This is a genomic window from Orlajensenia leifsoniae, assembly GCF_004570845.1.
Taxonomy (GTDB): domain Bacteria; phylum Actinomycetota; class Actinomycetes; order Actinomycetales; family Microbacteriaceae; genus Orlajensenia; species Orlajensenia leifsoniae.
Genome location: NZ_SPQZ01000008.1, coordinates 1 through 56,607, shown reverse-complemented (window position 1 = coordinate 56,607; position 56,607 = coordinate 1). Strand labels below are relative to the sequence as shown.

52 protein-coding genes (1 of these 52 only partly in view) are annotated in these 56,607 nt (G+C 68.5%); 35 read left to right on the top strand and 17 right to left on the bottom strand.

All coding sequences use genetic code 11. The features are described from left to right. The 4 genes in view from E4M00_RS16430 to E4M00_RS16415 are tightly spaced (at most 50 nt apart) and all read left to right on the top strand, a layout consistent with a single transcriptional unit that may run on beyond the window. A protein-coding gene (locus E4M00_RS16430) for a class I SAM-dependent RNA methyltransferase (protein WP_135121568.1) crosses the window boundary here: on the top strand, positions 1-236 show its end. 1,123 nt of this gene lie to the left of the window's left edge; the window shows 236 of its 1,359 coding nt (coding positions 1,124-1,359); the start codon falls outside the window, past its left edge; the stop codon is at positions 234-236. Between the two features lie 50 nt (positions 237-286). Then, positions 287-982 carry a response regulator transcription factor gene (locus tag E4M00_RS16425; RefSeq protein WP_135121567.1) on the top strand — a complete coding sequence of 232 codons (696 nt, stop codon included), beginning with the start codon at positions 287-289 and terminating at the stop codon, positions 980-982. Continuing rightward, on the top strand, positions 979-2,301 hold the full coding sequence (locus E4M00_RS16420) for a sensor histidine kinase (protein WP_135121566.1): 1,323 nt from the start codon (positions 979-981) through the stop codon (positions 2,299-2,301). The genes E4M00_RS16425 and E4M00_RS16420 overlap by 4 nt, the downstream gene beginning before the upstream one ends. After that, entirely contained in the window at positions 2,298-3,329 is a 1,032-nt protein-coding gene (locus E4M00_RS16415; RefSeq protein ID WP_135121565.1) for a DUF8320 family protein, read from the top strand. Before E4M00_RS16420 ends, E4M00_RS16415 begins: the two co-directional genes overlap by 4 nt. A 369-nt stretch (positions 3,330-3,698) precedes the next feature. Here the strand turns inward: E4M00_RS16415 and E4M00_RS16410 are convergent, their stop codons facing one another. Further along, a complete protein-coding gene (locus E4M00_RS16410; RefSeq protein ID WP_135121564.1) occupies positions 3,699-3,950 on the bottom strand; it encodes an acyl-CoA carboxylase subunit epsilon in 252 nt (83 codons plus the stop codon). Beyond that, positions 3,950-5,521 carry an acyl-CoA carboxylase subunit beta gene (locus tag E4M00_RS16405; protein WP_135121615.1) on the bottom strand — a complete coding sequence of 524 codons (1,572 nt, stop codon included), beginning with the start codon at positions 5,519-5,521 and terminating at the stop codon, positions 3,950-3,952. The genes E4M00_RS16410 and E4M00_RS16405 overlap by 1 nt, the downstream gene beginning before the upstream one ends. Positions 5,522-5,674: 153 nt before the next feature. Between E4M00_RS16405 and E4M00_RS16400 the strand changes: the two genes are divergently transcribed. The 4 genes from E4M00_RS16400 (at position 5,675) to E4M00_RS16385 (ending at position 8,921) form a co-directional block, all read left to right on the top strand. Continuing rightward, positions 5,675-6,541 (top strand): biotin--[acetyl-CoA-carboxylase] ligase, encoded by an 867-nt coding sequence (locus tag E4M00_RS16400; RefSeq protein WP_135121563.1) that lies wholly within the window; start codon positions 5,675-5,677, stop codon positions 6,539-6,541. 152 nt (positions 6,542-6,693) lie between these two features. After that, positions 6,694-7,554 carry an ABC transporter permease gene (locus E4M00_RS16395; protein WP_193555602.1) on the top strand — a complete coding sequence of 287 codons (861 nt, stop codon included), beginning with the start codon at positions 6,694-6,696 and terminating at the stop codon, positions 7,552-7,554. Beyond that, entirely contained in the window at positions 7,554-8,294 is a 741-nt protein-coding gene (locus E4M00_RS16390; protein ID WP_056164673.1) for an ABC transporter ATP-binding protein, read from the top strand. Before E4M00_RS16395 ends, E4M00_RS16390 begins: the two co-directional genes overlap by 1 nt. 57 nt (positions 8,295-8,351) lie before the next feature. Then, positions 8,352-8,921: a PH domain-containing protein gene (locus tag E4M00_RS16385; RefSeq protein WP_135121561.1), complete on the top strand. Its 570-nt coding sequence runs from the start codon at positions 8,352-8,354 to the stop codon at positions 8,919-8,921. Here the strand turns inward: E4M00_RS16385 and E4M00_RS16380 are convergent. Beyond that, a complete protein-coding gene (locus E4M00_RS16380) occupies positions 8,880-9,392 on the bottom strand; it encodes a GtrA family protein (protein ID WP_135121560.1) in 513 nt (170 codons plus the stop codon). The two genes, E4M00_RS16385 and E4M00_RS16380, sit on opposite strands and share 42 nt — an antisense overlap. Positions 9,393-9,473: 81 nt before the next feature. On the opposite strand from E4M00_RS16380, the gene E4M00_RS16375 reads away from it, so the two are divergent. From E4M00_RS16375 to E4M00_RS16365, 3 genes are all read left to right on the top strand, one after another. Beyond that, positions 9,474-10,646 (top strand): 5-(carboxyamino)imidazole ribonucleotide synthase, encoded by a 1,173-nt coding sequence (locus E4M00_RS16375; RefSeq protein WP_420813458.1) that lies wholly within the window; start codon positions 9,474-9,476, stop codon positions 10,644-10,646. Between the two features lie 84 nt (positions 10,647-10,730). Next, positions 10,731-11,198, top strand: a complete 468-nt coding sequence (gene purE / locus E4M00_RS16370) for a 5-(carboxyamino)imidazole ribonucleotide mutase (protein WP_135121614.1) — start codon at positions 10,731-10,733, stop codon at positions 11,196-11,198. Further along, complete coding sequence (locus E4M00_RS16365) at positions 11,195-12,568, top strand: LCP family glycopolymer transferase (protein ID WP_338033199.1); 1,374 nt, start codon at positions 11,195-11,197, stop codon at positions 12,566-12,568. Before purE ends, E4M00_RS16365 begins: the two co-directional genes overlap by 4 nt. Positions 12,569-12,684: 116 nt before the next feature. Here E4M00_RS16365 and E4M00_RS16360 read toward each other — a convergent pair whose 3' ends face one another. After that, on the bottom strand, positions 12,685-13,815 hold the full coding sequence (locus E4M00_RS16360; RefSeq protein WP_167756937.1) for a glycosyltransferase: 1,131 nt from the start codon (positions 13,813-13,815) through the stop codon (positions 12,685-12,687). 227 nt (positions 13,816-14,042) lie between these two features. On the opposite strand from E4M00_RS16360, the gene E4M00_RS16355 reads away from it, so the two are divergent. The 4 genes from E4M00_RS16355 to E4M00_RS16340 all read left to right on the top strand — a co-directional run bounded on the left by E4M00_RS16355 (position 14,043) and on the right by E4M00_RS16340 (position 20,257). Next, on the top strand, positions 14,043-15,017 hold the full coding sequence (locus E4M00_RS16355; protein ID WP_135121557.1) for a glycosyltransferase family 2 protein: 975 nt from the start codon (positions 14,043-14,045) through the stop codon (positions 15,015-15,017). Beyond that, positions 15,014-15,874 carry a glycosyltransferase gene (locus tag E4M00_RS16350; protein ID WP_135121556.1) on the top strand — a complete coding sequence of 287 codons (861 nt, stop codon included), beginning with the start codon at positions 15,014-15,016 and terminating at the stop codon, positions 15,872-15,874. Before E4M00_RS16355 ends, E4M00_RS16350 begins: the two co-directional genes overlap by 4 nt. A 131-nt stretch (positions 15,875-16,005) precedes the next feature. Further along, positions 16,006-18,084, top strand: a complete 2,079-nt coding sequence (locus tag E4M00_RS16345; protein ID WP_135121555.1) for a cell wall-binding repeat-containing protein — start codon at positions 16,006-16,008, stop codon at positions 18,082-18,084. 220 nt (positions 18,085-18,304) lie between these two features. After that, on the top strand, positions 18,305-20,257 hold the full coding sequence (locus E4M00_RS16340; RefSeq protein WP_135121554.1) for a DUF6541 family protein: 1,953 nt from the start codon (positions 18,305-18,307) through the stop codon (positions 20,255-20,257). 43 nt (positions 20,258-20,300) lie between these two features. Here the strand turns inward: E4M00_RS16340 and E4M00_RS16335 are convergent, their stop codons facing one another. Together E4M00_RS16335 and E4M00_RS16330 are read right to left on the bottom strand one after the other, a co-directional pair. Beyond that, positions 20,301-20,657, bottom strand: coding sequence for a DUF2304 domain-containing protein (locus E4M00_RS16335; RefSeq protein WP_135121553.1), 357 nt, complete (start codon positions 20,655-20,657; stop codon positions 20,301-20,303). Beyond that, on the bottom strand, positions 20,657-21,367 hold the full coding sequence (locus E4M00_RS16330) for a glycosyltransferase family 2 protein (RefSeq protein WP_135121552.1): 711 nt from the start codon (positions 21,365-21,367) through the stop codon (positions 20,657-20,659). Before E4M00_RS16330 ends, E4M00_RS16335 begins: the two co-directional genes overlap by 1 nt. Before the next feature lie 75 nt (positions 21,368-21,442). Between E4M00_RS16330 and E4M00_RS16325 the strand changes: the two genes are divergently transcribed. From E4M00_RS16325 to E4M00_RS16280, 10 genes are all read left to right on the top strand, one after another. Beyond that, positions 21,443-22,054, top strand: coding sequence for an acyltransferase (locus E4M00_RS16325; RefSeq protein WP_135121551.1), 612 nt, complete (start codon positions 21,443-21,445; stop codon positions 22,052-22,054). After that, positions 22,047-23,147 carry a DegT/DnrJ/EryC1/StrS family aminotransferase gene (locus E4M00_RS16320; protein ID WP_135121550.1) on the top strand — a complete coding sequence of 367 codons (1,101 nt, stop codon included), beginning with the start codon at positions 22,047-22,049 and terminating at the stop codon, positions 23,145-23,147. Before E4M00_RS16325 ends, E4M00_RS16320 begins: the two co-directional genes overlap by 8 nt. Then, on the top strand, positions 23,147-24,133 hold the full coding sequence (locus E4M00_RS16315) for a Gfo/Idh/MocA family protein (RefSeq protein WP_135121549.1): 987 nt from the start codon (positions 23,147-23,149) through the stop codon (positions 24,131-24,133). The genes E4M00_RS16320 and E4M00_RS16315 overlap by 1 nt, the downstream gene beginning before the upstream one ends. 1 nt (position 24,134) lies before the next feature. Then, positions 24,135-25,298, top strand: coding sequence for a glycosyltransferase family 4 protein (locus E4M00_RS16310; protein ID WP_135121548.1), 1,164 nt, complete (start codon positions 24,135-24,137; stop codon positions 25,296-25,298). Beyond that, entirely contained in the window at positions 25,295-26,506 is a 1,212-nt protein-coding gene (locus tag E4M00_RS16305; protein WP_135121547.1) for a hypothetical protein, read from the top strand. Before E4M00_RS16310 ends, E4M00_RS16305 begins: the two co-directional genes overlap by 4 nt. Positions 26,507-26,575: 69 nt before the next feature. Further along, positions 26,576-27,700 (top strand): glycosyltransferase family protein, encoded by a 1,125-nt coding sequence (locus E4M00_RS16300; protein ID WP_135121546.1) that lies wholly within the window; start codon positions 26,576-26,578, stop codon positions 27,698-27,700. Positions 27,701-27,864: 164 nt separating this feature from the next. Continuing rightward, entirely contained in the window at positions 27,865-29,586 is a 1,722-nt protein-coding gene (locus E4M00_RS16295; protein ID WP_240037233.1) for an ABC transporter ATP-binding protein, read from the top strand. Beyond that, positions 29,583-30,662 (top strand): glycosyltransferase family 2 protein, encoded by a 1,080-nt coding sequence (locus E4M00_RS16290; protein ID WP_167756936.1) that lies wholly within the window; start codon positions 29,583-29,585, stop codon positions 30,660-30,662. The genes E4M00_RS16295 and E4M00_RS16290 overlap by 4 nt, the downstream gene beginning before the upstream one ends. A 56-nt stretch (positions 30,663-30,718) precedes the next feature. Further along, on the top strand, positions 30,719-31,963 hold the full coding sequence (locus E4M00_RS16285; protein ID WP_135121543.1) for a glycosyltransferase family protein: 1,245 nt from the start codon (positions 30,719-30,721) through the stop codon (positions 31,961-31,963). Beyond that, a complete protein-coding gene (locus E4M00_RS16280; RefSeq protein WP_135121542.1) occupies positions 31,963-33,156 on the top strand; it encodes a hypothetical protein in 1,194 nt (397 codons plus the stop codon). Before E4M00_RS16285 ends, E4M00_RS16280 begins: the two co-directional genes overlap by 1 nt. Here E4M00_RS16280 and E4M00_RS16275 read toward each other — a convergent pair. Then, entirely contained in the window at positions 33,142-34,257 is a 1,116-nt protein-coding gene (locus E4M00_RS16275; RefSeq protein WP_167756935.1) for a glycosyltransferase family 2 protein, read from the bottom strand. The genes E4M00_RS16280 and E4M00_RS16275 overlap by 15 nt on opposite strands. A gap of 115 nt (positions 34,258-34,372) precedes the next feature. On the opposite strand from E4M00_RS16275, the gene wecB reads away from it, so the two are divergent. Then, positions 34,373-35,443: a non-hydrolyzing UDP-N-acetylglucosamine 2-epimerase gene (gene wecB / locus E4M00_RS16270; protein WP_135121540.1), complete on the top strand. Its 1,071-nt coding sequence runs from the start codon at positions 34,373-34,375 to the stop codon at positions 35,441-35,443. Between the two features lie 30 nt (positions 35,444-35,473). Here the strand turns inward: wecB and E4M00_RS16265 are convergent, their stop codons facing one another. Next, entirely contained in the window at positions 35,474-36,625 is a 1,152-nt protein-coding gene (locus tag E4M00_RS16265; protein ID WP_135121539.1) for an acyltransferase family protein, read from the bottom strand. A gap of 80 nt (positions 36,626-36,705) precedes the next feature. Here E4M00_RS16265 and E4M00_RS16260 point away from each other — a divergent pair, with 80 nt between their 5' ends. Next, positions 36,706-38,007 carry a nucleotide sugar dehydrogenase gene (locus E4M00_RS16260; RefSeq protein WP_135121538.1) on the top strand — a complete coding sequence of 434 codons (1,302 nt, stop codon included), beginning with the start codon at positions 36,706-36,708 and terminating at the stop codon, positions 38,005-38,007. Between the two features lie 132 nt (positions 38,008-38,139). On the opposite strand, the gene E4M00_RS16255 is transcribed toward E4M00_RS16260, so the two are convergent. The 3 genes from E4M00_RS16255 to rfbB form a co-directional block, all read right to left on the bottom strand. Beyond that, on the bottom strand, positions 38,140-39,423 hold the full coding sequence (locus tag E4M00_RS16255; protein ID WP_167756934.1) for a lipopolysaccharide biosynthesis protein: 1,284 nt from the start codon (positions 39,421-39,423) through the stop codon (positions 38,140-38,142). Between the two features lie 88 nt (positions 39,424-39,511). Beyond that, entirely contained in the window at positions 39,512-40,360 is an 849-nt protein-coding gene (rfbD, locus tag E4M00_RS16250; protein WP_135121536.1) for a dTDP-4-dehydrorhamnose reductase, read from the bottom strand. Further along, positions 40,357-41,343, bottom strand: coding sequence for a dTDP-glucose 4,6-dehydratase (rfbB, locus tag E4M00_RS16245; RefSeq protein WP_135121535.1), 987 nt, complete (start codon positions 41,341-41,343; stop codon positions 40,357-40,359). Before rfbB ends, rfbD begins: the two co-directional genes overlap by 4 nt. 136 nt (positions 41,344-41,479) lie before the next feature. On the opposite strand from rfbB, the gene E4M00_RS16240 reads away from it, so the two are divergent. Continuing rightward, entirely contained in the window at positions 41,480-42,088 is a 609-nt protein-coding gene (locus E4M00_RS16240) for a dTDP-4-dehydrorhamnose 3,5-epimerase family protein (RefSeq protein ID WP_135121534.1), read from the top strand. Positions 42,089-42,090: 2 nt separating this feature from the next. Next, positions 42,091-42,954, top strand: a complete 864-nt coding sequence (gene rfbA / locus E4M00_RS16235) for a glucose-1-phosphate thymidylyltransferase RfbA (protein WP_135121533.1) — start codon at positions 42,091-42,093, stop codon at positions 42,952-42,954. Between the two features lie 40 nt (positions 42,955-42,994). On the opposite strand, the gene E4M00_RS16230 is transcribed toward rfbA, so the two are convergent. Then, positions 42,995-45,121, bottom strand: coding sequence for a glycosyltransferase (locus tag E4M00_RS16230; protein ID WP_240037231.1), 2,127 nt, complete (start codon positions 45,119-45,121; stop codon positions 42,995-42,997). A 35-nt stretch (positions 45,122-45,156) separates the two neighbouring features. After that, positions 45,157-46,323 carry a UDP-galactopyranose mutase gene (gene glf, locus E4M00_RS16225; protein WP_135121532.1) on the bottom strand — a complete coding sequence of 389 codons (1,167 nt, stop codon included), beginning with the start codon at positions 46,321-46,323 and terminating at the stop codon, positions 45,157-45,159. A 229-nt stretch (positions 46,324-46,552) separates the two neighbouring features. Here glf and E4M00_RS16220 point away from each other — a divergent pair, with 229 nt between their 5' ends. Next, entirely contained in the window at positions 46,553-48,604 is a 2,052-nt protein-coding gene (locus E4M00_RS16220) for a DUF6541 family protein (protein WP_135121531.1), read from the top strand. Continuing rightward, positions 48,595-49,956 (top strand): hypothetical protein, encoded by a 1,362-nt coding sequence (locus E4M00_RS16215; RefSeq protein ID WP_135121530.1) that lies wholly within the window; start codon positions 48,595-48,597, stop codon positions 49,954-49,956. The genes E4M00_RS16220 and E4M00_RS16215 overlap by 10 nt, the downstream gene beginning before the upstream one ends. Here the strand turns inward: E4M00_RS16215 and E4M00_RS16210 are convergent. The 3 genes from E4M00_RS16210 to E4M00_RS16200 are packed head-to-tail and all read right to left on the bottom strand — an operon-like array spanning position 49,914 to position 52,021. After that, positions 49,914-50,306, bottom strand: coding sequence for a DUF2304 domain-containing protein (locus tag E4M00_RS16210; RefSeq protein ID WP_135121529.1), 393 nt, complete (start codon positions 50,304-50,306; stop codon positions 49,914-49,916). The genes E4M00_RS16215 and E4M00_RS16210 overlap by 43 nt on opposite strands. Continuing rightward, on the bottom strand, positions 50,303-51,058 hold the full coding sequence (locus tag E4M00_RS16205) for a glycosyltransferase family 2 protein (protein WP_167756933.1): 756 nt from the start codon (positions 51,056-51,058) through the stop codon (positions 50,303-50,305). The genes E4M00_RS16210 and E4M00_RS16205 overlap by 4 nt, the downstream gene beginning before the upstream one ends. After that, the gene (locus E4M00_RS16200) at positions 51,059-52,021 is read right to left on the bottom strand and encodes a GDP-L-fucose synthase family protein (RefSeq protein WP_135121528.1); all 963 of its coding nucleotides are present in this window, start codon (positions 52,019-52,021) and stop codon (positions 51,059-51,061) included. A gap of 128 nt (positions 52,022-52,149) precedes the next feature. Between E4M00_RS16200 and E4M00_RS16195 the strand changes: the two genes are divergently transcribed. The 4 genes from E4M00_RS16195 to E4M00_RS16175 all read left to right on the top strand — a co-directional run bounded on the left by E4M00_RS16195 (position 52,150) and on the right by E4M00_RS16175 (position 56,189). Continuing rightward, entirely contained in the window at positions 52,150-52,959 is an 810-nt protein-coding gene (locus E4M00_RS16195; RefSeq protein WP_135121527.1) for a glycosyltransferase, read from the top strand. A 116-nt stretch (positions 52,960-53,075) separates the two neighbouring features. Next, on the top strand, positions 53,076-54,104 hold the full coding sequence (gene gmd / locus E4M00_RS16190; protein ID WP_135121526.1) for a GDP-mannose 4,6-dehydratase: 1,029 nt from the start codon (positions 53,076-53,078) through the stop codon (positions 54,102-54,104). Next, a complete protein-coding gene (locus E4M00_RS16185) occupies positions 53,993-55,219 on the top strand; it encodes a glycosyltransferase family 4 protein (RefSeq protein ID WP_135121525.1) in 1,227 nt (408 codons plus the stop codon). Before gmd ends, E4M00_RS16185 begins: the two co-directional genes overlap by 112 nt. Positions 55,220-55,433: 214 nt before the next feature. Continuing rightward, positions 55,434-56,189, top strand: a complete 756-nt coding sequence (locus E4M00_RS16175) for an HAD-IIB family hydrolase (RefSeq protein ID WP_135121523.1) — start codon at positions 55,434-55,436, stop codon at positions 56,187-56,189. 139 nt (positions 56,190-56,328) lie between these two features. Here E4M00_RS16175 and E4M00_RS16170 read toward each other — a convergent pair. Continuing rightward, positions 56,329-56,607, bottom strand: a 279-nt coding sequence (locus E4M00_RS16170; protein WP_135121522.1) for an HNH endonuclease signature motif containing protein, incomplete at its 5' end; no start/stop codon positions are given.

Sequence of the window (56,607 nt, the reverse complement as noted above, 5' to 3'; positions counted from 1 at the left end):
GGGCGACGGTGGTGCTCGACCCTCCGCGCTCGGGTGCCGGGCGCGAGGTCGTCGACTCGCTGGTCGACCTGCGGCCGCGCCAGCTCGTCTACGTCGCCTGCGATCCGGTCGCCCTCGCCCGCGATGCCGGGCTGCTGCGCGAGCGCGGCTACGAGCTGCAGGCTCTGCGCGCCTTCGACCTGTTCCCGAACACTCACCATGTCGAAGCCGTGGCGCGCTTCATGCGCGCGTCCTGACGGCGGCGCGACGCCGTAGTCTGGGATGACGCGGCACGGGTGTCGCGTCAATGGAGGGAACGCACGTGACGGAGTCGAATGCGGGTGCGGCAGGTGCCATCCAGGTGGCCATCGTCGATGACCACGAGTCGGTGGTCCTCGGATTGAAGGCGGCCTGCGAGGCGGCGGGTTACGACGTCATCTACACGACGGCGCGAGCCCAGGACCTCATCGACAACGTGCTCGGCCGGCCATGCGACGTGGTGGTGCTCGACCTGTCGCTCGGCGACGGATCGAGCGTGACCGACAACGTGAAGGCCGCCCAGGCGACCGGTGCCGCCGTGCTGGTGCACTCCATCGCCGACCGCGTCGCCAGCGTTCGGGAGGCCCTCGCTGCCGGAGCGGCCGGGGTCATCCCCAAGTCCGCTCCGACGGCCATGGTGCTCGCCGCCATCGCCACGGTGGCGCGGGGCGAAGTGCTCAACAACCTCGAGTGGGCGTCGGCCATCGATGCCGACGCCGACTTCGGCAAGGCCCAGCTGGGTCGACGCGAACGCGATGTACTGCACCTGTACGCCTCCGGCCTCCCGCTCAAGACCGTCGCCCTGCAGCTGGGCATCGCCCACTCGACGGCCAGGGAGTACCTCGACCGTGTGCGGGTGAAGTACGTCGAGGTCGGGCGCCCTGCCCCGACCAAGGTCGACCTGCTGCGCCGGGCGGTCGAGGACGGCATCCTGCCGGGCCTCGAACAGGACTCGGCTGGATGACGACGGCCCCATCACCGCGCACGACCGAGCGGGGTGAACGCCTGCGCAGTGCTCTGCCGACGACCTCGGAGCCCCGCGCGGCGCTGAGCGCCCGCCGCATCAACGTCGCCCTCGCGCGGGCGACGGCCTTCTTCGGCCTGGTCTTCGTGGTGCAGACGGTCCCGGTGATGCTGCAACAGCTGCCGGAGCTCATCGCGCCCTGGTCGTACATCGTCGGTGCCACGGTGTTCGGCGCCCTGATCGCCGTCGCGGTCTCTGCCTGGGTGAACCGCGCCCACCGCCTGGTCTTCGGCTTCTTCGCGATCGTCTACCTGGTGGCCGTGCTGGTCTGGCCCCTGACCGTCGGAGACCCGGCCGACTTCGCCGAGAACACGCCGTGGATCTGGTACCTGGTGACGGTGGCGACGACCAACGCCGCCATAGCCTTCAGGCTGCCCGTCGCCATCCTCTACACGATCCTCACTCCGCTCGCCTACGGCATCATCAGGGTGTCGCCGGCCGGCGGTGACGTCGGATTCACCCGGGCCAGCCTCGACACGGTCTACGCCATCCTGCTCAGCTCGGCCGCCCTGATCATCTTCACCTCCCTGCGGCAGGCCGCAGAGGCCGTCGACGATGCTCAGGCCGGGGCGCTGGCCAAGTATGCGGAGGCCGTGCGGCAGCACGCCACCGACGTCGAGCGCGTGCAGGTCGATGCCATCGTGCACGACAGCGTGCTCACCACGCTACTCTCGGCTGCCAACGCCGACAGGCCCGAGCAGAAGGTTCTCGCCGCCCGCATGGCGCGTACGGCGCTCAAGCATCTCGAGGTCGCTGCGGCACCGCCTGTCGACGATGAGCGCGACGTCCCCCTCGATCGGCTGGCCCGCCGCATCCGCTCGTCGGCATCGGAGTTCTCGACGCCGTTCGTCATCCGCGCGACGCATGTCGCCTCCCGCGGGGTGCCCGTGCAGGCGGCGGAGGCGTTGTACTCGGCATCGGTGCAGGCGATGGTGAACAGCATGCAGCACGCGGGCGGTGCGGCGACCCTGGTGCGTCGTCGACTCACGGTGACGGGTCTGGCCGACGGATGCCGTATCACGGTGAGCGACACCGGGAGGGGCTTCGACGCGGCCGGCATCCCGCAGGAACGCCTGGGCATCAGGGTGTCGATCATCGAGCGGATGCTGAGCGTCGGCGGCACGGCCCGCATCGAGTCATCCCCCGGCGCGGGCACCACCGTCACCCTGCAGTGGCCGGCGGACACAGAGGCCGACGCGCTCGCGGCAGAGACCGACCCCGATCGTGCCTCGGTCGAGCCGAGCGGAGCCGGAGCATGATCACCATTCCGCGCGGGCTCATCGTCGCTCTCGCCGCCGTGTTCTCGGCCTACCACGTCGTTCTGGCCATCACCTCGCTGGGCGTGCCGGACTCCCCGGTCGCCCCGATCATCGCGATCTGCCTGTACGTGCTCGCGACGGTCTTCAGCCTGTGGCCGTCGCGTCCGGGTCGGATGCCGCTCTGGGTGGCCGCGTTCGACCTCGCCGCGAGCATCGCCATGCCGCTGCTCGTCTGCTCGACCCTCGACGCGACGGCCGACAACGGCTACGCCACCTGGTACGTCGCGGCCATCGGAACCCTCATGACGATCACGGCCGTGCGAGGCCGGTTGGTCGTCGCCTGGGTCGGCGTGGGCTTCCTCGTGCTCCAGACCCTCGTCTGGGCAGGCCCAGCCGCGCTCGGCTTCATCGGAGTCATCGGCAGCGTGGTCTGGGTCGGTGTCGCCCACTTCGGTGCCCGTGCGCTGTCGAGGGCCTCTCGCGAGGCGCGCTCCTACAGCCTCGCCGAGCGGGAGGCCGCCGATTGGCAGGCGGCCCAAGACGCCCACCTGCACGAGCGGCAGGTTCGGCTGGCGACGACGGATCGCATGGCCGCCCCGATGCTGCGCCGCATCGTCGAGACCGACGGCGACCTGAGCGACGCCGAACGCCTCGAGTGCCGCCAGCTGGAGGCGGCCATCCGCGACGAGATCCGCGGGCGCATGCTCCTCGACGACGGGGTGCGCGCGGCGGTGCGCGACGCCAGACAGCGCGGGGCGAGCGTCACGCTGCTCGACGAGGGCGGCATCGACGACCTCGACGACGACGACCGCAGGCGCACGCTGACCACCCTCCGCGACGCCATCGTGGGAACCGCCGCCGATCGCATCATCGTGCGGACGGTCTCGGATGACCAGGTCGCTGTGACCGTCGTCGGACTGCGCGGAGGCGACCAGCGCACTGCCGCCCTCGGTGACGGCGGATCCGGTGTCGCCGTCGACGACGATGACGACGAAGAGGTCGATCTCTGGCTCGAGATCCCGCGCTGAGCTCCCGGTCCGGCCGGTGTGCTGAGATGCACTGGGGCAGGTTGCGGGTATGACGAAGGGGAGCGTGTCTGAGACCCGCTCCCCTTCGTGTATCCGAGTCGCGGCGATAACCCGAATATCGCCCTGACTCGTCCCTGCCGCGGCCTGCTGAAACAGCTGGCCTTCGGTGGGCGGTGGTCCCTTGCGGGACTACCTTCGATATCTAGTGTGACTCACGGGCAACATCAATAACAGTCATCATTTCGGGGGACACGAATGAGGACCCTCCGCGAAAGCGTCTTCCGTCACTCCGCGCGAGCGCACCAGCCCCCAGAACGGGTGATGGAGTGGTGCTGAATCGCAGGGGTACATCGGTGCCTGTCAGGCTGCTCAGCCGCTGAAGCCGCGCCACTGGCCGGAGCCCGGCGTGAGCGGCTGGCGCAGCGCGCGCTGAGAGCGCTGCCATGCGTTCTGACCGGCTGGCGGAGCTGTCGTGGCCCCGGCCGCCTCCTCAGCCAGCATCGCCGACAGCACGGCGGTGACGGCCGCGGCCTCCTCGTCGGTGACGCCCTGGGTGATGAAGGTGATGTCGGTCAGCGCCTGCGCGTCGTCCGGCCGATCGGTTGCAGCATGCCTGCCCATCAGAGCGGGATGTTCCCGTGCTTCTTGGCCGGCAGGCTGGAGCGCTTGGTCCGGAGGGCCCGCAGTGCCTTCGTGACCGAGACGCGGGTGGCGGCCGGCTCGATGATGCCGTCGAGCTCTCCGCGCTCGGCTGCCAGGAACGGGCTGGCCACGTTGTAGGTGTATTCGTTGGCGAGCTTGGTGCGCACGGCGGCCACGTCCTCTCCGGCCTCCTCCGCCCGCTTGATCTCGCCTCGGTAGAGGATGTTGACCGCGCCCTGGCCTCCCATGACGGCGATCTCGGCCGTCGGCCAGGCGAGGTTGATGTCGGCGCCGAGCTGCTTGGAGCCCATCACGATGTAGGCGCCGCCATAGGCCTTGCGCAGGATCACCGTGACCAGGGGCACCGTCGCTTCGGCGTAGGCGTAGAGCAGTTTCGCCCCGCGGCGGATGACGCCGGTCCACTCCTGATCGGTTCCCGGCAGGTATCCGGGAACGTCGACGAGGGTGACGATCGGGATGGAGAATGCGTCGCAGAACCTCACGAAGCGGCTCGCCTTCTCACCGGCGTCGATGTTGAGGGTTCCGGCCATGGCGTTGGGCTGGTTGGCGATGATGCCGACGGAGCGACCCTCGACCCGGCCGAAGCCGATGACGATGTTGGGCGCGAACAGCGGCTGCACCTCGAGGAAGTCGCCGTTGTCGACGACGCCCTCGATGACGCTCTGCACGTCGTACGGCTGGTTGGGGGAGTCGGGGATGACGGTGTTCAGGCGGCGGTCGGCATCCGTGATCTCCAACTCGGTGTCACTGTCGTAGACCGGCAGTTCGGCGAGGTTGTTGTCGGGGAGGAAGCCGAGCAGGCTGCGGGCGTAGTCGAGGGCGTCGGACTCGTCGCTGGCCAGGTAGTGGGCGACGCCCGAGACCTTGTTGTGGGTGAGCGCGCCGCCGAGCTCCTCCATGCCGACGTCCTCGCCGGTGACCGTCTTGATGACGTCGGGGCCGGTGACGAACATCTGGCTCGACTTGTCGACCATGATGACGAAGTCGGTGAGGGCGGGGGAGTACACAGCACCTCCGGCTGCCGGACCGCAGATGATCGAGATCTGCGGGATGACCCCGGAGGCGCGGGTGTTGAGGCGGAAGATCTCGCCGTACTTGCCGAGGGCGACGACGCCCTCCTGGATGCGGGCTCCGCCGGAGTCGAGGATGCCGATGATGGGAACCCCAGTCTTCAGGGCGAGCTCCATCACCTTGATGATCTTCTCGCCCGCCACCTCTCCGAGGGAGCCGCCGAAGACCGTGAAGTCCTGGGAGTAGACGGCCACCTGACGGCCGTGGATGGTGCCGACACCGGTGACCACGGAATCGCCGTAGGGCTTCTTCGCGTCCATCCCGAAGGCGTGCGTGCGGTGGCGGACGTATTCGTCGAGCTCGACGAAGCTGCCGGCGTCGAGGAGTTCGGTGATGCGCTCGCGCGCCGTCATCTTGCCCTTGGCGTGCTGCTTGGCGATGGCGGCCTCGCCACTCGCCGTCACGGCCTCGTGGAAGCGGTTCTTGAGGTCGGCGAGCTTGCCTGCCGTCGTCGTCATGTCGGGGGCCTGCGCAGCACTGTTCTCGGTCACGCGGTTCAGCCTATCCGGGGCACCTCCCCGCCGCCCGTTGACGGATGCCTACAAAGATGACCCCGAACCATCGTGATGAGCACCAACCGCTACTCTGAACGCGACGAAGGGATGCCCGTCATGGAATTCACGCGGAGCACGGCGCTCGCCGCCAGGATCGAGTACCTCGACGAGGCCGGATCCACGAACGACGAGCTGGTGCAGAGGGCCGTGGGCCCCGATGCCTCGGCGTGGCCCGACCTCTCCGTTCTGGTGACGGGCAGCCAGACCAGCGGTCGCGGTCGTCTCGGACGGACGTGGACGGCTCCGGCCGGTCGGTCCCTCGCCATCTCCCTGCTCGTGCGGCCCCGCCTGGCGGACGGATCGGCGCTTCCGGCCGACAGGCTCGGGTGGCTGCCGCTGCTCACAGGAGCCGCCATGACCCGCGCCGTGCGTGCCGCCGTGCGTGATCATGCCGAGAGGCTCGCGCAGACTCCCGACGACGACGGAGCGCCGGGCTCGATCGACGTCTCGCTCAAATGGCCCAACGACGTCCTGGTCGACGGCTACAAGGTGAGCGGCATCCTGGCCGAACTGCTTCCGCCCGTGCCGGGGGAGGAGCCGGGCGGCGTCGTGATCGGCGCCGGCCTCAACCTCGCCCTCGACGAGCACGACCTGCCGACGCTCACGTCCACGTCGATCCTGCTCGTCACCGGGGTCGCCCCGGACCCCGACGAGGTGCTCGCGTTCTACCTCGAGGCATTCACCGGGCTGTACCGGGCTCTGCTCGCCGCCGACGGCGATCCTGAGGCCAGCGGGCTCCACGCCGAGGTCACAGGACTCTGCGGAACCCTCGGCCGCGAGGTGCGGGTGGAGCTCCCGGGTGGCGACATCCTCATCGGAACCGCCGCCGCGATCGACGCCGACGGGCGTCTCGTGGTCGAGGACCGCGAGTCCGGGGAGAGCCGGGCCGTCTCCGCGGGAGACGTGACGCACCTGCGCTACTGATCGGCGGGGATGCCGGGGAACGGAGAGCCCGAAGCGGCGGCTCCAGGGCGGGGAGCTGCTCCCACGTTTCTTCCAGAATCGCGTCCCGTAGGATACCTATCGGCCTGAACGGGCCGGTCGATGTCCCTGCGCGGGAAGTAAGAGAGCACTACGTGACAACGGAAGACCTCACCGGATTCCAGACTCCGGGCCGTGGTCGCGGCATCCTGGACATCTTCCGGTGGCACTATCTGCTGCGCCTCCTCATCCGCAAGGGCACCTCCACCCGCTACCGCAACTCGGTGCTGGGCTGGACCTGGTCGTACGTGAAGCCCGCCGCGCAGTTCCTCGTCTACTACTTCGTCATGGGCGTGATCCTGCAGTTCCATAAGGACATCCCCAACTTCGCGATCTACCTGTTCTCGGGCATCGTCGTCATCAACCTCTTCAACGAGGCGTTCGGCAACGCGACGAACTCGATCGTCGACAACCGCGCTCTGGTCAAGAAGATCTACCTGCCGCGCGAGCTGTTCCCGATCGCGGCCATCATCGGCGCGCTCGTGCACTTCCTGCCCCAGATCGCCATCCTGCTCTTCGTCTGCCTGCTCGTGGGCTGGGTGCCGAGCTTCGCGGCCATCGGCGCCTTCCTGCTGGGGATGATCATCATCCTGGCGTTCTCGCTCGGACTCGGCCTGTTCTTCGGCGCCTTCAACGTGCGCTACCGCGACGCCCAGAACTTCGTCGAGATCATCAAGATGCTCTCCACCTGGACCGCCCCCGTGCTCTACGGCTGGGCCATGGTGCAGGCGACCCTTCCGGCCTGGGCCTTCCACATCTACATGGTCAATCCGATCGCAGTGGCGGTCGAGTACCTGCACTACGCGTTCTGGGATCCCACCGTCGAGAACGGGGCCGGGTTCCCGCCGCACATGATGTGGTACACCGTCGGTGCCCTCGTCTTCTCGGCCGTGATGATCGCCATCGGCCAGCTGACCTTCCGACGCCTCGAGCGCGGCTTCGCCCAGGACCTGTGATGGAGAAGACCATGGACCAGCGTCCGCGCATCATCGTCGACGGAGTGCGCAAGGACTTCCTCCTGCGCCACACGCACTCCCTGAAGGAGGCGTTCGTCGCCCGCATCCAGCGGAAGAATGCGGCTCCGACCACCTTCCAGGCCCTCGACGGCGTGAGCTTCGAGGTGGGTGAGGGCGAATCCGTCGCCGTGCTCGGCCTCAACGGCTCGGGCAAGTCGACCCTGCTGAAGCTGGTCTCGGGTGTTCTCGAGCCGGATGCCGGAACGGTGCTGACCCGCGGCCGCGTGGCCGGCCTCATCGAGGTGGGCGCAGGCTTCCACCCCGACCTGTCGGGGCGCGAGAACGTCTACCTGAACGCGGCCATCCTCGGCATGAACGAGGCCGAGACCGACGCGCGCTTCGATGACATCGTGGCGTTCTCCGAGATCGGCGAGTTCATCGACCAGAAGGTCAAGCACTACTCGTCCGGCATGTTCGTGCGGCTCGCCTTCTCCGTCGCGATCCACGTCGAACTCGACGTGCTCCTCGTCGACGAGGTGCTCGCCGTCGGCGATGCGCCCTTCCGCGAGAAGTGCACCAAGAAGATCAAGGAGCTGGCCGAGCAGGGCAAGACGATGCTCATCGTCAGCCACAGCCTCGGCATGGTCAAGGATCTCTGCGACCGCGGCGTGGTTCTGCGGAAGGGCAAGAAGATCTTCGACGGACCCGTCGACGAGGCCATCAAGGCACTCCAGGGCTGAGCCGACCCGCGGCTCCACACGCCCGGGCAGCGCACGGGTCTGGGGTAAGAATGACCTATGAGCATCGCAGGCGAACCGCCGACCGGAACGACGGGCCCCACCGTCCCGGCCGAGCGCATCGTCGCGCGCCTGCGCAGGCACGCGCGGGCGCTGTTCTGGCCGTCGCTGCTGCTCATCGTCGCCTCCGGAGTGGCCGGCTACGGCCTGCCGCGGCTGACCGAGACCTGGGTCCAGATCACGGCGTGGGGTGCTCTCGCCGTCGTGATCGTGTTCGGCTGGCTGTTCCCGGTGCTCTGGTGGCTCGGACAGCGCACGACGGTGACGACGCGTCGGGTCATCGTGCGCAGCGGCTTCTTCGTGCGTGTACGCCAGGAGGTGCTGTACTCGCGCATCTACGACGTGAGCGTGCGCACCTCGTGGGTGCAGAGCGCCTTCCGCAGCGGCGACGTGCTGATCAACACCGGCGCGGATCGTCCGGTGATCCTGCGGGACGTGCCGGGAGCGGCGCTGGTCCAGCGTTCCCTGCACGATCTGACGGACGCCGCCCACGGCAGTGGAATCAGCATGCGCTGGCAGGAGGAGCCGTCAGCGCTCCCCGACCAGTCGGTCGTCTGGGGCGGCCGGTAGCAGCGACGCTGCAGTCGGTGACGTGCGGTGAGGCGCGAACACCCAGAGGCGGTAGGCGAAGAAACGGAACGCCGCCCCCAGGGCGAGGCCGATCACGTTCGATGAGATGTTGTCGGCGAGCACCGAGGTGAATCCCAGCACGTAGTGCGAGAGCCACAGGCAGGCCAGGCCGATGACCATGCCGATGATGCTCACGACGAAGAACTCGATGCCCTCGCGGGTCGTGCTGGTCGAGCGCCTGTCCGCGAAGGTCCAGTAGCGGTTGCCCATCCAGTTCACGAAGATGGCGAGCACGGTCGAGATCACCTTGGCGATCAACGGACCCGTGTGCACCTCCTCCGGCGAAAGCACCGTGGCGCGCAGCAGGTTGAACACGCCGACGTCCACGAGGAACCCGACGGCCCCGACGGCGCCGAACCGCGCCAGCTGCGAAGCGAGCACGCGCCATCCGCCGGTCGTGGTCGTTGTCATGACTGCATCCAAGAGGAAAGGGGATGGGCGAAGATAGACGTGCGGAGGGAAGTCTAACCACCGCGCAGCAAGCCAATCTGAATGCCGGCTGCGGATGTCCTCCGCGAGCTGAGAGCCAGGAGAGACGTGATGATGATCGTTGGTGTGATCGGTGCGGGCCAGCTCGCCCGCATGATGATTCCCGCTGCAGTGGAGCTCGGCATCGAGCTGCGCGTGCTCGCCGAGGCCGACGGGATGTCGGCCGGACTCGCCGCCGTCGGCGTCGGCGACTACCGCGATCGCGACGCCGTGCTGGCCTTCGCAGACACGGTCGACGTGCTCACCTTCGACCATGAGCACGTTCCGCAGGAGATCCTCCGCGAGCTCGTCGACCGCGGAGTCGCCGTTCACCCCGGCCCCGACGCGCTGCTCTACGCCCAGGACAAGCTGCTCATGCGGGAGAAGCTGACCGAGCTTGGCCTCCCCGTTCCCGACTGGGCGCGCGTCGAGAACTCCGACGAGCTGGCGGCCTTCCTCTCGGACCACGGCAGCCGGGCCGTCGTGAAGACGCCGCGCGGCGGCTACGACGGCAAGGGTGTGCGGGTCGTGCGGGCAGCCGATGAGGCCGACGACTGGTTCGCCGCCCTCACCGAGGGCGACGCACTCCTGGTCGAGGAACTCGTGGACTTCAGCCGTGAGCTGGCCCAGCAGGTCGCCCGTCGCCCGTCGGGTGAGATCGTGTCGTGGCCGCTGGTCGAGACCGTGCAGGCCGACGGGGTCTGCAGCGAGGTCATCGCGCCCGCGCCGCACTCGGCCGGTCGCCTGGCCGACGTGGCCAGACAGATCGCCGTCACCGTCGCCGAGGGCATCGGCGTGACCGGTGCCCTCGCCGTCGAGCTCTTCCAGACCACCGACGGACGGTTGCTCGTGAACGAGCTGGCGATGCGGCCGCACAACAGCGGCCACTGGTCGATGGACGGTTCGACGACGGGCCAGTTCGAGCAGCACCTGCGCGCCGTGCTCGACCTCCCGCTCGGATCGACGGAGATCCACGACGAGTGGTCCGTCATGGTGAACATCCTCGGGGGCCCGGTGGAGGGCACGCTCGCCGACAGATACGCGACGGCGATGTCGCAGCATCCGTCGGTCAAGGTGCACAACTACGGCAAGGCTCCTCGACCCGGTCGCAAGGTCGGGCACGTGACGGCAGTCGGCGACGACCTCGACGACGTCACCTACCAGGCTCGGGCGGCCGCGGCGCACTTCGCCGACTGACAGGGGCGCGCCGTGGCGGCATCTCCCAGCCGCCGGATCTAGGATCGACGGGTGAGTGAAGCAAGCCCGATCGTCGGCATCGTCATGGGATCAGACTCGGACTGGTCGGTGATGAGCGATGCCGCGCAGACCCTGCGCGAGTTCGGCGTGCCCTTCGAGGTGCAGGTCGTCTCCGCGCACCGCACCCCGCGCAAGATGATCGACTACGGCACGGATGCCCGTGGCCGCGGTCTGAAGGTCATCATCGCGGGTGCCGGCGGTGCAGCCCACCTCCCCGGCATGCTCGCCTCGGTCACGGTGCTTCCGGTCGTCGGTGTGCCCGTACCGCTGAGCAGGCTCGACGGACTCGACTCGCTGCTCTCGATCGTGCAGATGCCGGCCGGTGTGCCTGTGGCGACGGTGTCGATCGGCGGGGCGAAGAACGCCGCCCTCATCGCCGTGAAGATCCTCGCGACGGCCGATGAGGCACTCGCCGACCAGTTGGCCGCCTACGCCGAGGGCCTCGCCGCCCTCGTGGAGAAGAAGAACACGGACCTGCAGTCCCAGCTATGAGCACCATGACCTCAGTGGCGAGCCCGATCCGCTACCCGAACACCACGTCCTCCGAGGTGATGACCCGCCGCGCGTGGTGGCTCGTCGTCCTCAACTTCCTCATCCCCGGAACCCCGCAGGTTCTCGCGGGAAACCGGCGGCTCGGCCGTTTCGGCCTCGTCAGCACCTTCGTGCTCTGGGCCATCGTCGCCATCCTGCTCGGGCTGTATCTCGGGGCGCGCACGACCCTGTACACGTTGTTCAGCACCTCGATCACGCTGTGGATCGCGGCCATCGTTCTGGTGTTCTACGCCGTCGTGTGGCTGATCCTCTCGATCGACACCCTGCGCCTCGTTCGCCTGGTGCGCACGGCGCCCTCCGCGAGGGCCTGGATCGGCGGCCTGACAGCGCTGCTCATGATCTTCCTCAGCGGCGGGGCCGTGTACGGGGCCTACATCGCCACCTCGGCGAGTGGATTCCTCAGCACGGTCTTCCAGGCTGGTCCGAGCGTTCCTCCGGTCGACGGCAAGTACAACATCATGCTGCTCGGCGGCGACGCCGGCCCCGACCGCGAGGGCATGCGTCCCGACAGCATCTCCGTCGTGAGCATCGACGCGACCACCGGGCAGGCTGTCACGATCGGCCTTCCGCGCAACCTCATGTACGCGCCGTTCTCCCCGGGCCCGATGGCGGATAAGTACCCCAACGGCTACGGCTGGGACGACGAATGCGACGTCGACGTCTGCCTCCTGAACTCCATCTACACCGAGGTGGAGCTGAAGAGCCCTGAGATGTACCCGGATGCCGAGGCGAACGGCAGCGAGCCCGGCATCGAGGGCATGCGGGATGCAGCGGAGGGCGTCACCGGCCTCACCATCCAGTACTACGTGCTCATCGACATGCAGGGCTTCTCCGACCTCATCGACGCCCTGGGCGGCGTCGACATCACCGTCGACCAGCGCATCCCGATCGGCGGCGACGAGGACCTGAACGGCGTCGAGGGCTGGATCGAACCCGGAGCCCAGCACCTCGACGGCTTCCACGCGCTCTGGTACGGACGCGCCAGGCACGGCACCAGCGACTACGACCGCATGGCCCGCCAGCGTGTGCTGCAGGACGCGATCCTCTCGCAGTTCAACCCGGCGAACGTGCTGACCAAGTTCCAGGCCGTGGCCAGCGCCGGGGCGCAGGTCGTCAAGACCGATGTCCCGCAGAGCATGCTGGGCTACTTCGTCGACCTCGCGTCGAAGACCAAGGAGCTCCCCGTCACGAACGTGGAACTCGTTCCCGCCAACGGCATCGACCCGTCCGAGCCCGACTTCGACGCCATCCATGCGATGGTGAACGCCGCCGTGTACCCGCCGACGGAGACGCCCGCGCCTGCTGAGTGAGGCGCTTCGGCAGCGGACTGCGTCCGGACCTCAGCGAGCGGCGAGTGCGGACTTCGTCCGGGCCTCAGCGAGCGGGGAGTGCGGACTGCGTCTGGGCCTCAGCGAGCGGGTGAGGTTCAGAGGTCGGCGTGCAGCTGCCAGATGCGCTCACCGGCATCACGCCAGGTGAACGCCTTCGCGCGGTCGGACCCGACGATCCGCAGCCTGGCCGCGCGCTCGTCGTCGCCGATGATCGCGGCGACGGCGCTGCTCAGCAGCTCGGGGTAGCTGTCGGCGTCACCACGCTGCACGGAGATGCCGGCCTCGCCGACGAGTTCGACCAGCGCAGGGGCGTCGGAGTGCACGACGGGCAGCCCGAAGCGCAGGGCGTCGATGATGGGGGCGCCGAAGCCGGCCTCGATGCCCGGGAAGACGTAGACGGCAGCGCGGTCGAGTACCACGGCGCGATCCTCGGGCCCGAGTTCTCCGAGCAGACGCACCCGGCCCGACTCGACGTCAGCGCGCAGCTCGTCGTGCTCCGTGCCGTCGGGAACCGTCGCGTCGGCGCCGAGAACGAGGAGGGGCAGGCCGGGGTCGCTGCGCCGTAGCCCCGTGATGAGCTCGGTGACGCCGTCCCCGGCGCCGAGGGAGCCCTCGGCCAGGATGAAGCGAGTCGGGAGCTCGAGCGCGGCGGCCCGGCGATCGGCATCCGCCGGCACGGTCAACCCGATGCTTCCAGCGCCGGCGATCACGCGGATGCGGTCGCCGAAGTCGGCGATCTCGGCCAACTGATCGGCAACGGCGTGGCTCGGCACGACGATGGCGTCGGCGAAGCGGCGCGCGCGCCGCAGGAAGGCCTTCCGCACCGTCACGGCATCGCGGCCGATGGCGGAGGGCGTGGTCCAGGCGAGGGTGTCGTGCACCGTCACCGAGATCTGGTCGCCGCGCGCGCGGTCGTGCGAACGGAGCGGCGCGCGCAGTCCGGGGGCGTGCACGAGGCCGCGGCCGCTCGATGCGATCGCGCCGAGGCTCCAGGCCATGGCGAGGCCGCGGGTGGACAGCGAGGTGGGCTGCACCTCGGAGAGGCCGGCCAGTTCGGCCCGAACCTGGCTGACCAGATCGTCGGAGCCGCCGGGCACGATGGCCTCGACGTCGCAGCCCTCTGGTGTGGTCGCGATGATGGCGCGGGCTATGGCCACGGAGTAGCCGTCGGGGACATCGGTCGGACCGGAGATGAGGTGGTCGGCGATCACACGCAGTGTCGTCATGCGCCTGCCGCCTTCCCTGTCGCCGTGCGCTGAAGCACGCCGTGCCGCTGACCCGTGTGGCCGTCGTCCATGGTGCCCCCGATCGATTGTCCACCCCGATTCTCCCGGTTCCGGGCGCCGGATGCGAACGCGGCCGTCACAGCGAGCGGGGCGGGGCGTCGACCGGCGGCATCCGTGCCCCGGCACGCGCATGCCCGGCTCAGGAATTAACGGCAAGATAGAGGTCTATGTCTTCAGCCGCCTCTGCCTCAGCCGCGCCCGACGCCACCCGGGTCGTCGCCGTCATCGTGGCGTACAACCGCAGCGAGCTCCTGCGGGAGGCCATCGAGGCCCTGCTCGGCCAGGAGCGGACGGTGCAGGCGATCGTCGTCGTCGACAACGCGTCGACGGATGACACCGCCGCCGTCGTGGCGACGTTCGGTACCGCCGTCGACCTGGTGTCCCTTGACCGCAACACCGGGGGAGCCGGCGGATTCGCCGTCGGCATGGCCCGGGCGCTGCAGCACCACCGGCCGGACTGGCTCTGGATCATGGACGACGACACCATCCCGACGGCGACGGCCCTCCAGGCCCTGCTCGTGGCGGTCGACGGCTCTGACCTCGTCGTCGCCGGCTCCCGCGTGGTCTGGACCGACGGCCAGGATCACCCCATGAACACCCCGCGCCGGAAGCCGTTCGTCTCGGCCGCCGAGAGCGAGCAGGCGGGATCCCGCGGGAACCTTCCCGTGCGCAGCACCTCGTTCGTGTCGATGTTCGCCCGCGCCGATGTCGTGCGCGAGGTCGGCCTGCCGATCGCCGACTACTTCATCTGGAACGACGACTTCGAGTACTCCACCCGGCTGCTGCGGGGCCGTCGCGGGGTGTTCGTGCCTGGCAGCGTCGTCGTGCACAAGACCAAGGTGCTCGGCTCGACCGACGTCGATCCCGGCCCGAGGTTCTACTACGAGGTGCGCAACAAGCTGTGGATGCTGCGGCACTCGCAGAGCCTCAGCGGCGGCGAGAAGCTGCTCTACGGCGCGTCGAGCGTGCGGCGCTGGATCCGCACGGCTGCCCGGTCGAGTGACCGGAGCGTCCTCGGCGACGGCTTCCGTCGCGGCTGGCGCGACGGGTTCAGCACCCGTCCTCGCGCCAACGGCGACGCCCTCGCCGGGTTCGACGGGGCATCCGCCGACGTCGTCGCCGTCGAACGCGCGACAGCATGAGCGAGGCGACCCCGGCTGAGTTCTCGCTGCTCCTCCCCGTCTACAGGGCGGACGACCCCGCCCATTTCACGAAGGCGTTCACGAGCAGCGTCACGGCGCAGACCCGGCGCCCCGCACAGGTCGTCGTCGTGCAGGACGGCCCTGTGCCCTCAGAACTCACCGCCGCCATCGACCAGGTCGTGGCCGACAGCCCGGTTCCCGTCGTGCATCACGTGCTCCCCGAGAACGTCGGCCTCGCCACGGCTCTCACGAGCGGACTCTCCGTCTGCGCCCACGACATCGTGGCGCGTATCGACGCCGACGACATCTCCCTCGCCAGTCGCTTCGAGCGCCAGCTCCCCCTGATCGAGGGCGGCCTCGACCTCGTCGGAACGGGGATGTATGAATTCCTCGATGATGTCGGCTCCATCGTCGGACAGCGGATCCCGCGCACCGGCCAGACCGAGATCGAGGACTACGCGAGATTCCACGATCCGTTCAGCCACCCGACCGTCGTCTACCGGCGCAGTGCCGTCGACGCGGCTGGGGGATATCAGGCCATGGGTCTCATGGAGGACTACTGGCTGTTCGCCCGCATGATCGCGAGCGGGGCCAGGGTCGGCAATGTCGTCGAGCCCCTGGTCATGTACCGCGTGGGCGCCGGCGCCTATGCCCGACGCGGTGGGCGCGACCAGTGGCACAGCGAGCGGGCCCTGCAGAAGGCGCTGCTGGGCATCGGCTTCACCACCCGCGCCCAGTACCTGCGCAACGTCGCGGTCCGCGGCGCCTACAGGTTCGTTCCCGAGCCCGTACGGCGCGTGGCGTACCGGCGCCTGATCGCTCGCGGACCCGGCATCGCCCGCGCCGGCGAGCACTGATCCGCTCGTTCTCGCATTCGATCGGCGTTTCCTTCGGCCAGTTCCTCCCCATGCCGACCCTGCGGGATAGTGTGGAGGGCGACGGGCAGCGGTCGGGCGCTGGCCGCGCACTGCGCTTGGAGTACCGCACCATGAAGTCTGTCGTCGCCATCCTCCTCGCCGCGGCCCTCGGGGTGAGCATGCCGGGCATCGTTGCGACTCCGGCTGTCGCGGCTCCCCAGGCATCGTCCGCGACGGCACCTACGGCGGGGACGCCCGACGGCTCGACGACGGATGCGACCAGCGGCGACCCGGGCGAGACCCCGACGCCGGACCCCAGTACGGATCCGTCCGCCGAGCCGGCACCGTCACCCGATCCCACTGAGGGCTCGGCGCCCACGGAAGAACCCACCGCAGAGCCGACGCCCAGCGCCGAGCCGACGCCCAGCGCCGAGCCGACGCCCAGCGCCGAGCCGACGCCGTCGCCGTCGGCGTCGGCAGAGCCAACGCCGTCCGCCACGCCGACGCCCACGGAGGCTCCGGCCACCGAGGCACCTGTCGCTCCCGAGACGCCCGCGCCGCTGGCGTTCGGCAGGATCCAGACGCTCGCTGCAGGAACGTTCAGCCCGGGCTCCATCATCACGGACTTCAACTTCTTCAACTCGTGGGCGATGACCGAGGCCGAGATCCAGGCTTTCCTAGAGCGCCAGATCAACGCCCAGGGCGGTTGCCAGAACTCGAACTGCCTCGCGGCATTCCGCATGAACACACCCAACGCCTCGTGGAGCTTCGGCACCTGCGCCGCCTACAGCGGCGCGAACGGCGAATCGGCAGCGAGCATCATCTACCGTGTGCAGCGTCTGTGCGGGCTGAGCGCCAAGGTCATCCTCGTCACCCTCCAGAAGGAGCAGGGACTCATCACCTCGCGGGCTCCGAGCGATGGCGTCATGCGCAAGGCCATGGGCATGGGATGCCCGGACACGTCGGTCTGCGACTCGCAGTTCTACGGCTTCTTCAACCAGGTGTACGCGGCGGCTCGCCAGCTGGTCTGGTACACCAACCCCGGCAGCTCGATGTACCAGGGGGGCAAGTTCCGCGTGGGTGAGCCGCGCCCCATCCAGTACAGTCCGAATGCCGCCTGCGGGTCGTCGTCGGTCACGATCCAGAACCTCGCCACCTCGGCGCTCTACTTCTACACTCCGTACCAGCCCAACGCGAACAGCCTGGCTGCTGGGTGGGGAGCCTCGTGGGACGGCTGCGCCTCCTACGGCAACAGGAACTTCTCGCTGTACTACAACGCCTGGTTCGGCAACCCGAACTCGACGACGCCCCTGCCGACCACCCGTCTCGGCGGCAACGATCGGTACGCCACTGCTGTCGAGATCTCCAAGGACACCTACAAGTCCGCCGGCGTTCGGGTGGTCTACATCGCCTCCGGCGCCGGATTCGCGGATGCCCTGTCGGCGGCCCCGGCCGCTGCAGCCCAGGGCGGGCCGCTGCTGCTCGTTGCGCGGACGGCCATCCCGACGTCGACGCTGATCGAGCTTAAGCGGTTGAAGCCCAAGAAGATCGTTGTCGTCGGTGGAACCGGAGTCGTCGACGACCCCGTCATGGACGCGCTCAGGACCGTCGCTCCAGCGCAGCGCATCGCCGGCGCCGACCGCTTCGAGACCTCCCGGCTCATCGCGTCCACGGTGTTCCCGAAGGTCGCCTCCGCCTACCTCGCCACGGGGTGGGACTTCGCCGACGCGCTGTCGGCCGGCGCAGCAGCCGGTGCAGCCAAGACGCCGGTCCTGCTCGTCGACGGCAAGGCGCGGAAGGCCGATGAGGCAACCCTGAATGTGCTCGGAGCGATCGGTGCGACCAAGATCACTCTCGCCGGTGGCCCCGGGGCCATCACCGAGGGCTTCGCGTCGAGCGTGGCGGCATCGGGAGTCAGCGTGGTGCGGCGCTCGGGCATCGATCGCTACGCCACCAGCGTCGCCATCACCAACGCGGCTTTCGGATCGTCCGCCACGGCCTACGTGGCCTCCGGTGCGTCGTTCCCCGATGCCCTCGCCGGAGCCGCTGCCGCAGGGAAGACCCGGATGCCGCTGTACCTCAGCTTCACCGACTGCCTGCCGAGGGCCGTGCGCGAGTCCATCACCGCCAAGAACGCCGACAAGCTCGTCGTGCTCGGCGGAACCGGTGCTCTCACGGACCGTGTTCGCATGATGTACTACTGCGGCTGATTCCTGACGTTCGAGTAGCTGATCGATCGGCGATGCGTGCCGGGCGAGCGGTCGCGCGTGCGCAGGGCGGCGCGCGGCGTTCACCCACCCGGCACCCGGCGATCACCCGGCGATCAGCCCGAATGCCCCCGGTTCGCCGGGAGCACGCAGCGAAGCCGTCTACACTGTTCGACGTGCCCGTGCTCCACCGTCGTCCTCGCCATGCCCTGATCGCACGCTGATGGACACCTGGATATCGGCCGTTCCGGCCTTTCTCATCGCGCTCGCGTGGCTGCTGCTCCCCGGAGCCGCCGTCCTGGCTGCCCTCGGCGCCCGCGGCATGCTGCTGATCACCGTGGCTCCGGCCGTGAGCGTCGCTCTCGTCGGCGTCATCGCCATCGTGTTCGGTCGCGTCGGCGTCGAGTGGAGCCCGCTCAGCGTCGTGATCGTCGTGGTGCTTCTCGCTCTCGTCGCCTGGCTGCTCCGCCGTTTCGTGTTCCGTCGCCGGCCGGCACCGGTCTCACGGATGCCGCGGCTCGCCGTCGTCATCCCGTGGGCTGTGGCGGCGGTGGCCGTCCTGCTCCAACTCGCCATCGTGTGGGGAGGCCCCGACGCCATCTCCCAGACCTTCGACAACGGCTTCCACCTCAACGCCGTGCGTTACATCCTCGACACCGGCGATGCGTCGTCGCTGTCGCTGACCGGGGTTATCTCCTCCGGGGGCGCCTATCCCGCCGCCTGGCACGACGTCGTCTCTCTCGTCGCGATGACGCCGGGGGTCAGCATCCCGCTCGCCGCGAACATGATCAACCTCGCCGTCGCGGCGGTCGTCTGGCCCGGCGCCCTTCTGCTGGTCGCCCGAGTGCTGTTCCCCGGTCGCCTCGCAGCCCTCATCGCCGCAGCCGTGCTCGGTGCGGTGCTGCCCTGGTTCCCGCTGCTCATGCTCACGTTCGGGGTGCTGTTCCCGTTCTTCCTCGCCACGGCGCTGCTCCCGCTGGCTCTGGCTCTGGCGTTCTCGGTGTTCGGCCGTGGTTCCGACCTCGATTCCTCCTTGCTGCAGCGTGCCGTCGCAGCCGGGTTCGTGCTCTTGGCCATCGCCCTCGCTCAACCAGCCGTCGCCTTCTTCGCCGTGGCCGTGGCCCTGCCCGCGTTCGCCTGGTTCGTCGCCTCTGCGGCGCGTGGTGCTGCGTCCCGCGGCCGGATGATCACGATCATCGCACTGGCGACTCTTGCCGTCGGCGCCTTCGTGGCCGCCTGGATCATCGTCGGACGTATGGGGCAATACGCACCATGGGGACCGAAGGTCGGCGACAGATTCGGTCTTCTGGAGACCTTCCTGCTGTTCCGGGACGGTCAGCCGCCGTCCTTCGGGCTGGCGCTGTTCGTGATCATCGGCATCGTCATCATGATCGTCACCCGCCGACGGCTCTGGCTCGTCGGTGCGTGGGCCATCTCCGCGGTGCTGTTCTTCATCGCCGAAGCCGTGGGATCAGCCGAGGTGCGAGTGCTGTTCCTCGGTCTCTTCTACAAGGACCCGCCCCGGATGGCCGCGCTCTTCGGCGTCGTCTGCGTCGTCGTCGGTATCGTCGGCGCTGTGACGCTCTGGGACCTCGTGTCGGTGCGGTGGAACCGGCGCTTCCCGTCGCGCCCCATCACCTCGGTCATCGGCTGCGTCGTCTCGGTCGCCCTGTTCGTCGTTGTCGTCACTGCGGGACAGGTTCCGGCCCTTCAAACCGCATCGGCGACTGGTCGGTATGCCTGGGGGTCGGGGTCGTGGGCGCCGATCCTCTCGACCGACGAGCGCACGCTGCTCGAACGTCTCCCCGACACGACCGATCCCGACAGTGTCATCGCAGGTAATCCATGGACCGGGACGAACCTCGCCTACGCCATCGCCGACCGCCGCGTGCTGAACCCGCACTTCAACTACTCGCAGGATCCGGACCACGTGCTCCTGAACTCCCGACTGAACGAGATCGCCTCGGATCCGGAGGTGTGCGCAGCGGCAAATCGACTCGGAGTGGAGTACGCCCTCGACTTCGGCACGTACTTCGGGGACGCGGCCAAGTTGCTGAACTTCGACGCGACCGTCGCGTACCCGGGTCTGCTCGGCCTGGACACAGCGCCGGGCTTCGAGGAGGTCGACCGCGTCGGCTCGGCCGTGCTCTACCGCGTGCTCGACTGCCAGTCCTGAGCGGTCAGGGTCGGGAGCGGCCAAGGTGGGTGCTGATCGGCCGTCAGGCCTGGGGGCGCTCGATCCCGGCGTCTTCGGCGGCGGCGCGTGCCAGGGCGACCTCACGGGCCAGCCGCGTGATGCGGCGGTTCACCGCGACGTTGCGGCGATAGGTCGTCGCCACGAACACGAGGAACGCCAGCACGAGGGCGTAGAGCAGCAGGTCGGCTCCGCGCCCGACCCCGATGAGGTTGGCGAGCCAGCTGAGCCACTGGGGGAAGATGATCGACACGATCGCCACGATCACGAATCCGGCCATGAACAGGCGGCGCAGCGCCAGGTGGCTGTCGCTTCCGCCCGGACGGGCGAGGAAGAGTCCGACGACGACGACGCCGATGACGAGGAGGATCTGGATCCACATCAGCGCACCAGCAGATCGACGAGGATGTTGACGGAGTTCAGCACCGACTGGCCCTTGGCCTTCGAGTAGTCCGTGTAGAGGAGTTCCACGGGGTATTCCTTCCAGGGAAGCCTGGTGCGCCCGAGCTTCAGGACGATCTCGGTGGCATGCGCCATGCCGTCCTGCTCCAGCTCGATCCGGCGGGCGGCATCCGTGCGGATGACGCGGAGACCGTTGTGCGCATCCGTCAACCGGAGGCCCGTGGTGAGGTTCGTGACCCAGACGGCCGTCTTCAGGATGACGTGCTTCAGCCATCCGGGATTGGTGCGGTCGTCGAGGAACCTCGAGCCGAACACTATGGCGAGGTCGTCGGCCTTGGCCAGGTCGACCATCTCGACGGCATCGCTCACCCTGTGCTGGCCGTCGGCATCGAACGTGACGATGTAGCGGGCTTCAGGATGCGCCTCGACGTACTCGAATCCGGTCTGCAGGGCGGCTCCCTGCCCGAGGTTGACCGGGTGGTGCACCACCCGGGCCCCAGCCGATGCTGCGACCGCGGCGGATCCGTCGACGCTGCCGTCGTCGATGCAGACGATGTGATCGAAGTGCACGCGCAGGTCGACGATGACCTGCTCGATGACGGTGCGTTCGTTGTAGAGGGGGATGACGATCCACGTGTCCGCAGCGTGTCGCCGAGGGTCGACGGCGGGGCTGGGGGCAGGTGCGTGCATCAGACCATTCTTGCAGAACGCGATAGGCTGGGCGCTGCAGCGCATGCCAGTACCAGATCCAGGAGGAACCGCACAGTGCCGACGAGCCCCGGCGTCCGAATCGTGGATTCGGCCGATGTCGCCGACGATGCGACCATCGGATCAGGCAGTTCCATCTGGCATCTCGCCCAGGTGCGCGAGACGGCCGTTCTCGGTGAGAACTGCGTCATCGGGCGCGGGGCCTACATCGGAACCGGCGTCGTCCTCGGGGACAACTGCAAGGTGCAGAACTACGCACTGATCTACGAGCCCGCGCATCTCGGCCACGGGGTCTTCATCGGCCCCGCGGTCGTGTTGACCAACGACACCTACCCCCGGGCGGTGAACCCCGACGGAACGCAGAAGAGCGCGCACGACTGGGAACCCGTCGGGGTGACCATCAAGGACGGCGCCTCCATCGGCGCCCGCGCCGTGTGCGTGGCTCCCGTGACGATCGGCGCCTGGGCGACGATCGCCGCCGGCGCCGTCGTCACACGGGACGTGCCCGACTTCGCCCTCATGGCCGGCGTGCCAGCTCGCCGGCTGGGCTGGGTCGGGCGAGCAGGACAGCGACTCGTCGAAGACGGTTCGCACTGGGTGTGCCCGGCGACGGGAACCCGGTACAGAGAGAACGAAGGGGCGCTCGAAGAGCTTGCCGAACATGACTGACACTTTCATCCCCGCCGCGAAGCCGATCATCGGCGACGACGAGCGTGCAGCGGTCGACCGCGTCCTCCTTTCAGGAATGGTGGCCCAAGGCCCCGAGGTCGCTGAGTTCGAACGGGAGTTCGCCGTCGAGATGGTCGAGGGGCGCGCGAGCGTCGCCGTCAACTCCGGCACCTCCGGACTGCACCTCGGCCTTCTGGCCTCGGGAGTCGGCGCGGGCGACGAGGTCATCGTGCCGTCGTTCACCTTCGCGGCCACGGGGAACTCCGTCGCCCTCACCGGTGCCACCCCGGTGTTCGCCGACATCGAGCCCGACTACTTCTCGCTCGACCCGCGCGCCGTCGAGGCCGCCATCACGCCGCGCACCAAGGGCATCATGCCCGTGCACCTCTACGGCCACCCCGCCCTCATGGCCGAGCTGCGCGCCGTGGCGGACCGGCACGGCGTCGCCCTCTACGAAGACGCCGCCCAGGCCCACGGCGCCGAGATCGACGGTCACCGCGTGGGAACCTTCGGCACCTTCGCCATGTTCAGCCTCTACCCGACCAAGAACATGACCAGCGGGGAGGGCGGCATGGTCAGCTGCGCCGACGAGATGATCGTGCGCAACGTCAAGCTGCTGCGCAATCAGGGCATGGAGAAGCAGTACGAGAACGAGCTCATCGGCTTCAACAACCGCATGACGGACATCCATGCTGCCATCGGCCGTGTACAGCTCACCAAGGTGGGTGCCTGGACCGAGGCCCGCCGCAGCAATGCCGCCTTCCTCGACGCCAACCTGCAGGGCGTCGTGATTCCGCGCGTCGCACCGGGAGCGCGTCACGTCTACCACCAGTACACGGTGCGTGTACCTGAGGACCGCGATGGCTTCGTCACCGCGCTCCGCGAGGAGCACGCGATCGGTTCGGGGGTCTATTACCCGATTCCGAACCATCGCCTGCCGTCCCTCGCTCACTTCGCGCCGGCACTCGATCTCCCCGAGACGGAGAAAGCTGCCAGCGAGGTCGCGTCACTGCCCGTGCATCCCTCACTCTCGCAGTCCGACCTCGAGCGCATCGTCGCTGCGGTCAACGCTGTCGCGATGGCTGGCGCCTGATGGCTGCGTTGCGCGCCGGCCTGCTCGGCGTCGGTGTCATGGGGCGCCACCACGCTCGGGTGCTGCGCGAGGTCGACGGCGTCGAACTCGTCGCGATCGCCGATCCCGGTGGTGATCCGCACGGCGTCGCCGGAGCTCTCGAGGTGCTTCCCGACATCGAATCGCTCATCGCGGCGGGAATCGACATCGCGGTCGTCGCTGTTCCCACGCAGTTCCACGAGGATGCCGCCCTCCAACTCGCCGCGGCAGGCGTGCACACCCTCGTGGAGAAGCCGATCGCCCACAGCGTCGACGCGGGCAATCGCATGGTCGCGGCCTTCGCCGAGAGGGGACTGGTCGGCGCTGTCGGACACGTCGAGCGCTTCAACCCGGCGCTCCAGGAACTCCGTTCCCGGCTGGCCGCCGGCGACCTCGGCGAGGTGTACCAGATCGTCACCCGACGCCAGAGCGCCTTCCCCGCCCGCATCGCCGATGTCGGCGTGGCGAAGGATCTCGCCTCGCATGACATCGACCTCACCTCGTGGGTGGCGCAGAGCACCTACGCCTCCGTCTACGCGCAGACCACCTTCAAGAGCGGACGCAACCACGAGGACATGATCGCGGTCACCGGACGCCTCGCGAACGGGGTCATCGTCTCTCACCTGGTGAACTGGCTCAGCCCCATGAAGGAGCGCGTCACTGTCGTCACCGGCGAGCGCGGCGCCTATGTCGCGGACACCTCGACGGGAGACCTCACCTTCTTCGCGAATGGCACCATCCCGCTCGAATGGGAGTCCGTGTCCTCGTTCCGCGGCGTTTCAGAAGGAGACGTCACCCGGTACTCCTTCGCCAAGCGCGAGCCGTTGCGCGTAGAGCATGAGGCCTTCCGCGACGCCGTACTCGGTCGTTCGAACGACATCGTGACCCTCGAGCAGGGCCTGCGCACCCTCGAGGTGGTCGAGGGAGCGCTCGAGTCGGCGCGCAGCGGGTTGCCCGTCACCTTCTGACATGCGAGTCACCCTCGTCAGCCGGATCTTCTCGCCCGAGGCGGCCGCGGCATCCTTCCGACTGCTGGCCCTCACCCGGGCGCTCGTGGCCGGAGGAGACCGGGTCGAGGTGCTCACGACCACAATCCCCCCGGCACTGCGCTCGGAATCCGGACCGGACGCACCCGGGATGCGCGTCCGTCGGGCACCGGTGCTTCGGGACCGGAGTGGCTACCTGCGCGGCTACCTGCAGTACATGAGCTTCGACGTGCCGGCGTTCTTCCGTGTGCTGTTCACTGCGCGCGGCGACGTCGTCGTCGTGGAGCCGCCCCCCACGACCGGGCTCCTCGTCCGCGTCGCCTGCGACCTCCGCCGGCTGCCGTACGTCTACTACGCGGCTGACATCTGGTCGGACGCGACGGCGGCCACCGACGCTCCCCGTCCGGTCGTCGTGGCGGTGCGCTGGATCGAGGCACGCGCACTACGCGGAGCGCGACGCGTGCTCGCTGTGAACGACGGCGTGCGGGATCGAGTGCTCATGCTGGCACCCCGCGCCGATGTCGTGGTCGTGCCGAACGGCATCGACACCGAGATATTCACTCCAGCGGGCGACGTCGACGTCGATGCGCCGTGGGGGGTCTACGCCGGCACGACGAGTGAATGGCAGGGCGCCGACATCTTCATCCGTGCCATGCCCGCCGTGCTCGTGGTTCACCCGGACGCCAGGATCGCCTTCCTCGGGCAGGGGAGCGCGTGGGGGGCGCTCGAGCGCCTCGCGTCCGACCTGGCGCCTGGAGCTGTGGAGTTCCACGGGTCGGTGCCGCCTGCAGAGGCCGCGCGGTGGCTCCGATCAGCCCGGGCCGGCCTCGTGAGCCTCATGCCGGGCCAGGGATACGATTTCGCCCTGCCCACCAAGATCTTCGCGTCCAGCGCGACGGGCACGCCCGTGGTCTTCGCCGGCCTCGGTCCGTCCAGGTCCGTCATCGCGGCCGGCAGCCTCGGCACGGCCGTGGACTACGACATCGATTCAGTGGCGAACGCCCTCATCGACGCCTTCGGACGAGCCCGGGACACGAGGGACCGAGAAATCCGTGCACAGTGGGTGGCCGACAACGCATCGAGCTCTGCGCGTGCCAGGGAGGCGGCCGCCGTCGTGCGGAGCGGCGCCGGATCGGAACGCGCGTGAACCCGGTCGCGCGGCTCGTCGCCTGGGCGCGACGGTCGGTCGGTGCGGTCGTGCTCGCCCTTCCCGAGCCGATCCGGGTACGGCTCGTTCCGCACACCCTCGGCTACAGGGCTGCTGATCTGCCGGCCGCCATCAGACCTCCGGCAGGCGAGGTGCGACTCCTCATCGCTCCCGCCAACTACGCGGGTCAGGGGTTCGAGTGGGCCCGTGCAGCCGAACGCCTGTCGGGGGTCGGGGCGGCCAACCTCGTCATCTCCCGCGGCATCGACCGTGGATTCCGGGCCGACCATCGCGTCGCCGAGAACGTCGCAGTCGATTCGGAGTGGTGGTACCGACGCCACGCGGCGGCCGTGCTCGAGGGGTTCACCCACGTGCTCGTCGAGGCCGAGCGCCCGATCCTGGGTGGCTACTGCGCCGGCGACGTGCGCCGTGAAGCGGGTGAACTGCGAGCGGCCGGACTCGTCGTCGGCTACGTCTCCCACGGAAGCGATCTCCGACTGCCGAGCCGGCACGCGGCCAGGGAGGAGTGGTCTCCGTTCCGCGACCAGGACTGGCCGCTGCTTCCCGTCCTCGAGGAGACGGCTCGGGGCAACGCAGCATTCCTCGCCGAGCAGGACGCGACGGTGTTCGTGTCGACTCCCGAGCTCGTCCTCGACCATCCCGGGGCCATCTGGCTTCCGGTCGTCGTCGATCCGGCCCGGTGGTCGAATGCGACCCCTGTCCTGCGGGGAGGAATCCCGGTCGTGATGCATGCTCCGACGAATTCGGTCATCAAGGGCACAGAGCTGATCGAACCGACCACTCGTCGTCTGCACGATGAGGGAGTCATCGACTACCGGCGGATCGAGGGCGTTCCCGCCAGCGATATGCCGGCCACCCTGGCCATGAGCGACATCATTCTCGAGCAGTTCCGGCTGGGCATCTACTCGGCGACGGCGATCGAGGCGATGGCGGGTGGCCGCCTCGTGATCGGCTATCTGAGCGAGCAGGTGCGGGATCATGTGCGCAACCTCACCGGCCTCGAGGTCCCGATCGTGCAGGCGACGATCGACACGCTCGATGTGGTCCTCCGGGATGTCGCCACCCATCCGGAGCGGTACAGGGCGGTCGCCGAGCGGGGCCCGATGTTTGCGGCAGCCGTGCATGACGGCGCGCTGACCGCCAGCGTCCTCGAGCCGTTTCTGCGATCCGGCCACCCGCCGTCCTGACTCGCCCTGCCCGACGGCCGGTAGTCTGTACGGGCATTGAACAGCCAAACGACGACGAGGCCGAACCGCATGAAGACCCGACTGCTCATCCTCTCGTTCTCCCCGATTGCGGGGGATGCGCGCGTGCTCAAGCAGGTCGAGGCCTTCCGCGACGAGTACGAGGTCACCACGTGCGGCTACGGCGAGGCGCCCGACGGGGTGGCCGAGCACATCCGCATCCCCGATGACGTGCTCCACAACGTGCTGCATGACGGACGCATCACGAAGAAGCGCTACAAACGCGCCTATTGGTCGCTGTGGTCGGTCGGCTGGGTGCGCCGCCACCTCAAACCGGGCCGATGGGACGTCGTGCTGGCCAACGATGTCGAAGCCGTTCCCATCGCGCTCCGCCTGAAACCCGCGAAGGGAGTGCACGCAGACCTGCACGAGTACTCGCCGTTGCTGCACGAGGACTGGGAGGGTTGGAAGCTCAAGATCACGCCGTACGTCGAGTGGCTGTGCAGTGAGTACGTCAGTCAGGCGTCGTCGTGGAGCACCGTGAGCGGGGGACTCGCGCGGGAGTACGACCGCATGTTCGGATTCCGCCCGGTCATCGTCACCAACGCGGCACCGTACATCGTGGCGGAGCCGCAGCCGGTCGGCGAACCCGTGCGGCTGGTGCACTCCGGGGCCGCGATGCACGATCGTCGCCTCGACGACCTCGTCTCCGGGGTGATGGCCTCCACCTCGGGAGCCACCCTTGACTTCTACCTCACTCCGAATCAGCCGGCTTTCCTCGACCACCTGCGCGAGCGCGCCGCGGAGTCCGGCGGGCGGGTGCGGGTGAACGATCCTGTGCCGTACGCCGAGCTCTCCAGCACGCTACAGCGCTACGACGTGGGAGTGCACTTCCTTCCGCCGACGAACTTCAACAATCGCTGGGCCCTGCCCAACAAGCTGTTCGACTACGTCCAGGCTCGGCTCGGCGTGATCATCGGACCATCGCCGGAGATGGCCGAGTACGTCCACGGATTCGGGCTCGGAGTGGTCGCCGACGGCTTCGCGCCGGAAGACCTCGCTGCCGTTCTGGACACCATGACGGTCCACGAGGTGGAGAAGTGGAAGGCGAGCGCGAACGCCAGCGCCCGCGAGCTGTCCGCCGAGTCTCAGGTGGCGATCTGGAAGCAGGCGATCGCAGCGCTCGCCGCATCCTGATCCGAGCCGAATCTCGGCGGCTACTGAGGCGCCGCCCCGCACTCGGGCTTCCCACATACGGCGGATGGTAGTGTCGTCACGCCATGAAGCTCCTGTGGAAAACGCTCCGAGACCTCCTGCCTCTTCTCCCAGCGGGAGCGAGGAATTTCTTCGCGCTCTACGTCGTGCTGACCAGTGCCATCACGCTGCTCGACGTCGGAGCCATGACCCTGCTCGCGCTGATCATCACGCCGATCGTGACGGGCTCGCCGATCACCCTTCCGATCATCGGCCAGTTCCCGGCCTCTGCCGCCCCATTTCTCATCTTGGCGGCCTGCGGGCTGATCATCCTCAAGAGCGTCCTATCCGTCGGACTGCACTGGGTCGCCACCCGCCGCTTCGCGCGCTACGAGCTCGAGATCGGGCAGCGGATGTTCCGCGCCTACATCCACTCCTCCTGGGAGGAGCGCTCGAAGCGCAGCGTCGCTGAAGTCACCCGGATCGCCGACGGTGGCATCGCGAATACGATCATGGGCTTCATCCTGCCGCTCGCCCTCATTCCGGGCAGCCTGCTGACCTTCGTGCTCATCCTCGTGGTTCTCGTGGTCGCCCAGCCGCTCACCGCCATCATCGCGCTGCTCTACCTCGGCCTCGTCGCGTTCGTCGTCAACCACTTCGTCACCCGCCGTGCCCTGCTCGCCGGTCGGGTCAACCGCAACGCCAGCTACCGTGTCGCCATCTTCATGACCGAGATGGTCGAGGCGCTGAAGGAGATCACCCTCCGCAACCGTCTGGAGCAGGTCTCCCGAGTCGTGACCTCGGAACGCGTCCGCGCCGTGCGGGCACGGGCCAACAGCTCCTTCCTGAGCGTCATCCCGAAGTACGCCTTCGAGGCGGCCCTCGTCGGTGGGTTCCTGCTCATCGGCGGCGCGTCCTTCCTCATCGCCGGGCCCGATCAGGCCATCATCTCCGTCGCGCTGTTCGCGGTCACCGGGTTCCGGCTGATCCCCGCCATCAACGGCGTGCAGAGCGGCATCATCCAGGCATCAGCCACCATTCCCTCCGCGCAGGACGTCATCGACGACATCACTCGTTCGGAGAGCGATGTCAACGCCACCGAGATCGGCGAGGACCGCGCCACGCTTCCTGCTGGACCGAAGGTCCTCAGCCTCCACCAGGTGAAGTTCCGCTACCCGACGACCAACGGCCACGTACTGCGCGGAATCGACATCGACATCCCGTTCGGCAGCTCCCTCGGAATCGTGGGACCGTCCGGCGCGGGCAAGTCCACCCTGATCGATCTTCTTCTCGGCCTCAGCACACCCACCGACGGGAGTCTCACGATCGACGGCCTTCCCCTCGGTGACGTGCTGCGGGCCTGGCGTGGACGCGTCGGCTACGTGCCGCAGCGGGTCGCCCTCTTCGACGGGAGCATCGCGCAGAACGTCGCGCTCACCTGGGACGACGATTTCGACCCCGAACGTGTCAACCGCGCCCTCGAGATGGCACAGCTCTCGGCCGTCGTCGGCGAGCGGGAAGCCGGCATGTACTCCAAGATCGGCGAACGCGGTGTCGCCCTCTCCGGTGGTCAGCAGCAGCGTCTTGGTATTGCACGAGCCCTCTATGCCGATCCGCTCGTGCTGGTGCTCGACGAGGCGACGAGCTCGCTCGACACGAAGACGGAGGACGATGTCACGAGGGCCATCCGCAGTCTGCAGGGCGAGCTCACGATCATCTCGGTCGCGCATCGACTGTCGACGGTGAAGGACTACGACCAGATCTGCTATCTCGAGGATGGCCGAGTACTGGGCCTCGACACCTTCTATGGTCTGGCGACCACGCTCCCCGCGTTCGGCGAGCAGGTGGCCCTTGCCGGCCTCGGTCGGCCCGCCGCAGCGACGTCGTGAGCGCGACCGACCCCTTCATCGACGTCGTCATCGCGGTGCACGATCCGCGACGCCGCATCGACCGTGCTGTCGCCTCGGTTCTCGCGGCGTCGCCGTCGACGGATGCGCGGGTCACCGTCGTCGCCCACGGCATCTCCGCTGAGAGCCTCTCGGACGCCCTCGTATCCTTCGCCGGGGAGGCGAGGCTGCGTGTGGTCGAATTCGCGGACGGCCTGTACTCGCCGGCCGGCCCGTTCAACCACGGCCTCGGTATCGCGACCGGCACGTACGTGGCGATCATGGGATCGGATGACTTCCTCGAGTCCGGAGCGCTCGACGCGTGGTCCGAGCACGTGCGCTCGCATCGTACCGATTACCTGATCGCCCGCCTGCGCGATCAGGCTGGGGCGTTGTGGCGGGATCCGCTCACGCGTCCGTTCCGCGGTGCGCGACTGGATCCGGTGCGCGACCGACTGAATTACCGCGCGGCGCCTCTCGGCCTGATACGACGCTCCTACCTGGAGGGCACAGGAATCGCGCTGACGACGGGATTCACATCGGGAGAGGACATCGAGCTCGGTCTCGCATTGCTCAATGGGCAGGCTCGAATAGACGTCGGGCAGCATCTTCCCTGCTACGTGATCGGACAGGACGCACCGCAACGGGTGACGCTGCTCACGCGGTCCCCGGCGGCCGAATTCGAGGCGCTGCTCCACCTGTCGGAGCAGTCCTGGCCCCTGTCGCTGCCCCGACGACGACGTCGTGCGATCGCCATCAAACTCTGGCGCATGAACGTGATCCCGGCGGTCCTTCTGCGCCAGCAGGCCTCGGACTGGACGCCGGACGATCTCGATGCACTGCGCCGGGTCGCCGAGTGGTTGCACCGACTGGATGAGTCCGCCGTTCGCTCTCTCTCTCGCTCCGAGCACCTGGTCGTCGCTGCGGCGACCGCCCCAGACGCGGATGGCGTCGCACTCGCCATCGCGCGTGTGCGGGGGGCTGGCCCGGCTGATCGCCTGCGCACGGTGCGCCTGAGGGACGCCTTCGCCATCGACTCGCTGCTGCGCCGCGTCGTGCGCCTGCGATTGCCGCACTGACGGCGGGCGGCGTCCGGGCCGCGACGACCCCGTGAGATGATGGGAGAGCTATGGGCATGGTGAACCGAGTGATGAGCTGGCCGCGGTCCGCCATCGATCGCACGTTGCGCAATCGCAACCGTCTTCCCCGTTTCGCCAACCGCACGATCGACTACATAGCCGACCATCCCGACAGCCTGCTGGGCCGCATTGCAGCCCGTTCCCTCGGCTCGTCGTCCACTGGCGACCTGCCGGCTCCTGCGGTGAGGCCGGATGCTGCGGCTGCGGTGTACATCGGACCGACCAACTATGCCGCCCAGGGCTGGCTGTGGGCCAGGGCGATCGACGCCGATCCGAGGGATGTCCGAGCACTGAACATGGCCGTCGACGTTCCGGGCGGATTCTCGTTCACCGCCGACATCGAGGTGTCCGTTCCGGTCTACAACAACTCGAGGGTGTGGCAGGAGGCCGAACTCGCAGCGGTCTCGACCTTCTCCCATGTCCTCTACGAGGCCGAGCGCGCCCTGTTCGGACGCCTCTACTCCCGTGATGTCGCGGTCGAGTCCCGTGTGCTCGCCGGACGGGGGCTCTCCACAGCATTCATCTGCCACGGGGCCGACATCCGCCGCCCCAGCACGCACGTGTCGCTCACGCCGTGGTCGCCCTTCGCCGACGACGACACGTACCTCGTCAAGCTGGAACGCGATGCCGTGCGAAACCGGGCACTGCTCGATGAGCTCGGGCGTCCGACCTTCGTCTCCACTCCCGATCTGCTCGTCGACGTTCCCTACGCCACCTGGTGCCCCGTCGTGATCGACCCCGCCCGGTGGGAGGGCGGAGTCGCCGTGGACGAGCGCAGCCGCCCCGTCGTAGTGCACGTCCCGAGCAAATCGACGGTCAAGGGGACGCATCTCATCGAGCCGGCGCTGCGTCGGTTGGACGAGGCGGGAACGATCGAGTACCTGACCATCACCGGTGTTCCGTCGGCCCGGATGCCCGTGGTGTACGGTCAGGCGGACATCGTGCTGGACCAGTTCCGGCTGGGCTCCTACGGGGTCGCCGCCTGCGAGGCGATGGCCGCCGGCCGAGTCGTCGTCGGACACGTCCTCGACTCCGTGCGCGACGTCGTGATGGAGCAGACCGGGCGTGAGCTGCCGATCGTCGAGGCGACTCCCGACACCCTCGAGGACGTGCTTCTGGGCCTGATCGCCGACCCGGCGCGTCGGGCGGCCCTCGGACGGGACGGCGCCGATTTCGTGCGGGCCGTGCACGATGGTCGGCTGAGCGCTCGTGTGCTCCTCGACGGTTGGGTTCTCGCCTGATGCGCCTCCCCAGCACGCTGGAGCTCTGGCGGGCCATGCCGTCGTGGATCCGGGATCCTCTCGCCGTCACCGTCGCCACGGTGAAGGGAGAGAGGGTGCCGCCACCGCCGAGTCCGGCCAACCGGCCGATCCGCCTGATGATCGCTCCGGCCAACTACGCGGGACAGGGCTATCGCTGGGCTCGGGCCGTCGCGGAGAACCCGCGCGTCGCCGCGATGAACATGGTCTACGACTCGATCAACCCGTTCGGCTATCCCGTCGACTATCCCGTGCCCGGTCGAATCGCCGGGCACTCGAGGCGCTGGCAGAAGGCCCAGCTGGCCGCAATCACCCAACGATTCACCCACATGCTCATCGAGGCGGAGATGCAGCCGCTCGGCAGTCTCTATGGCGGAGACGTGCTGGCCCAGGCCCGCGCGATCCGTGGCGGGGGAGTCCAGATCGGCATGATCTGCCACGGGTCGGACATCCGCCTGCCGTCGCGGCACGCTGAAGCCGATCCGTGGTCGCCGTTCCACAACGACGACTGGGTGCCGGTGGCGGCGCTGGAGAAGGTCGTGCTCGGGAATCTCCGCGTGCTCGGTGCGCTCGGCGCCCCGACATTCGTGTCGACACCCGGCCTCCTGCTCGACGTGCCGGATGCGCATCTCCTTCCGGTGGTCATCGACCCTGCCGCCTGGGCGCAATCCACGCCGATCCTCGAACGCGCCCGCCCTCGTGTGCTGCACGTGCCGTCGAACCCGCTGGTGAAGGGCACCGCCGAGATCACTCCGATCCTCACTCGCCTGCACGACGAGGGCATCATCGAGTACGTGACGGTCTCGAACGTCACGCATGTCGAGATGCCGGCCCTGTTCGGGGGAGCGGACATCGTGCTCGACCAGTTCCGGCTCGGCGACTATGGGGTCGCAGCGTGCGAGGTCATGGGCTCGGGGCGCCTCGTCGTCTCGCACGTGAGCGAGCAGGCGCGAGCGGCTGTCGTGTCCGCGACGGGTCTCGAGCTGCCCGTCGTGGAGGCGGACATCGACTCCATCGAAGAGGTGCTCCGGGACGTCCTGGCGCGTCGCGAGCACTATCGATCCGTCGCCGCCCGGGGCCCGGGTTTCGTGCGCGAGGTGCACGACGGGCGGATGTCGCGCCGCGTTCTGGAGGACGGCCTGCTCTTCGTACCGGGCGGGTCAGCGGAACTCTAGCGCGTCTGGGTACGCCCGACGAGGAAGGGCGATGTTGGCGAGTGCGGATGCCGCCGAGAATCGCAGCGGAGCCTCGGCATGCAGCAGCCTCGTGAGACGTCGCGGAAAGAGGGAGGCGACGGCCAGGCGTCTCCTCCGTCGGATCGCCAGCGATCCGAGGGTGCGAGCGCACGAGGACGGGTCCAGGATGGCGTCGAGCAGGTCGCGATCGGCTCGGGAGAGGACCTCCTCGATACCGTGGCCGGACGAGAGCAGAAGACGGGCGATCTCGGCCAGCTCCTCCCGGTCCGGCGTCGCCCAGAGGGCCGGGTCCGGTCGGTTCGACACGGCCCCGAAGAGGTGGATGCGCAGGAACTTGGCCACGAGCGCGGACTGGGACGGTGCCGGCAGGGCGCGGAACCACGAACTGCCGATGGTCGACGGCAGGTAGGCGAACTCCTCCGCGATCGATCGTGTGGCGAAGGTCACCCGATCACCGGAGTCATCGTGGAGGCGGTATGCCGGGGCCGAGCGTGCCGAGGAGATGCGCCGCCCGGAGAACCAGAGCCGGGAGACATAGGGAAGGTCTTCGCCCGACGGCAGTCCCTCGGCGAAGCGCAGCTCGCCGAACGCTGCGCGGGACACCAACCCGAGCGGAGCGCTCCGGTAGCTCAGGCGATCCTTCACGGGGTCGAGGCTGCTCTGCCGGAAGGGACGCGTCGGCGGGGTCGGGACCGGAGATCCGCCGGCATGGCGCAGGCATGCGATCACGACGTCGGCGGAGTCGCTGTTCGCCACGGCGAGCCAGGCGTCGATCGCCCCGGGCTCGAATTCGTCATCGGACCCGAGCACGGAGGTGAACGGCGCGGTGGCGTGGTCGAGGCCGAGGTTGAATGGCCCGGCCGGGCTGGCGATGCCGTCGTGGAGCTCGAGGATCCGCAGGCCGGCCTTGCCGACGAATCCGGACAACCGGGCGACGACGGGAGCAGCATCGGTGTTGTGGACCACGACGGTCACTCGAACCGACGCCGTCGTGTGCAGCAGCACGGAGCCGACAGCACGCTCGACCGGACGGTCCGGACTGTGCACGGCGATCACGACATCCACCGACGGAGACGTCACGTCGTCATCCTCCGCTGGCAGCACCCGTCAAAACTATCAGGGGCGCGCCTGCCTGCCGTCGGGTCCGCGTTCGGATGGGGCTCATGTCCGACGGGCCGGAATAGACTTGAGTATCGTGAAGATCCTCAGCGTCGTCGGTGCCAGGCCCCAGTTCGTCAAGCTCGCTCCCATCGCCCACGCCGCCGCGGCCGCCGGGGTCGACCATGTCATCGTGCACACCGGGCAGCACTACGACCCGATGCTCTCCGACGTGTTCTTCGACGAGCTCGGCATCCCGGCTCCCGCAGTGCACCTCGGCATCGGATCCGGATCGCACGGCGTGCAGACGGGGGCGATGCTCTCGGCCCTCGATGCCGTGCTCGACGAGCATCGGCCCGACTGGGTGCTCGTATATGGGGACACGAACTCCACGCTCGCGGCCACGCTCTCGGCCGTCAAGATGCACATACCGGTCGCCCATCTCGAGGCCGGGCTGCGGTCGTTCAACCGGCGCATGCCTGAAGAGCACAATCGCGTGCTCACCGATCATGCGGCCGATCTGCTGCTCGCGCCGACCGCTGTCGCCGTAGCTCACCTCGGTCGCGAGGGCCTGGGCGACCGCACGGTGCTGGTCGGGGACGTCATGACGGATGTGCTGCTCACTGAGCGCGCCCGCATGGGCGACGCACCCTCAGCCCTCGTGAGGGAACTCGGGCTCACTCCCGGTGGGTTCTCCGTCGCCACGATCCACCGAGCCGAGAACACTGACGACCCGATCCGTCTCAAGCAGGTGGCCGACGGCCTCGCTGCCCTCGATCATCCCGTGATCCTGTTGGCGCACCCCCGTGTCATCGCCAAGGCTGCCGAGCACAACATCTCCCTGACGCGTGGTTCGCTCGTGGCCCATCCGCCTCTCGCCTATGCCGAACTCATCGCCGCAGCGATCGCGAGCCGCGGAATCGTCACGGATTCAGGAGGACTCCAGAAGGAGGCGTTCCTTCTGCGTGTTCCGTGTACGACTGTTCGCACCGAGACCGAATGGGTCGAGACCGTCGAACTGGGCTGGAACGTGCTCGCGAACTCCGCGGAGGAGATCGCCGCGGCGGTCGGACGCGAACTCCCGCCCGCCACGGATGCCGCACCGTACGGCGACGGTCACGCCGCGATCCGCGTCATCGAGGAACTGGCGTCGCGCACAGGGCGATGACCATCGGCTCGAGGCGAGCCTCGCCCGATCTCAGCCCTCGGCGATGGCGGGATCCTGCCGGGCTCGTCGAGCCGACACCACGCCCTGCTGCCAACGACGAAGCCTGCTCTCCACGGGCTTCTCCACCCAGAGGTGGAGGGCGGCGGCGGCTGCGATCGCGAGGACGAGGAGTGCGGCGAACCAGCCCAGGTTCGCCCACCGTGGGGGCTGCGGCCCGAGAAGGCTCAGCGCCGTGTAGATGATCGTGGCGTGGACGAGGTAGAACGCGAACGACCACTCGCCGAGCGCCACCATCGGGCGGGAAGCGACCCACCCGGCCTTGCCCCGCAGATTGGCGCTCGCGGTGATGACGATGAGCGCGGCGCAGAGCACGGTGACGACCTCGCTCGTGTAGGGCGACACGACGATGTAGGCCGGGCGGAAGGCGTCGACTCCCTCCAGCCCGACGATGACGACGAAGTACGCGACGATGGCGATCGCGGGGACGATCGGGTGCATGCGCGGGCGCCAGCCCTGGCGCATGGCCCACGCCAGGCACATGCCGAGGAGGAACTCGTTGACGCGCAGGATGGGCCACGGCAGTTGCGCAAGCCAGCTTGTCGGGGCGAGCTCGATGGCGACCCGAGTCGCCACAGCGAACAAGACGACCCCGCCGGCGGCCACGAGAGCACCGCGCTTGCCGAGTCGGGACACAAGCGGTGAGACGAACGGATGCAGCGCGTAGAAGAACGACTCGATCGTGAGCGTCCACGCTGCTGGGTTCCCCGAGAACAGGATCGCGGGATCGCGGGACCATCCCTGCAGGAGGAAGACCGAGAGCATCAGGATGCCGGCGCTGAACGGCTTGACCCACCATTGGGCCGGGTCGGGAGAGAAGCTGTAGAAGACGGGAATCGCGAGCAGGAGGGTCACGAAGGCGAGAGGCCAGATCCGGGCGAACCGGCGCCAGTAGAACGTGCTCTTGGGAGTGCCGGGACGCATCGACCACGTGAGGACGAAACCCGAGAGCACGAAGAAGAAGGTCACTCCGAAGAAGCCGAACTGTAGGAGGCTCGAGGCTATCGCGGGCAGGGGAGCGAAGACCAGCATGTGGTAGCCGAAGACCACGAAAGCCGCCCACCACCGCAGTCCGGTGATGGCGTCGAGCCGCGAGGCGTGCGCGGTACCGGTCTCTGTGGTCACGGTCGCCCAGTTTACGCGAGGCCGGCTGAGCGGTGGGTGCACGGAGAATGGGCCGGGAGCGGGACGGTAGACTCGAGCCCGTGCGTATCGCTGTCATAGCCCTCGGCAAGATCGGGCTTCCCCTCGCTGTCCAGTTCGCCGAAAGTGGCCATGACGTGGTGGGGGTGGATGTGAATCCCGCGGTCGTCGACCTCGTCAATCGTGGCATCGAGCCGTTCCCGGGAGAGGCGCAGCTGCAGGAGAAACTCTCGGTGGTCGTGCCGTCGGGTCGTCTGAGGGCGACCACCGACTACGCCGACGCCGTGCCCGACGCCGATGCCGTGGTCGTCGTCGTCCCTCTCTTCGTCGACAACGACAGCTGGGAGCCCGACTTCGGGTGGATGGACGAGGCGACGCGATCCCTCGGCGATCACCTCACCGCGGGGACCCTCGTGTCCTATGAGACGACGCTCCCCGTCGGCACCACCCGGAATCGATGGAAGCCGCTGCTCGAGGAGCGTTCGAACCTGGTCGAGGGCGCCGACTTCGATGTCGTCTTCTCGCCGGAGCGCGTGCTCACAGGGCGGGTCTTCGCGGACCTCCGCAAGTATCCGAAACTGGTGGGCGGGCTGAACGCCGCGGGCGCCGAGAAGGCGCGAGCCTTCTACGAGGCCGTGCTGCAGTTCGACGATCGCCCCGATCTGCCGCGTGCCAACGGCGTCTGGGATCTCGGAAGCGCCGAGGCGGCCGAGATGGCCAAGCTGGCGGAGACCACCTACCGCGACGTGAACATCGGCCTCGCCAACCAGTTCGCGCTCTTCGCCGATCAGGTGGGCGTCGACGTCTACCAGGTGATCGAGGCGTGCAACTCGCAGCCGTACAGCCACATCCACCGTCCCGGCATCGCCGTCGGCGGCCACTGCATTCCCGTCTATCCCCGTCTCTACCTCGCCACCGACCGCGAGGCGGACATTGTGCGCACGGCCAGGCTGCTGAACGCCTCGATGCCCGCCCGCACCGTCGCCAACGCCGCAGGCATCCTCGGCGACCTCGCGGGCCTCCGCGCCGTCGTACTCGGCGCCGCCTACCGCGGTGGTGTCAAGGAGACGGCCTTCTCCGGGGTCTTCGCGACCGTCGAAGCACTGCGTGAGCACGGAGCATCCGTTCTCGTACACGATCCCCTCTACACGGATGACGAACTCCGCGCCTTCGGCTGGGAGCCGTTCGCGCTCGGAGACGCCGTCGACCTGGCCATCGTGCAGGCCGACCACGCCGACTACAAGGACCTCGCGCCGGCCGACCTGCCCGGCGTGCGCCTGCTCGTCGATGGTCGCAACACCACGGATGCCGCCCGCTGGGCCGGCACCCCGCGCCTGGTCATCGGCGGCGGCGGAGTCCGCTAGCACGCTCTCGCTGGCTTCGCTCGCTCGCTGAGACCCGGACGCAGTCCGCGGTCGACGCGCGCCGCGCCACCTCGCGTGCGAGGCCGCTGCAGGCGATCGCTGCGCTCGGCCGTCACCGAGCTGGCTGCGGCGTCAGTCCGGCGTCGAGAACTCGCCGGGCGGGAAGATCGTCGGCTCGTCGAGCGGATCCGCGCCGTCGGCGAGGGGCCGCTTGAAGGCCTTCCGGAGTGCCACCAACTGCACCAGCAGCACGGCGACCTCCGAGAGCGCGAGGCCCCACGCCAGGCCGACGACGCCGAAGGCGAAGGTGAGCGGGATCATGAGCACGGTGCCGATCACGGCGCCCACGATGGTGCTGCGTGCCAGGACGCGTGCCAGGTCGAGGGCGGTGAGGCAGGCGAAGCCCGTGAGCTGCGACGCGAGCAGGGCCGCCAGATTGACGGCCATCGCTGCGGCGAGGGCATAACTGATGGTGAGGGCGCCGCCCGAGAGCACGTCGCCGATCCAGGGCCCGAGCAGGGCGTAGACCAGTCCGCCGACAAAGCCGAGGCCGAGCCCGATCAGCGTGACGCGCTTGGCGCGCCGCACGAGCTGCGCGGGGTCGGGGGACGGGACGTAGCCCTGAGCGATCTGCACCACCGGGCGGGTCGAGTAGAGCGCCAACCTCACGATGCGTTCGGCGAGGGCGTACACGGCCGTCGCGCTCGGGATGAAGATCTGCACGATCACGATCGGCACATTGACGTAGAGCGACGTCGTGGCGGCCATCGTGACGGGCGCGGCCTGCCCGCGCAGGTTCCTCGCGGCGCGGACCGGCGACAGGGTGAAGCGCCATCCGCGATTGCGCCGCAGGATGTCGCCCGAGCCGAGGGCGGCCGCGAGCAGCACTCCCACCAGCTGGAGTCCGGCGAACCAGGTGGCGTTCCCCGTGGCGATCAGCACGCCGGCTCCGACCACGGTGCCGATGATGCGGGGCATGGTGTCGATGAGCAGGAAGCGGAGGGGGCTCTTCTCGCCGACGTAGAACCAGCCGGCACCGAGTGCGACGAGGATGCCGCTGGAGACCGTGAAGGTCGCCAGCCACGGATCCCCGCGCGAGAACAGGATCGCGAGGGGGATCGACACGATCAGCATCGCGAGGCTCAGCCAGGAGCGCGACAGCACGGAGTCGAAGAAGTACTGCCCCCGGAGTGCCGGTTCGCGGCTGGCGACATCCGTGGGCCCCGTCACTCCCCAGCCGAAGACGGCGATGACGAAGGAGAATCCGGCGACCGCCTGCGAGACGGCGATGGTCGTCCATGCCTCTTCGCCGGCGGCGATGATGACGGTGGGAATGACGCCGATGCTCACGATGCCGCTGATCGCGACGGAGAGCCCGTAGGCGCTCGTCGCCGTCAACAGTCTGCGGCGATTCACCGAGCGTGCTCCCATCGTTCTCGATCCGGCGGCGAATCGACGTGAGCCAACCTACCTCGCCGCGCGTGGGCGATCCAATCGACTCGCGTCAGGAGAAGATGCCGAGTGAGGAAGCCTCGTCGAGCGCGGAGCGCCAGTCGCGCATCGGAGGCAGGCCGGCGACGGCCCAGCCGTCGTGGCCGAGCACGGAGTACGCAGGCCGCGGTGCCGGGCGGCGGAAGGAGCCGCTGTCGGTCGGCGTGATCCGGTCGGGGTCGAGTCCGGCGTCCTCGAGTACGGCGCGGGCGAACCCGTACCAGCTCGTCGATCCGCTGTTCGTGCCGTGGTAGATGCCGGCCGGGGCGCCGGAGTCGAGGAACTCCACGGTCCGTCGAGCGAGGTCGCGGGTCCACGTGGGCTGGCCGACCTGGTCGTCGACGACGCTCCAGGTCTCCCGCTGGGCGGCGATGGCGAGCATCGTGCGCGCGAAGTTGCCGCCGTGTGCGCCGTACAACCAGGCGGTGCGGATGATGACGGAGCCTGCAGGATGCAGCTCGAGGGCGAAGCGCTCGCCGGCCGCCTTGGTACGACCGTAGGCCGACACCGGGTGCAGCGGCTCGGATTCCGCATAGGGAGACGTCGCCGTTCCGTCGAACACGTAGTCGGTGGAGAACTGCACGAAGCGCGCCGAGGTCTCGGCGGCGACCCGCGCCAGGTTCGCAGCCCCGACGGCGTTGACGGCGTGGGCGTCATCCTCGTGGGTCTCGGCGTCATCGACCGCCGTGTAGGCCGAGGCGTTGATGATCACGTCGTGGCCCGCTCCGGCAGAGCGCACCGCGCCGAGGTCGGTGACATCGAGGTCTGCTCGCGTGAGCGCCGTGGTCTCGCGACCGTCGAGGGCCTCGACGAGATCGTGGCCGAGCATGCCGGACGCCCCCGTCACGAGGTAGCGGGTCATCGGAGCTCCGCGCGCGCCTTGAGCGGTTCCCACCAGGCGCGGTTGTCGCGGTACCACTGCACGACGTCTGCGAGGCCCTGCTCGAACGGCACCAGCGGCTCGTAGCCGAGCTCGGCGCGGATCTTCGAGATATCGACCGAGTAGCGCAGGTCGTGGCCCAGGCGGTCGGCCACACGGTCGACGAAGGACCAGTCCTTGCCCGTGGCCTCCAGCAGGAGCTGCGTCAGCTCGGTGTTGCTGAGCTCGGTGCCTCCGCCGATGTTGTAGATCTCGCCGGCACGGCCGTTCACGAGGACCAGGGCGATACCGCGTGTGTGGTCGTCGACGTGCAGCCAGTCGCGGATGTTGTCACCGGTGCCGTAGAGGGGGACGTGCCTGTCGTCGATGAGGTTCGTGACGAACAGCGGGATGACCTTCTCGGGGAAGTGGTACGGGCCGTAGTTGTTCGAGCAGCGTGTGATCGACACGTTGAGGCCGTGGGTGCGATGGTACGACCGGGCGAGCAGGTCGCTCCCCGCCTTCGATGCCGAGTACGGTGAGTTGGGCTCGAGCGCTCGCTGCTCGTCCCACGAGCCCTCGGCGATCGATCCGTACACCTCGTCGGTGGAGACGTGCACGAAGCGGGGGACGCGGTTGCGCAGGGCGGCGTCGAGCAACTGCTGCGTACCGAGGACGTTCGTCTCGACGAAGATGCCTGCGTCGCGCACGGAGCGATCGACGTGACTCTCGGCTGCGAAGTGCACGACGGCGTCGAGGCCGGGGAACAACTCGTCGAGCAGGGCCCCGTTCCTGATGTCGCCGTGCACGAAGCTGTAGCGCGGCGAATCGGAGACGGGAGCGAGGTTCTCGAGATTACCGGAGTAGGTGAGGGCGTCGAGGACGACCACCTCGGCCCCCTCGAGTCCAGGGTACGCGTCCTGGAGGGTGCGCCGCACGAAGTTGGAGCCGATGAAACCGGCCCCACCGGTGACGAGGATCTTCATGGAGGGAGGTCCGTCCGTTCGTTGGTTCGCTAATCTCCGAATCCTATCCTCACGAGATGCCTGCGAGAGATCTCGAGAGGGCACCCAGCCGGCGTGATGACGCCCGTCACTGGGGCGGCCTGACTAGACTTCGTCAGTGCAGATTCGCGAATTGAAGATCCCTGACAGCTACGAGGTCACCCCGGCCATGTACGCCGATGATCGGGGTGTGTTTCTCGAGTGGTACAGGTTCGACCGTCTCGAGGAGACCATCGGTCATCCCCTCTCGCTGGCCCAGGCGAACACCTCGGTGTCGAAGCGGGGAGTGGTGCGCGGCATCCACTTCGCCGACATCCCGCCGAGCCAGGCGAAGTACGTGACGGCGACCCACGGGTCGGTTCTGGACTTCGTGATCGACATCCGCGTGGGCTCCCCGACGTTCGGGCAGTGGGACTCCGTGCTGCTCGACGATGTCGACCGCAAGGCGATCTACATCTCCGAGGGACTCGGGCACTGTTTCGTGGCACTCAGCGAGAATGCCACCGTCAGCTATCTCGTGACAGCTCCGTTCACAGCCCATCGCGAACACGGCATCAATCCGCTCGACCCCGACATCGCACTCGATTTCGGCATCAACGCCGACTCCCTGCTGCTGTCCGCGAAGGACACGGATGCCCCGAGCCTGGCCGAGGCTGCGGCATCCGGCCAGCTCCCCACCTGGGACGATGCGCGGGCCTTCTACGACTCACTGAACGCGGGAGTGTGACGATGCGCGGAATCATCCTCGCCGGAGGCACTGGATCGCGTCTCTGGCCGATCACCAAGGGCATCTCGAAGCAGCTCATGCCCATCTTCGACAAGCCGATGATCTACTACCCGTTGTCGACGCTCATGATGGCTGGCATTCGCGAGATCCTCATCATCACAACCCCCGAGCACGTTGCGCAGTTCACGGCGCTGCTCGGGGACGGTGCTGAGCTCGGGCTGCGCCTCGAGTACGCAGTCCAGCCGTCGCCCGACGGTCTGGCCCAGGCCTTCATCATCGGTGGGGAGTTCATCGGTGACGATTCGGTCGCGCTGGTGCTCGGCGACAACATCTTCCACGGGGCCGGACTCGGTACGGCGCTGCAAGCCAACGCCACGATCGACGGTGCGCTCATCTTCGCGTACCACGTGATGGATCCGGGGGCCTACGGCGTCGTGGAGTTCGACGACGAGATGCGTGCAGTCTCGATCGAGGAGAAGCCTGCGGAGCCGAAGAGCGACTACGCTGTGCCCGGCCTCTACTTCTACGACAACAGCGTCATCGAGATCGCCAAGTCGATCACGCCGAGCGCTCGCGGCGAGCTCGAGATCAGCGCGGTGAACGAGCGCTATCTCTCCGAGGGTCGCCTCAACGTGCAGATCCTGGACCGCGGAACGGCCTGGCTCGACACCGGGACCTTCGCGTCGATGATGCAGGCCTCGGAGTACGTGCGCGTCATCGAGGAACGCCAGGGCTTCAAGATCGGCTGCATCGAGGAGATCTCCTGGCGTGCGGGCTGGATCGACGACGCCAGGATGCGCCAGCTCGCCGACGGCCTCGCGAAGAGCGGCTACGGCCGGTATCTGAGCCGCCTGTTGGGCGACTGAGAGCCGTCGACAGGAGGAGTCTCCTGCCGACGTCCCTCCGTCAGTCCTGGGCCAGTGGCTTCTGGGTGGCCTTGGTCGCAGCGGGCCTGCGCTTCGCCCGCGGCTTGGCGACGACGGCCGGAACGACCTGCGTTTCCGCATCGGTCGCGGCTGCGGCATCCGCCACGGCCTTCTCCCGGATGGCGTTGAGATCGACCCCGAGGGTGTCCGCCCAGGTCTCGGCCGACACGATGTGGTCGAGGTTGGCTCGGTAGTCGGCGCTGAGAGTGGCCCACTCACGACGGATGCGGCGATTGCGACGAACGCTCGAACTGATGAGCGAGCGGAACGTGGCGCGGTCGCGCACGTGCCAGGTGACCCCTGACCCCTCGGCGTTGCTCATCAGGAAGCTGTCGAGCGACGGCATCTTCCACCACGGGGTGTTGTGGGGAAGGTGCGTCTGCGGGTTCTCGACGGCTCTCGGGTCGACCTTGCGGAACCAGTGCCTGGTGCTGTTGCGGGCGACGACGCGCAGGAGCTTCGATCCGGTCGGACGCGTGCCGTCGTTCATCGGGTTCGGGCCGAAGAAGGCCGTGGGCGGGAACTCGGAGAACGCGGCTGGGTCCTTCTCGGCCACGGATTCGCGGAACTCGCCAGCGCGCCCGCGAATGGCCGGCAGACGGGTCTTGAGCTCGCCATGGAGCGAACCGGGACCTGCGAGGACGCTCTCGTAGGCGAGCTGGCGCAGGGTGACGGCGTAGTAGTCGAGGGTGAGCACGTACCGGATGTCGTTGGCGAGGTTGCTCATGACGAGACGCCCGCCCTTCTTATGCGGCGAGTGCAGCAGGGCGGCGACCAGGCGGTTGCGGGCGTGGAAGAACGCCTGCCAGTCGTGCGAGTCGTCCTTGTCGACCCACGACACGTGCCACACCGACGATCCGGGAAGGCTGACCGTGCGATAGCCGTGGTCGGCGGCGCGCAGGGAGTACTCGGCGTCGTCCCACTTGATGAAGACGGGCAGCGACAGCCCGATCTCACGGATGATCTTCATCGGGATGAGGCTCATCCACCAGCCGTTGTAGTCGACGTCGAAGCGGCGGTGCATCCACGTGGTCTGCCGCAGGTTCGACGAGCTGAAGTCGTGGCGGTCGGGAGTGGCCGGGTTCCACATGAAGGTCCAGCGGTCGACGACCTCGGCGAAGGCGTGCAGCTTGGTCTTGTCGTACATGTCGAACATGTGCCCGCCCACGATGGTGGGGGAGGAGCAGTAGCGGGCGAACTGCAGGGCCCGACGGATGCCCTCCGGCTCGATGGCGACGTCATCGTCGAGCAGTAGCAGGAAGTCTGAATCGCCCTTGGTCGATGCCTCGAGCATGCCGCGCGAGAAGCCGCCCGAGCCGCCGACGTTCGCCTGCTCGATGAGACGGAGTCGACCGCCGAGGGCCTTCTCGGCCTCGCCGAAGCGCGCGTGCTCGCGGATCTTGTCGCTGCCCTGGTCGATCACGAGCACCTCGTCGATGCCGAGCAGGGTGTCGGCGTCGCCGCCGATGGTCTCTAGCAGCCCCACGCAGTACGCGGTTCGGTTGAGCGTCGTGATCGACACCGTGAGGTTGCCGCCGGTCGTGGGCTCCGGTGCGTTCTCGGGCGACCGCCAGTCAGCCTGCGTGAGCGAGAACGGGGTGCCGTAGGAGACCAGGTCGAACCAGTACCAGCCACCGTCGAGGAAGTTGTCCAGCGGCAGGTCGAAGCTCGAGCTCACGCCCTCCCCGTCGACGTGGGCCGATGCGACGGTCTGAACCACACCGCGCGCGTTCGACCTGTAGACGGAGACGTCGCCGATGCCCGTGGTCTCCACGGTCAGACGGATGCCGGTCAACGTCGTCCAGCGCTGCCAGTAGCTCGCCGGGAAGGCGTTGAAGTAGGTGCCGAGGGACACGCGCAGGCCGGCGGGCACCGTGATGCCGCGGCGGCCGTCGATCATCGTGACGGCGTTGACGTGCGAGATCCTCAGAGGCGTCGTGAAGGTCTCGGCGGGAACGGGCCCCCGGCGGTGCTTGACCGCTGCAGCCTCGGGTTGACGCTCCTCGCGCATGTCGGTCCACTCATCGGCGTCGATGTACAGCGGGATGACATCGGGGTCGGCGGTAGTCGGGAAGACGACCTTGTGGAGGACGACGGAGTCGGTCACTGATGGATCCTCTGGGGTTCGGGGAAGGGTGGAGCTCAGGCCTGGATGGATTCGAAGTGCGGCACCAGCTTGTTCTGGAACATCGACAGTGCCGAGCCGATGGCCATGTGCATGTCGAGGTACTGGTACGTGCCGAGGCGTCCGCCGAAGAAGACGGCGTCCTCTCCGGACTGCAGCTCGCGGTAGGCCAGCAGGGCCTCGCGGTCGGCCGCCGTGTTGACGGGGTAGTACGGCTCGTCGTCGTGCGACGCGAAGCGCGAGTACTCCCGCATGATGACGGTCTTGTCGGTGGGGTACCAGTCGCGCTCGGGGTGGAAGTGGCGGAACTCGTGGATGCGGGTGTAGGGCACGTCGGCATCGGCGTAGTTCATGACGGGCGTGCCCTGGTAGTCGCCGGTCTCGATGACCTCGCGCTCGAAGTCGAGCGTGCGCCACGACAACTCGCCGCCCTTGTAGTCGAAGTACCGGTCGATCGGGCCCGTGTACACGATCGGCAGACGGCCGACGGTCGCCGCCTTGTTCCACTCCTGCGACTCGTCGAAGAAGTCGGTGTCGAGGCGCACCTCGATGTTGGGGTGGTCGGCCATCTTCTCGATCCACGCGGTGTAGCCGTCGACGGGCAGCCCCTCGTAGGTGTCGTTGAAGTAGCGGTTGTCGTAGGTGTAGCGCACCGGGAGGCGGCTGATGACCTCGGCCGGCAGCTCGGTGGCCGGGGTCTGCCACTGCTTGGACGTGTAGTCCCGGATGAAGGCTTCGTACAGCGGGCGCCCGATGAGGGAGATGCCCTTCTCCTCGAGGTTCGCGGCGTCGGCCGTGGAGAACTCCTGCGACTGCTCGGCGATGAGGGCGCGGGCCTCGGCCGGCGAGTGCGCCGAGCGGAAGAACTGGTTGATGGTGCCGAGGTTGATCGGCAGCGGGTAGACCTCGCCGTGGTAGTCGGTGTAGACGCGGTGGCGGTAGTCGGTGAACTCCGTGAAGCGGTTGACGTACTCCCACACCGACTTGTTCGAGGTGTGGAACAGGTGAGCGCCGTACTGGTGCACCTCGATCCCGGTCTCGGGATCCGGTGCGCTGTACGCGTTGCCGCCGATGTGCGAGCGACGGTCGATGACGAGTACCTTGAGGCCGAGCTCTTCAGCGGCCCTCTCGGCCACGGTCAGTCCGAAGAATCCGGCACCGACGACGAGAAGATCGACCTGCATGGAGTTGGTTCCTTTGCTTGACTGCTGGGGGCGGGCGCGCGCGAACAGGCCGCGGAGCCGACGTTCAACCTTAGCCGATCCACCCTGAGTGGCCCCGGTGCGGCGTCGGAGCGGCGGAGCGCGCATTCGTGCGCGTGTGCGCACCGAACCCGCAGGGCGGGATGGGATACTCGAACTGCTTTGCAGCGCCCGGTCGGATGTCTGCGCTACAGACTGAAGGACGGGGCGGATGAGCTGGTTGGAGGCGCTTCCGGCGTTCCTGGTGACGATCGCGGTCCTCGTGGTTCCCGGGGCGGCGATCACTCTCGCCTTCGGGGTGCGCGGCGTCACCGCCGTCGTGCTCACCCCGCTCGCGGGCGTCTCCGTCGTCGGATTGACGACGCTCCTCGGAACCGTGCTGCCCCTGCCGTGGAGTGCGCTCTCGATCGCCATCATGACGGTCCTGCTGTGCGCGATCGTCGTCGGCCTGCGCCTGCTGCTGCGAGCGCACTGGAGCACCGGCCCCGTCGTGCGCGACGGCCGCCGCTACGGCTGGGCGTTCGCCGCCGCGGCCGTTGCGGCGTTCGTGCTCGTCGCCTGGCGCGTCATCGACACCTTCGGAGACCCGGGCAACATCTCGCAGACGTTCGACAACATCTACCACCTGAACGCCGTGCGCTACATCCTCGACACCGGTGACGCCTCCCCGCTGCACATCGCGAGCCTCACCTGGAACGTCGATCACATCTCGTCGTACTACCCCGACACCTGGCACGCGTTCGTGGCCACGGTCGCCCAGCTGAGCGGTGCGACCATCCCCGTGGCCGTCAACGCCGTGAACATCGCCATCGCCGCCGTCATCTGGCCGCTCGGCTGCCTCCTGCTCAGCCGTGTCATCCTCGGCAACCGCCCGATCGCCGTGCTCGCGGCGGGCGTGCTGTCCGCTGCCTTCGGTGCCTTCCCGCTCCGGATGCTCGACTTCGGCGTGCTCTACCCGAACCTGCTCTCCATCTCGCTGCTTCCGGGCGTGCTGGCCGTCGTGGCCGCCGGCTTCGGTCTCGGCATCCGGCCGGCGCAGTCCCCGTTGGTGCGGTGGCTGCTGGTCGCCGCGGTCGTGCCCGGCCTCGCCCTCGCGCATCCGAGCACCCTCGTCGCCCTCCTCGGATTCACCGTGCCGATCGCGCTCGTCGCCGGCAGTCGTCTGCTGGCTCGGATGCGGGCGTCCGGGGCCAGGCCGATCGACTACGTCGTGCGCGGCCTCATCGCCGCCGTCGTGTTCGGCGGCGCCGTCGCGTTGTTCGTCATCGCGCGGCCGTCGTCCGCCCTGGCGTTCTGGCAGCCATGGCAGAGCCCGACGAAGGCGTTCTGGTCTGCCATCACCGCAGGCATGCAGAACATGCCGGTCGACTGGGTCATCCTCGTGCTCTCGGTGCTCGGAATCATCGGAGCCTTCGTGATGAAGCGCGGACGCTGGGTGGTGTTCAGCTACGCCATCGCCGTGTTCCTCTACGTCGTGGTGTCGAGCTTCCCCTCCGGCGTCTTCCGCTACCTCTTCACCGGCACCTGGTACAGCGACAGCAACCGGCTCGCCGCCCTCATCCCGGCGGTCGCGGTGCCCGTCGCCGTCCTCGGCGCGGTCTGGCTCTACGACCTGATCGGCGCGCTGCTCGTGCGCCTCGGAGTGCGCAGCACCGATCCGCAGACGGTGGCGGCGACGGAGGCGGCGGCCGTCGATGTCGCCGACACGGATGCCGCCCCGTCGGCCCCAGCCATCCGGCGGCCGACGACCCCCGTCCGTGTCCTCGTCGGAGCGGTGCTGCTGGTCGCGATCGCCGTGACGACGCAGCTCGGCGCTCCACTCGCCGCGGCTTCTGCCTCGGCGCGCGGAGCATACTCCGCCGGCGTGCAGGCTCCGGTGCTCTCGACCGACGAGATGGAGCTGCTCTCGCGTCTCGACGACAAGGTCCCGGCCGGCGTCGTCGTGGCGGGCAGCCCGTGGACCGGCGCCTCGCTGGTCTACGCCTACGCCGACCGCAGCGCGCTCCTCCCGGCCATCTTCGGCGACCGCAGTGTCGACACCGTGGCCATCATGGAGGGTCTGCGCGACGCGGACTCGGATCCGTCGGTCTGCGAGGCCCTCCGCGACACCAACACCTGGTACGTGCTCGACTTCGGTGGCCGCGAGGTGCACAACGGCGAGCACGTCTTCTCGGGCTTCGCCGACCTCGAGGACTCCGGTGCCGTGAAGCTGGTCGACGAGCAGGGCGACGCCCGGCTGTACCAGGTCACGGCATGCCAGTGACCCCGGACCCGGCTCCTGACGCGACCTCCGGTGGTGGACGGCTGCGGCGGGCCCTGCTCTCGGGAGCGACTCCGATCCTGGCCGCGACGGTCGTGGCAGGAGCCAGCGGCTACCTGGTCACCACGCTGGTCGGCGCCACGCGCCCGCCCGCCGAGTACGCGGGTTTCGCCGTGTTCTGGTCGACGCTCTACCTCGTCATCGCGGCCCTCTCCGGCCTGCAGCAGGAGATCACGCGCGGAACGCATCCCCGGCCCGCCGATGCCGGGCTCGGGCCGCGCTTCCCGCTCGCCGGACGGTTCGCGGCATCCGTCGCCGCCATCACGGCGGTCGTCGTGCTGGCGGCGGCGCCGTTCATCACGGCACTGATCCCGGGGGAGGGCGTCACCCCCGCCCTGGCCATAGCCCTCGGCACAGCGAGCTACGTCGTCGTCGCCGTGCTCGCCGGCACCCTCTACGGGTTGTCGCTGTGGCCGGCCATCGGCCTCATGATCTCGATCGACGGCGTGCTGCGCCTGGTGGGCGTCGTCATCGTCATCCTGGCCGGCGGCGGCATCTCCGAGCTCATGTGGGCCGTCGTGCTGCCGTTCCCGATCACGCCGCTCGTGCTCTGGTGGTTCCTGCGTCGCCAGGTGCGCGGTCGCTCGCAGCTCGACGTGGGTCCGCGCCGCCTCACCTGGAACATCGCGCGCACTCTGGCGGCATCGGTGTCGACGGGCATCCTGATCAGCGGATACCCCCTGCTGCTCAGCGCGACGTCCGTCGGGGTTCCCGCCGCCAGGCTCGGCGCCCTCGTGTTCGGCATCTCCCTGGTGCGGGCGCCTCTCGTCATCGTCGTGCTGTCGCTGCAGAGCTTCCTCGTCGTGCGGTTCCGCGACAACGCCGCGCACGCCTACAGGCTGTTCGTCAGGCTCGCGCTGCTCATCGCCCTCGTCGCCGCCGTGCTCGCCGTGATCGCCGCGTTCGTGGTGCCTGCGGTGCTCGACGCCCTGTGGCCCGCGTACCACCTCGACGGCTGGACCGTTGCCGGACTGGTCGCCACCAGTGGGGTGCTGGGCATCCTGTGCGTTAGCGGCCCGCTCACTCTCGCGCGGGGGCGCCACGGCGCCTACACCGCGGGCTGGGTCGTCGCGGCGGTCACGACCATCGGCCTGCTGCTGGTCCCGCTGGCGATCGAGGAGCGCATGGTCCTGTCGCTCGCCGTCGGTCCGATCATCGGCGTCATCGTGCACACCATCGCCTCACGGCATCCCGGACCGATCGATCCCCGCGACGAGGTGCTCGACGGGCCTGCCGCGACGGATGCCGCTGCTCAGTCGACGGGCGAGGTCGGCGGCGCCGGCGGCGAGGCCTGAGCCGCCTTCTCGAGGTCCTCGATGCGGAGCGTCAGCAGGGCGGTGCGCTGTGCGAGGATGCGCGACTGCGACTCGAGAGCTGTGAGCTCCGAACTGTGCTGTAGGCAGACCAGGAACAGGATCGCCACGCTCACGAAGAAGATGAGGTTCGTCGGCACCGCGACACCGACGACCTCGGCCGCCCAGGCCAGCACTCCCGGGAAGACGCCGACGACGAGCGCCAGCACGCCGGCGATCAGCCACCAGATGGCGTGCCGTTCGCGTAGGCGCCGACGACGGAGCATCTCGATGACGACACCCAGCGTGATGAGGGCGGCGAGGATGCCGAGGATGTAGCTCGCAAGACTCATCGGTTGTCGATGCTCCCGGTGGTGAGGGCGATCGGGGGTCGCATCAGGGCGAAGACCAGGGCCATCATGGCCCGGCCGAGGTAGGTGGCCGCCTTCAGCGGGTTGTGCGACGGGGTTCCTGCGGCGCGCGGACGCATGGCCACGGGGACCTGGCGGATGACGCAGCCCGAGCGGGCGGCGATCACGAGCGACTCCACGGTGTCGCCGAGGTACTCCGACGGGTAGTGCTCGGCGAACAGCACGACGGCGCGCGGCCCGGTCGCCCGGAATCCCGACGTCGTGTCGGTGAGCTTCGTGCCGGCGACGCGGCTCAGGATGCGCGAGAGCAGCACCATCGCCCAGCGGCGGGGGCCGCTGGCGTCGTACTCGCCCTTGCCGGCGAAGCGGGCGCCGAGCACCAGATCTGCGCCCTCGAGCTCCTGCAGCAGCTCGGGGATCTCCGACGGGTCGTGCTGCCCGTCGGCGTCGACCTGAATGACCGTCGAGAATCCGTTCTCGATCGCGTAGTTGAAGCCGAGGCGCATCGCCCCGCCGACGCCGATGTTGAACGGCAGCCTGGCGACATGGGCACCCGCACGCGCGGCGACGCCGGCTGTGTCGTCTGTCGACCCGTCGTCGACGACGAGGCAGCTGATGCCCGGGTTCGAGCGCAGGACCTCGGCCACGACCTCACCGACGGCCCCCTCCTCATTGAGGGCGGGGAGCACCACGAGGGTGCGGGCGATGCGGTCGCTGATCGGGCTGTCCGCCATTCACTTGCTCCGCAACGCGTCGATGTTCTCGAGGTACCACGCGTAGGTGCGCTCGAGGCCGTCGTCGAGCCCGGTGGGGGCTTCCCAGCCCAGGTCGTGCAGGCGGGAGACGTCGAGGAGCTTCCGCGGGGTGCCGTCGGGCTTCGACGTGTCCTGCGAGATGCTGCCGGTGTAGCCGACGGTCGCGGCGACGCGCTCGGCGATCTCGCGGATCGGGGCATCGAGGCCGACGCCGACGTTGATGGTCTCGGGGGAGTCGTAGTTCTCGAGCAGGAACAGCGATGCTGCAGCCAGGTCCTCGACGTAGAGGAACTCGCGGCGCGGCGTTCCGCTGCCCCAGATCACGACGTCGTCGGCTCCGGACTCCGCTGCCTCGTGGAAGCGACGTACGAGCGCCGGGAGCACGTGGGAGTGCTCGGGGTGGAAGTTGTCGCCGGGGCCGTAGAGGTTCGTGGGCATCGCAGAGATCCAGCGGCGGCCGTACTGTCGGCGGGTGGCCTGCACCTGCATGATCCCGGCGATCTTGGCGATGGCGTAGGCGTCGTTCGTGGGCTCCAGGATGCCCGTGAGCAGCGAGGATTCCTTGATCGGCTGTTCGGCGAACTTGGGGTAGATGCACGACGAGCCGAGGAACAGCAGGCGGTCGACCTCGGCCTCGTTGGCCGCATCCATGATGTTGACCTGGATCTGCAGGTTGTCGCTCAGGAACGATGCCGGGTAGGTGTTGTTCGCGAGGATTCCGCCGACCCTGGCTGCCGCGTCGATGACGACGTCGGGCTTGACGCTGGTGACGTAGTCGAAGACGGCGTTGCGATCACGCAGGTCGACCTCGCTCGAGGTGGCTCCGACGAGGTCGGTGAAGCCCTCGTTCTCGAGGTGGCGCCAGATGGCCGAGCCCACCATGCCGCGGTGCCCGGCGATGTAGACGCGCGAGGAACGGTCGAGAGCCTGGGGTGAATTCATAGTCGTTATACTCGCTTGATCGTGGTGTTCCGGATGCAACTCGTCATCCGCCACGAGAATTCCGCTCAGGCGCGATCATCTCGTCCCTGCATGCTAGCAATCCCTCGAAACGCGAAAGCACAGCCACGATGCCCCACGCCGACGTCCTCGTCATCCTGCCCACGCTCGGTGACCGCATCGACATGCTCGCCGTCACGCTGAAGACCGTCGCCGAGCAGCGCCTCACGACGAAGCTCACGCTCGTCGTCGTGCTTCCCGCCGCAGCCCACACGGCCCGCGCGATGGCCGTCGAGGCCGGAGCCGTGGTCGTCGACGACCCCAAGACCGGCATCTCCGACGCCATCAACTGCGGACTCGCCCAGCGCACCGACGAGCAGTACTACGCCTGGATCGGCGACGACGACCTGTTCCGTCCCGGCGGGCTCGCGAAGCTGCAGGGCCTGCTCGAGGCGAACCCGAAGGCCGTGCTCGCCTACGGCGGCTGCGACTACATCGACCCGCAGGGCGCCACCATCGCCACCAGCAACGCGGGCAGGCTCGCGCAGATCCTGCTGCCGTGGGGTCCCGACCTCATTCCGCACCCCGGAACCATGATCAGGCTCGACGCCCTGCAGGGCATCGGCGGCTTCGACCCGAAGCTCAAGTACGCCATGGACCTGGACGCCTTCCTCACCCTGCGGAGCGCCGGGTCGTTCGCCTACACCCGTGAGACTGTGTCGGCCTTCCGCTGGCACCCCGATTCGCTCACCGTGGCCGGCCGACTCAACTCGAGCCTCGAGGCCGAGTCCGTCAAACGTCGGCACCTCCCCAAGGTGCTGCAGCCCATCAGCCCGCTGTGGCACCTGCCCTGGCGGTGGGCGTCGGCCTACGCGGCCAAGCGCGTGAGCCACCAGGCACGCAAGATCGCCGCGTCCGCGGCATCCGTCGGCGTGGAATAGCACCGCGCCGTACCGAACCCGAGTGAAATGCGCTGCGCTAGGCTGGCAGCGATTTCGTCTGACCGGACGCCCGTATGACGCGGCGCCCTCTACACCCCACGTGGAGTAACACCCTCATGACCGAAGGCCAGACCAAGCGCGCGCTCATCACCGGCATCACCGGACAGGACGGCAGCTATCTGGCTGAGCTGCTGCTCTCCAAGGGCTACGAGGTGCACGGCCTCATCCGCCGCTCGTCGACCATCAACACGAGCCGGATCGACCACGTCTACCAGGACCCGCACGAATCGGGCGCCCGCCTGTTCCTGCACTACGGCGACCTGACCGACGGATCCCGCCTCGTCACGCTGCTCGACCAGATCAAGCCCGACGAGGTCTACAACCTCGCCGCGCAGTCGCACGTGCGCGTGAGCTTCGACGAGCCCGAGTACACCGGTGACACCACGGGCCTCGGCTCGACGCGCCTGCTCGAGGCCATCCGCATGACCGGCCTGCACTGCCGCTTCTACCAGGCGTCGAGCTCCGAGATGTTCGGCGCCACCCCGCCGCCGCAGAACGAGGACACCCCGTTCTGGCCGCGCTCACCGTACGGCGTCGCAAAGGTCTACTCCTACTGGATCACGCGCAACTACCGCGAGGCCTACGGCATGTTCGCCGTCAACGGCATCCTGTTCAACCACGAGTCCCCGCGGCGCGGCGACACCTTCGTGACGCGCAAGATCACCCGTGCCGTGGCACGCATCGCGGCCGGCACGCAGTCGGAGCTCTTCATGGGCAATCTCGACGCGGTGCGCGACTGGGGCTACGCCCCCGAGTACGTCGAGGCCATGTGGCGGATGCTGCAGCACGACGAGCCCACCGACTACGTCGTGGCCACCGGCACGAACTACACCGTGCGCGACTTCCTGCAGCTCTCGTTCGAGCACGTGGGGCTGGACTGGGAGAAGTACGTGCGCTTCGACGAGCGCTACCTGCGCCCGACCGAGGTCGACGCCCTCGTCGGCAGTGCCGCGAAGGCGGAGGAGCTCCTCGGATGGGTGCCGCAGGTTCTCACCCCCGAGCTCGCCCGCATCATGGTCGACGCCGACATCGCCGCCCTCGAGGCCGGCGGGACGCCGTGGATCGATCGAGTCACGTTCGCGTGAGCACTGAGCCCGGTGGGTCGGCTGGACCGATCCGGGTTGCGCTGTCCATGCTCACTTTCGTGCCAGGGGGCATGGGTGGGAGCGAGACGTACGCACGAGCGATCGCGGGGCAGCTCGCGAAGACTTCGGCTGTCGCCGCCACGGCGTACCTGCCGGCCTCCGCGGCCGGATCCGGTGAAGGCCTGCCCGAACGAATCATTAGCGGTCTGCCGAGCGGGCATTCGACGACCGACCGGCTGCGGACGATGGCAGCCCTCACCAGGCGCGGCCCCGCACTTCGTCGTCTGATGGGCGAGTCCGATGTCGTGCACTTCCCCTTCACCGTCCCAGCTCCGAGGCCGGCTCGACGACAGGCGACCGTCCAGTCCCTGCACGATCTGCAGCACCTCGACCTGCCGCGGCTGTTCAGCCGGGCGGAGCTGCTCTACCGCCGTAGCGCATACGAGGGCTTCGCCCGCAAGGCCGATGCCGTGGTCACGATCAGCCACTTCGCGAAGAGCCGCATGATCGACCTTCTCGGACTCGACGCCGAGAAGATCCACGTCGCCCACCTCGGGGTCGATAGTGCGCGCTTCACTCCAAACCTCGGCGAGCGCGAGAACTTCGTGCTCTATCCGGCTCGCGGTTGGGCGCACAAGAATCACGGTCGGCTCATCGAGGCTATGACGATCGCCAGAACGACCAACCCGACATTGCGGCTGGTACTGACCGGAGGCGGCCTCGACTCCCTCGGCGTGCTGCCCGACTGGGTCGATCGGCGCGGCCTGGTGCCCGAGGAAGAACTGACCGGCCTGTTCCGCGCCGCGGGAGTGCTCGCCTTCCCGAGCCTCTACGAGGGCTTCGGCCTCCCGCCTCTCGAGGCCATGGCATCCGGATGTCCTGTCGCCGCCTCCAACGCCGGTTCGATCCCCGAGGTGGTCGGCGACGCCGCGGTGTTGTTCGATCCGCTCTCGCCCGAGTCGATCGCCGATGGAATCCTTCAGGCCCTCGCCGACGCACCGCGGCTCTCGGCTCTCGGTGTCGCCCACGCAGCCACCTTCACCTGGGAGAACTGCCTCGACGCCCACCTGCTCGCCTACGCCGCGGCGGCGCGCACGGCCGAGGCCCGTCGATGACGGCGCCCAGCCGCCAGGACGCGATCCATCCTGTGCTCTACAGCCCGGCGGATCCGCAGGAGCTCGTGAGAGACTCGTCCCGGCTTCGCGAGCTCGGCTGGGTCCGCACTGTCGACGTCAGACAACCGGTCTCATCGATGGTCGACCACGACCTCGAGCTTCTCCGCCAGACCGAGTGAGCATCCGCTCCTCCTTCACCCGAAAGGCACCAACCATGCCTCTGCCCAGACTCGTCGCCTTCGATCTCGACGACACCCTCGCCCCGTCCAAGTCGCCGGTCGACCCGCGCATGGCCGAGGTCCTCGTGCGCCTGCTCGCCGGCACCGAGGTGTGCATCATCTCGGGCGGCCAGATCGCCCAGTTCCGCGCGCAGGTGCTCGACAACCTGCCCATCGCAGACGAGGCCACCTTCGGTCGCCTGCACCTGATGCCCACCTGCGGAACGCAGTACTACCGACGCCAGGACGGCGAGTGGGCGCAGGTCTACGCCGAGAACCTGACGACGGATGAGCGCGACCGTGCGCTCGAGGTCGTCGAGCGCGTGGCGAAGGGTCTCGGCTACTGGGAGTCCGAGACGTGGGGCCCGATCCTCGAGGACCGCGGATCGCAGATCACCTTCTCGGCCCTCGGACAGGCGGGACCCGTCGCGGCCAAGGTCGCCTGGGACCCCACCGGCGACAAGAAGAACGCCCTGCGCGACGCGGCCCAGGCCGAACTGCCCGACCTCGAGGTGCGCGGCGGCGGCTCGACCTCCGTCGACATCACCCGCCGTGGAATCGACAAGGCCTTCGGGATGAAGCGTCTCGCCGAGATCACGGGAGTGCCGCTCGACGACATGCTCTTCGTGGGCGACCGCCTCGACCCGACGGGCAACGACTACCCGGTGAAGGCTCTCGGCGTGGAGTGCGTGGCTGTGCACGGCTGGGAAGACACGGCCGACGTCATCGAGCGGCTCCTCGCCGACGCGTAGGAGTCGCCGGCGGCAGCGTTCCTTCGGGTTTCGCCTTCGCCTTCGTCTTCGTCTTCGTCTTCTGCATCCGGCGCACGCTGCGCCTCGGCCGTGCTTGAAGCACGCGCCTCTGCCGTGACGTACGCTCCTCTGTCTTCCGTCATGGTCCGTCGGCTTGGTCGGGGGTGTAGTCGAAGCGGGCGCGTCCGCCGAGGCGGGGTGTGCGGGTGGGGTCGATGTGGGGTGGTGGGGTGAACCACACTTGTCCGGCGTGGGTGGTGATGGTCCAGCCGTCGTGGTGGATGCGTTGGTGGTCGGTACGGCAGAGCAGGACCCCGTTGTTCAGGTTGGTGGGGCCGGTGTCGCGGTCCCACCAGGCGAGGTGGTGGGCTTCGGCGTAGCTGCCGGTCGTGCCGCAGAAGGCGCAGCCGCCGTCGCG

Excerpts from the sequence above, each read along its gene's own strand:
- E4M00_RS16405 (WP_135121615.1), bottom strand. The coding sequence starts at position 5,521 with ATGACGACGACGGCAGGCAAGCTCGCCGACCTCAAGAACCGCTTCCAC.
- rfbB (WP_135121535.1), bottom strand. The coding sequence starts at position 41,343 with ATGAAGATCCTCGTCACCGGTGGGGCCGGTTTCATCGGCTCCAACTTC.
- E4M00_RS16285 (WP_135121543.1), top strand. The coding sequence starts at position 30,719 with ATGGTGAACCGAGTGATGAGCTGGCCGCGGTCCGCCATCGATCGCACG.
- E4M00_RS16385 (WP_135121561.1), top strand. The coding sequence starts at position 8,352 with ATGAGCATCGCAGGCGAACCGCCGACCGGAACGACGGGCCCCACCGTC.
- E4M00_RS16280 (WP_135121542.1), top strand. The coding sequence starts at position 31,963 with ATGCGCCTCCCCAGCACGCTGGAGCTCTGGCGGGCCATGCCGTCGTGG.
- E4M00_RS16340 (WP_135121554.1), top strand. The coding sequence starts at position 18,305 with ATGGACACCTGGATATCGGCCGTTCCGGCCTTTCTCATCGCGCTCGCG.
- E4M00_RS16335 (WP_135121553.1), bottom strand. The coding sequence starts at position 20,657 with ATGTGGATCCAGATCCTCCTCGTCATCGGCGTCGTCGTCGTCGGACTC.
- E4M00_RS16400 (WP_135121563.1), top strand. The coding sequence starts at position 5,675 with ATGGAATTCACGCGGAGCACGGCGCTCGCCGCCAGGATCGAGTACCTC.
- E4M00_RS16380 (WP_135121560.1), bottom strand. The coding sequence starts at position 9,392 with ATGACAACGACCACGACCGGCGGATGGCGCGTGCTCGCTTCGCAGCTG.
- E4M00_RS16415 (WP_135121565.1), top strand. The coding sequence starts at position 2,298 with ATGATCACCATTCCGCGCGGGCTCATCGTCGCTCTCGCCGCCGTGTTC.
- E4M00_RS16320 (WP_135121550.1), top strand. The coding sequence starts at position 22,047 with ATGACTGACACTTTCATCCCCGCCGCGAAGCCGATCATCGGCGACGAC.
- E4M00_RS16355 (WP_135121557.1), top strand. The coding sequence starts at position 14,043 with ATGTCTTCAGCCGCCTCTGCCTCAGCCGCGCCCGACGCCACCCGGGTC.
- E4M00_RS16310 (WP_135121548.1), top strand. The coding sequence starts at position 24,135 with ATGCGAGTCACCCTCGTCAGCCGGATCTTCTCGCCCGAGGCGGCCGCG.
- rfbA (WP_135121533.1), top strand. The coding sequence starts at position 42,091 with ATGCGCGGAATCATCCTCGCCGGAGGCACTGGATCGCGTCTCTGGCCG.
- E4M00_RS16365 (WP_338033199.1), top strand. The coding sequence starts at position 11,195 with ATGAGCACCATGACCTCAGTGGCGAGCCCGATCCGCTACCCGAACACC.
- E4M00_RS16315 (WP_135121549.1), top strand. The coding sequence starts at position 23,147 with ATGGCTGCGTTGCGCGCCGGCCTGCTCGGCGTCGGTGTCATGGGGCGC.
- purE (WP_135121614.1), top strand. The coding sequence starts at position 10,731 with ATGGGATCAGACTCGGACTGGTCGGTGATGAGCGATGCCGCGCAGACC.
- E4M00_RS16215 (WP_135121530.1), top strand. The coding sequence starts at position 48,595 with ATGCCAGTGACCCCGGACCCGGCTCCTGACGCGACCTCCGGTGGTGGA.
- E4M00_RS16330 (WP_135121552.1), bottom strand. The coding sequence starts at position 21,367 with ATGCACGCACCTGCCCCCAGCCCCGCCGTCGACCCTCGGCGACACGCT.
- E4M00_RS16360 (WP_167756937.1), bottom strand. The coding sequence starts at position 13,815 with ATGACGACACTGCGTGTGATCGCCGACCACCTCATCTCCGGTCCGACC.
- E4M00_RS16425 (WP_135121567.1), top strand. The coding sequence starts at position 287 with ATGGAGGGAACGCACGTGACGGAGTCGAATGCGGGTGCGGCAGGTGCC.
- gmd (WP_135121526.1), top strand. The coding sequence starts at position 53,076 with ATGACCGAAGGCCAGACCAAGCGCGCGCTCATCACCGGCATCACCGGA.
- E4M00_RS16350 (WP_135121556.1), top strand. The coding sequence starts at position 15,014 with ATGAGCGAGGCGACCCCGGCTGAGTTCTCGCTGCTCCTCCCCGTCTAC.
- E4M00_RS16205 (WP_167756933.1), bottom strand. The coding sequence starts at position 51,058 with ATGGCGGACAGCCCGATCAGCGACCGCATCGCCCGCACCCTCGTGGTG.
- E4M00_RS16175 (WP_135121523.1), top strand. The coding sequence starts at position 55,434 with ATGCCTCTGCCCAGACTCGTCGCCTTCGATCTCGACGACACCCTCGCC.
- E4M00_RS16420 (WP_135121566.1), top strand. The coding sequence starts at position 979 with ATGACGACGGCCCCATCACCGCGCACGACCGAGCGGGGTGAACGCCTG.
- E4M00_RS16185 (WP_135121525.1), top strand. The coding sequence starts at position 53,993 with ATGGGTGCCGCAGGTTCTCACCCCCGAGCTCGCCCGCATCATGGTCGA.
- E4M00_RS16345 (WP_135121555.1), top strand. The coding sequence starts at position 16,006 with ATGAAGTCTGTCGTCGCCATCCTCCTCGCCGCGGCCCTCGGGGTGAGC.
- E4M00_RS16375 (WP_420813458.1), top strand. The coding sequence starts at position 9,474 with ATGCCGGCTGCGGATGTCCTCCGCGAGCTGAGAGCCAGGAGAGACGTG.
- E4M00_RS16220 (WP_135121531.1), top strand. The coding sequence starts at position 46,553 with ATGAGCTGGTTGGAGGCGCTTCCGGCGTTCCTGGTGACGATCGCGGTC.
- glf (WP_135121532.1), bottom strand. The coding sequence starts at position 46,323 with ATGCAGGTCGATCTTCTCGTCGTCGGTGCCGGATTCTTCGGACTGACC.
- E4M00_RS16200 (WP_135121528.1), bottom strand. The coding sequence starts at position 52,021 with ATGAATTCACCCCAGGCTCTCGACCGTTCCTCGCGCGTCTACATCGCC.
- E4M00_RS16195 (WP_135121527.1), top strand. The coding sequence starts at position 52,150 with ATGCCCCACGCCGACGTCCTCGTCATCCTGCCCACGCTCGGTGACCGC.
- E4M00_RS16210 (WP_135121529.1), bottom strand. The coding sequence starts at position 50,306 with ATGAGTCTTGCGAGCTACATCCTCGGCATCCTCGCCGCCCTCATCACG.
- E4M00_RS16410 (WP_135121564.1), bottom strand. The coding sequence starts at position 3,950 with ATGGGCAGGCATGCTGCAACCGATCGGCCGGACGACGCGCAGGCGCTG.
- E4M00_RS16300 (WP_135121546.1), top strand. The coding sequence starts at position 26,576 with ATGAAGACCCGACTGCTCATCCTCTCGTTCTCCCCGATTGCGGGGGAT.
- E4M00_RS16390 (WP_056164673.1), top strand. The coding sequence starts at position 7,554 with ATGGAGAAGACCATGGACCAGCGTCCGCGCATCATCGTCGACGGAGTG.
- rfbD (WP_135121536.1), bottom strand. The coding sequence starts at position 40,360 with ATGACCCGCTACCTCGTGACGGGGGCGTCCGGCATGCTCGGCCACGAT.